The sequence below is a fragment of the Mesorhizobium sp. M1078 genome (assembly GCF_040318615.1).
Lineage (GTDB): Bacteria > Pseudomonadota > Alphaproteobacteria > Rhizobiales > Rhizobiaceae > Mesorhizobium.
Map to the genome: position 1 here is coordinate 1 of NZ_JAMYMP010000037.1, position 56,393 is coordinate 56,393.

49 protein-coding genes are annotated in these 56,393 nt (G+C 64.2%); 19 read left to right on the forward strand and 30 right to left on the reverse strand.

The genetic code is table 11. The annotated features are described in order from the left end of the window. Positions 1-111: 111 nt before the first annotated feature. Positions 112-2,307: a catalase/peroxidase HPI gene (gene katG / locus NKH38_RS28465; RefSeq protein ID WP_352764806.1), complete on the reverse strand. Its 2,196-nt coding sequence runs from the start codon at positions 2,305-2,307 to the stop codon at positions 112-114. 140 nt (positions 2,308-2,447) lie between these two features. Here katG and NKH38_RS28470 point away from each other — a divergent pair, with 140 nt between their 5' ends. Continuing rightward, positions 2,448-3,356, forward strand: coding sequence for a hydrogen peroxide-inducible genes activator (locus tag NKH38_RS28470; protein ID WP_352764807.1), 909 nt, complete (start codon positions 2,448-2,450; stop codon positions 3,354-3,356). A gap of 104 nt (positions 3,357-3,460) precedes the next feature. Here the strand turns inward: NKH38_RS28470 and NKH38_RS28475 are convergent, their stop codons facing one another. From NKH38_RS28475 to hisS, 5 genes are all read right to left on the reverse strand, one after another. Next, positions 3,461-4,564: a calcium:cation antiporter gene (locus tag NKH38_RS28475; RefSeq protein WP_352764809.1), complete on the reverse strand. Its 1,104-nt coding sequence runs from the start codon at positions 4,562-4,564 to the stop codon at positions 3,461-3,463. Between the two features lie 95 nt (positions 4,565-4,659). Beyond that, a complete protein-coding gene (locus NKH38_RS28480; RefSeq protein WP_023823632.1) occupies positions 4,660-6,420 on the reverse strand; it encodes an AMP-binding protein in 1,761 nt (586 codons plus the stop codon). A gap of 231 nt (positions 6,421-6,651) precedes the next feature. Beyond that, the gene (gene hisG / locus NKH38_RS28485) at positions 6,652-7,353 is read right to left on the reverse strand and encodes an ATP phosphoribosyltransferase (RefSeq protein WP_023710119.1); all 702 of its coding nucleotides are present in this window, start codon (positions 7,351-7,353) and stop codon (positions 6,652-6,654) included. After that, a complete protein-coding gene (locus tag NKH38_RS28490) occupies positions 7,350-8,468 on the reverse strand; it encodes an ATP phosphoribosyltransferase regulatory subunit (protein ID WP_352764812.1) in 1,119 nt (372 codons plus the stop codon). Before NKH38_RS28490 ends, hisG begins: the two co-directional genes overlap by 4 nt. Positions 8,469-8,619: 151 nt before the next feature. After that, positions 8,620-10,125 (reverse strand): histidine--tRNA ligase, encoded by a 1,506-nt coding sequence (gene hisS / locus NKH38_RS28495; RefSeq protein WP_352764814.1) that lies wholly within the window; start codon positions 10,123-10,125, stop codon positions 8,620-8,622. Between the two features lie 203 nt (positions 10,126-10,328). Between hisS and NKH38_RS28500 the strand changes: the two genes are divergently transcribed. Next, complete coding sequence (locus NKH38_RS28500) at positions 10,329-10,571, forward strand: hypothetical protein (RefSeq protein ID WP_352764816.1); 243 nt, start codon at positions 10,329-10,331, stop codon at positions 10,569-10,571. 127 nt (positions 10,572-10,698) lie between these two features. Here the strand turns inward: NKH38_RS28500 and NKH38_RS28505 are convergent, their stop codons facing one another. Next, positions 10,699-11,337 carry a DNA-3-methyladenine glycosylase I gene (locus NKH38_RS28505; RefSeq protein WP_352764818.1) on the reverse strand — a complete coding sequence of 213 codons (639 nt, stop codon included), beginning with the start codon at positions 11,335-11,337 and terminating at the stop codon, positions 10,699-10,701. Positions 11,338-11,546: 209 nt separating this feature from the next. On the opposite strand from NKH38_RS28505, the gene NKH38_RS28510 reads away from it, so the two are divergent. Together NKH38_RS28510 and NKH38_RS28515 are read left to right on the forward strand one after the other, a co-directional pair. Next, positions 11,547-12,290 carry a L,D-transpeptidase gene (locus NKH38_RS28510; RefSeq protein WP_352498900.1) on the forward strand — a complete coding sequence of 248 codons (744 nt, stop codon included), beginning with the start codon at positions 11,547-11,549 and terminating at the stop codon, positions 12,288-12,290. Between the two features lie 270 nt (positions 12,291-12,560). Then, positions 12,561-13,481 carry a bifunctional 5,10-methylenetetrahydrofolate dehydrogenase/5,10-methenyltetrahydrofolate cyclohydrolase gene (locus NKH38_RS28515; RefSeq protein ID WP_023670547.1) on the forward strand — a complete coding sequence of 307 codons (921 nt, stop codon included), beginning with the start codon at positions 12,561-12,563 and terminating at the stop codon, positions 13,479-13,481. A 4-nt stretch (positions 13,482-13,485) separates the two neighbouring features. Here the strand turns inward: NKH38_RS28515 and glcF are convergent, their stop codons facing one another. The 4 genes from glcF to NKH38_RS28535 all read right to left on the reverse strand — a co-directional run bounded on the left by glcF (position 13,486) and on the right by NKH38_RS28535 (position 19,304). Beyond that, entirely contained in the window at positions 13,486-14,811 is a 1,326-nt protein-coding gene (glcF, locus tag NKH38_RS28520) for a glycolate oxidase subunit GlcF (protein ID WP_352764820.1), read from the reverse strand. Between the two features lie 4 nt (positions 14,812-14,815). Next, entirely contained in the window at positions 14,816-16,027 is a 1,212-nt protein-coding gene (locus tag NKH38_RS28525; RefSeq protein WP_352764822.1) for an FAD-binding protein, read from the reverse strand. Positions 16,028-16,262: 235 nt separating this feature from the next. After that, positions 16,263-17,759, reverse strand: coding sequence for an FAD-linked oxidase C-terminal domain-containing protein (locus NKH38_RS28530; protein WP_352513113.1), 1,497 nt, complete (start codon positions 17,757-17,759; stop codon positions 16,263-16,265). 222 nt (positions 17,760-17,981) lie between these two features. After that, the gene (locus NKH38_RS28535; RefSeq protein ID WP_023729099.1) at positions 17,982-19,304 is read right to left on the reverse strand and encodes a DUF3422 family protein; all 1,323 of its coding nucleotides are present in this window, start codon (positions 19,302-19,304) and stop codon (positions 17,982-17,984) included. Between the two features lie 205 nt (positions 19,305-19,509). On the opposite strand from NKH38_RS28535, the gene NKH38_RS28540 reads away from it, so the two are divergent. Genes NKH38_RS28540 through NKH38_RS28550 form a run of 3 tightly spaced genes read left to right on the forward strand, consistent with a single transcriptional unit; the run spans position 19,510 to position 22,279 of the window. After that, positions 19,510-20,307: an FCD domain-containing protein gene (locus NKH38_RS28540; RefSeq protein WP_023729098.1), complete on the forward strand. Its 798-nt coding sequence runs from the start codon at positions 19,510-19,512 to the stop codon at positions 20,305-20,307. Positions 20,308-20,319: 12 nt separating this feature from the next. Further along, positions 20,320-21,456: an alpha-hydroxy acid oxidase gene (locus NKH38_RS28545; protein ID WP_023729097.1), complete on the forward strand. Its 1,137-nt coding sequence runs from the start codon at positions 20,320-20,322 to the stop codon at positions 21,454-21,456. A 55-nt stretch (positions 21,457-21,511) separates the two neighbouring features. Further along, positions 21,512-22,279 (forward strand): metallophosphoesterase family protein, encoded by a 768-nt coding sequence (locus NKH38_RS28550; protein ID WP_023729096.1) that lies wholly within the window; start codon positions 21,512-21,514, stop codon positions 22,277-22,279. Here NKH38_RS28550 and NKH38_RS28555 read toward each other — a convergent pair. Together NKH38_RS28555 and NKH38_RS28560 are read right to left on the reverse strand one after the other, a co-directional pair. Further along, positions 22,276-22,416: a hypothetical protein gene (locus NKH38_RS28555; RefSeq protein ID WP_006206855.1), complete on the reverse strand. Its 141-nt coding sequence runs from the start codon at positions 22,414-22,416 to the stop codon at positions 22,276-22,278. The genes NKH38_RS28550 and NKH38_RS28555 overlap by 4 nt on opposite strands. A gap of 277 nt (positions 22,417-22,693) precedes the next feature. Beyond that, positions 22,694-23,392, reverse strand: a complete 699-nt coding sequence (locus NKH38_RS28560; RefSeq protein ID WP_352764826.1) for a type 1 glutamine amidotransferase — start codon at positions 23,390-23,392, stop codon at positions 22,694-22,696. Between the two features lie 86 nt (positions 23,393-23,478). Between NKH38_RS28560 and NKH38_RS28565 the strand changes: the two genes are divergently transcribed. From NKH38_RS28565 to NKH38_RS28580, 4 genes are all read left to right on the forward strand, one after another. Beyond that, on the forward strand, positions 23,479-24,126 hold the full coding sequence (locus NKH38_RS28565; protein ID WP_023692351.1) for a hypothetical protein: 648 nt from the start codon (positions 23,479-23,481) through the stop codon (positions 24,124-24,126). A 31-nt stretch (positions 24,127-24,157) separates the two neighbouring features. Then, on the forward strand, positions 24,158-24,892 hold the full coding sequence (locus NKH38_RS28570; protein WP_352764829.1) for a 16S rRNA (uracil(1498)-N(3))-methyltransferase: 735 nt from the start codon (positions 24,158-24,160) through the stop codon (positions 24,890-24,892). A 114-nt stretch (positions 24,893-25,006) separates the two neighbouring features. Then, a complete protein-coding gene (locus NKH38_RS28575; RefSeq protein ID WP_023710134.1) occupies positions 25,007-26,380 on the forward strand; it encodes a glutamate--cysteine ligase in 1,374 nt (457 codons plus the stop codon). Between the two features lie 90 nt (positions 26,381-26,470). Continuing rightward, entirely contained in the window at positions 26,471-27,532 is a 1,062-nt protein-coding gene (locus tag NKH38_RS28580) for a DUF937 domain-containing protein (protein ID WP_352764832.1), read from the forward strand. Between the two features lie 224 nt (positions 27,533-27,756). Here NKH38_RS28580 and NKH38_RS28585 read toward each other — a convergent pair whose 3' ends face one another. Further along, positions 27,757-28,047: a DUF1127 domain-containing protein gene (locus tag NKH38_RS28585; protein ID WP_023670560.1), complete on the reverse strand. Its 291-nt coding sequence runs from the start codon at positions 28,045-28,047 to the stop codon at positions 27,757-27,759. 178 nt (positions 28,048-28,225) lie between these two features. Here NKH38_RS28585 and NKH38_RS28590 point away from each other — a divergent pair, with 178 nt between their 5' ends. Then, the gene (locus NKH38_RS28590) at positions 28,226-29,182 is read left to right on the forward strand and encodes a LysR substrate-binding domain-containing protein (protein WP_023695095.1); all 957 of its coding nucleotides are present in this window, start codon (positions 28,226-28,228) and stop codon (positions 29,180-29,182) included. A gap of 6 nt (positions 29,183-29,188) precedes the next feature. Here the strand turns inward: NKH38_RS28590 and NKH38_RS28595 are convergent, their stop codons facing one another. Beyond that, positions 29,189-31,387: a bifunctional diguanylate cyclase/phosphodiesterase gene (locus NKH38_RS28595; RefSeq protein ID WP_023723354.1), complete on the reverse strand. Its 2,199-nt coding sequence runs from the start codon at positions 31,385-31,387 to the stop codon at positions 29,189-29,191. A gap of 91 nt (positions 31,388-31,478) precedes the next feature. Here NKH38_RS28595 and xseA point away from each other — a divergent pair, with 91 nt between their 5' ends. Continuing rightward, complete coding sequence (gene xseA, locus NKH38_RS28600; RefSeq protein ID WP_352764835.1) at positions 31,479-33,152, forward strand: exodeoxyribonuclease VII large subunit; 1,674 nt, start codon at positions 31,479-31,481, stop codon at positions 33,150-33,152. Positions 33,153-33,160: 8 nt separating this feature from the next. Next, the gene (locus NKH38_RS28605; RefSeq protein ID WP_352764838.1) at positions 33,161-34,279 is read left to right on the forward strand and encodes a DmpA family aminopeptidase; all 1,119 of its coding nucleotides are present in this window, start codon (positions 33,161-33,163) and stop codon (positions 34,277-34,279) included. A 33-nt stretch (positions 34,280-34,312) separates the two neighbouring features. On the opposite strand, the gene NKH38_RS28610 is transcribed toward NKH38_RS28605, so the two are convergent. The 7 genes from NKH38_RS28610 to NKH38_RS28640 all read right to left on the reverse strand — a co-directional run bounded on the left by NKH38_RS28610 (position 34,313) and on the right by NKH38_RS28640 (position 41,838). After that, entirely contained in the window at positions 34,313-34,555 is a 243-nt protein-coding gene (locus NKH38_RS28610; protein ID WP_023670565.1) for a DUF768 domain-containing protein, read from the reverse strand. Positions 34,556-35,174: 619 nt separating this feature from the next. Beyond that, a complete protein-coding gene (locus tag NKH38_RS28615) occupies positions 35,175-36,068 on the reverse strand; it encodes a sugar phosphate isomerase/epimerase family protein (RefSeq protein ID WP_023729088.1) in 894 nt (297 codons plus the stop codon). Positions 36,069-36,134: 66 nt separating this feature from the next. Continuing rightward, entirely contained in the window at positions 36,135-37,073 is a 939-nt protein-coding gene (locus NKH38_RS28620) for an ABC transporter substrate-binding protein (RefSeq protein ID WP_023670567.1), read from the reverse strand. A 76-nt stretch (positions 37,074-37,149) separates the two neighbouring features. Further along, a complete protein-coding gene (locus NKH38_RS28625) occupies positions 37,150-38,142 on the reverse strand; it encodes an ABC transporter permease subunit (protein WP_023710139.1) in 993 nt (330 codons plus the stop codon). Further along, positions 38,139-39,635 carry a sugar ABC transporter ATP-binding protein gene (locus NKH38_RS28630; RefSeq protein ID WP_050589234.1) on the reverse strand — a complete coding sequence of 499 codons (1,497 nt, stop codon included), beginning with the start codon at positions 39,633-39,635 and terminating at the stop codon, positions 38,139-38,141. Before NKH38_RS28630 ends, NKH38_RS28625 begins: the two co-directional genes overlap by 4 nt. Before the next feature lie 44 nt (positions 39,636-39,679). Further along, positions 39,680-41,059 carry an FGGY-family carbohydrate kinase gene (locus NKH38_RS28635; protein ID WP_352638747.1) on the reverse strand — a complete coding sequence of 460 codons (1,380 nt, stop codon included), beginning with the start codon at positions 41,057-41,059 and terminating at the stop codon, positions 39,680-39,682. After that, positions 41,056-41,838 (reverse strand): DeoR/GlpR family DNA-binding transcription regulator, encoded by a 783-nt coding sequence (locus NKH38_RS28640; RefSeq protein ID WP_023670570.1) that lies wholly within the window; start codon positions 41,836-41,838, stop codon positions 41,056-41,058. Before NKH38_RS28640 ends, NKH38_RS28635 begins: the two co-directional genes overlap by 4 nt. A gap of 194 nt (positions 41,839-42,032) precedes the next feature. Between NKH38_RS28640 and NKH38_RS28645 the strand changes: the two genes are divergently transcribed. The 3 genes from NKH38_RS28645 to NKH38_RS28655 are packed head-to-tail and all read left to right on the forward strand — an operon-like array spanning position 42,033 to position 45,197. Then, a complete protein-coding gene (locus tag NKH38_RS28645) occupies positions 42,033-43,076 on the forward strand; it encodes a class II aldolase/adducin family protein (RefSeq protein WP_023729086.1) in 1,044 nt (347 codons plus the stop codon). After that, entirely contained in the window at positions 43,060-44,349 is a 1,290-nt protein-coding gene (locus NKH38_RS28650; RefSeq protein WP_352764842.1) for an FGGY-family carbohydrate kinase, read from the forward strand. The genes NKH38_RS28645 and NKH38_RS28650 overlap by 17 nt, the downstream gene beginning before the upstream one ends. Next, complete coding sequence (locus tag NKH38_RS28655; protein ID WP_352764844.1) at positions 44,346-45,197, forward strand: TIGR01459 family HAD-type hydrolase; 852 nt, start codon at positions 44,346-44,348, stop codon at positions 45,195-45,197. Before NKH38_RS28650 ends, NKH38_RS28655 begins: the two co-directional genes overlap by 4 nt. A 75-nt stretch (positions 45,198-45,272) precedes the next feature. Here the strand turns inward: NKH38_RS28655 and NKH38_RS28660 are convergent, their stop codons facing one another. The 4 genes from NKH38_RS28660 to NKH38_RS28675 are packed head-to-tail and all read right to left on the reverse strand — an operon-like array spanning position 45,273 to position 49,209. Beyond that, positions 45,273-46,454, reverse strand: a complete 1,182-nt coding sequence (locus NKH38_RS28660; RefSeq protein ID WP_031237916.1) for a hypothetical protein — start codon at positions 46,452-46,454, stop codon at positions 45,273-45,275. 30 nt (positions 46,455-46,484) lie between these two features. Beyond that, positions 46,485-47,498, reverse strand: coding sequence for a succinylglutamate desuccinylase/aspartoacylase family protein (locus NKH38_RS28665; RefSeq protein WP_352764846.1), 1,014 nt, complete (start codon positions 47,496-47,498; stop codon positions 46,485-46,487). Between the two features lie 2 nt (positions 47,499-47,500). Continuing rightward, positions 47,501-47,845 (reverse strand): RidA family protein, encoded by a 345-nt coding sequence (locus NKH38_RS28670; protein WP_023670576.1) that lies wholly within the window; start codon positions 47,843-47,845, stop codon positions 47,501-47,503. A 38-nt stretch (positions 47,846-47,883) separates the two neighbouring features. After that, positions 47,884-49,209 (reverse strand): alanine racemase, encoded by a 1,326-nt coding sequence (locus NKH38_RS28675; protein ID WP_352764847.1) that lies wholly within the window; start codon positions 49,207-49,209, stop codon positions 47,884-47,886. A 71-nt stretch (positions 49,210-49,280) separates the two neighbouring features. Between NKH38_RS28675 and NKH38_RS28680 the strand changes: the two genes are divergently transcribed. Further along, positions 49,281-50,222 (forward strand): amidohydrolase family protein, encoded by a 942-nt coding sequence (locus tag NKH38_RS28680; RefSeq protein ID WP_023701281.1) that lies wholly within the window; start codon positions 49,281-49,283, stop codon positions 50,220-50,222. Here the strand turns inward: NKH38_RS28680 and NKH38_RS28685 are convergent. From NKH38_RS28685 to NKH38_RS28700, 4 genes are read right to left on the reverse strand one after another with little or no spacing between them, the layout of a single operon-like run. Beyond that, the gene (locus tag NKH38_RS28685; protein ID WP_352764849.1) at positions 50,196-51,170 is read right to left on the reverse strand and encodes an ABC transporter permease; all 975 of its coding nucleotides are present in this window, start codon (positions 51,168-51,170) and stop codon (positions 50,196-50,198) included. The genes NKH38_RS28680 and NKH38_RS28685 overlap by 27 nt on opposite strands. Further along, complete coding sequence (locus NKH38_RS28690; protein WP_023834041.1) at positions 51,167-52,132, reverse strand: ABC transporter permease; 966 nt, start codon at positions 52,130-52,132, stop codon at positions 51,167-51,169. Before NKH38_RS28690 ends, NKH38_RS28685 begins: the two co-directional genes overlap by 4 nt. Continuing rightward, complete coding sequence (locus tag NKH38_RS28695) at positions 52,129-53,628, reverse strand: sugar ABC transporter ATP-binding protein (protein ID WP_352764850.1); 1,500 nt, start codon at positions 53,626-53,628, stop codon at positions 52,129-52,131. The genes NKH38_RS28690 and NKH38_RS28695 overlap by 4 nt, the downstream gene beginning before the upstream one ends. Positions 53,629-53,655: 27 nt before the next feature. Further along, positions 53,656-54,708 carry an ABC transporter substrate-binding protein gene (locus tag NKH38_RS28700; protein WP_352764851.1) on the reverse strand — a complete coding sequence of 351 codons (1,053 nt, stop codon included), beginning with the start codon at positions 54,706-54,708 and terminating at the stop codon, positions 53,656-53,658. 229 nt (positions 54,709-54,937) lie between these two features. Here NKH38_RS28700 and NKH38_RS28705 point away from each other — a divergent pair, with 229 nt between their 5' ends. Beyond that, complete coding sequence (locus NKH38_RS28705; protein WP_352764853.1) at positions 54,938-55,744, forward strand: IclR family transcriptional regulator; 807 nt, start codon at positions 54,938-54,940, stop codon at positions 55,742-55,744. The last annotated feature ends 649 nt before the right edge of the window (positions 55,745-56,393 follow it).

The following is a 56,393-nucleotide window of genomic DNA, read 5'->3' on the forward strand; positions in this document are numbered from 1 at the left end:
CCCTTTTCTTACTACCCCCCCGCCCCCCATATATCTAACCTGAGTTATGGCCCCCCGGCCAACCCCCCGGCGGGGGGCCGCGGCCCCGCCCCCTTCGTTTGGGAGGTTGTATCAGGCAGCGATGTCGAAACGGTCGGCGTTCATCACCTTGGTCCACGCCTTGACGAAATCGCCAACGAAATTCTGCCCGGCATCCGCCGACCCGTAGACCTCGGCCAGCGCGCGCAGCTGCGCATGCGAGCCGAAGATCAGGTCGGCGCGTGTGGCGGTCCACCTGACTGCCCTGGTCTTGCGGTCGCGTGCTTCATAGACCTCATGCGAGCCCGGCTCGGAGGCCGGATCCCAGATGGTGCTCATCGAGAGCAGGTTGACGAAGAAGTCGTTCGTCAGCGTGCCCGGCCTGTCGGTCAACACACCATGCTTCGAGCCGCCGGTGTTGGCGCCGAGCACGCGCAGGCCACCAACCAGCACCGTCATCTCCGGCGCCGTCAGGTTGAGCAGTTGCGCCCGGTCGACCAGCATGGCTTCGACCGACATGGGCGGTTTGCCCCTGACATAGTTGCGGAAGCCGTCAATTTTCGGCTCGAGCGCCGCAAAGGAATGGACGTCGGTCTGCGCCTGCGAGGCGTCGGTGCGGCCGGGCGTGAAGGGAACCTTCACCGGATTGCCGCCATCCGTTGCGGCTTTCTCGACCGCGGCGACGCCGCCGAGCACGATGAGGTCGGCCAGCGAGACCTTCTTGCCGCCTGCGTTGAACTCGTTCTGGATGGCTTCGAGCTTCGCCAGCACGGTAGCCAGTTCGACAGGCTGGTTGACCTCCCAGTCCTTCTGCGGCGCCAGGCGAATGCGCGCGCCATTGGCGCCGCCGCGCTTGTCGGAGTTGCGGAAGGTCGAGGCCGATGCCCAGGCGGTCGAGACCAATTGCGAAACGCTGAGGCCCGAAGCCAGGATCTTGGCCTTCAGCAATGCGATGTCCTGGTCGCTGACCAGCTCATGGTCGACGGCCGGAACCGGATCCTGCCAGATCAGCTCTTCCTTCGGCACCAACGGGCCGAGATACCGCACGACCGGCCCCATGTCGCGATGGGTGAGCTTGTACCAGGCACGGGCGAAGGCATCGGCGAACTGCTCCGGATGCTCATGGAAGCGGCGCGAGATCTTCTCATAGGCCGGGTCGGCCCGCAGCGCGAGGTCGGTGGTCAGCATTGCCGGCGCATGACGCTTCGAGGGATTGTGCGCGTCCGGCACCGTAACCGCGCCAGAGCCGCCCTTCGGCGTCCACTGATGGGCCCCGGCCGGGCTCTTGGTCAGCTCCCATTCGAAGTTGAAGAGATTGTCGAAGAAGTTGTTGCTCCACTTGGTCGGCGTCGTCGTCCAGGTAACTTCGAGGCCGGACGTGATCGCATCGCCGGCAATGCCGGTGGCATGCTTGCTCGACCAGCCGAGGCCCTGCGCCTCGATGCCCGCGCCTTCCGGCTCGGCGCCGACCAGTGTTGCATCACCGGCGCCATGGGTCTTGCCGAAGGTGTGGCCGCCGGCGATCAGCGCCACGGTTTCCTCATCGTTCATTGCCATGCGTCCGAAGGTCTCGCGGATGTCGCGGGCCGAGGCCAGCGGATCCGGCTTGCCGTTCGGCCCTTCCGGGTTGACGTAGATCAGGCCCATCTGCACCGCGCCGAGATGGCCGTGCAACTCACGGTCGCCGGAATAGCGCTTGTCGTCGAGCCACTTGGTTTCCGAACCCCAGTCGACATCCTGCTCGGGCTCCCAGACATCGGCGCGGCCACCGGCGAAGCCAAAGGTCTTGAAGCCCATCGATTCCAGCGCGACGTTGCCGGTGAGTATCAACAGGTCGGCCCAGGAGATCTTGCGGCCGTATTTCTGCTTGACCGGCCACAAAAGCCGGCGCGCCTTGTCGAGATTGGCGTTGTCCGGCCAGCTGTTCAGCGGCGCGAAACGCTGCTGGCCCGCACCGGCGCCACCCCGGCCGTCGCCGATGCGATAGGTGCCGGCGCTGTGCCAGGCCATGCGGATGAACAGCGGCCCGTAATGGCCGAAATCGGCCGGCCACCAATCCTGCGAATCCGTCATCACCTTGTGCAAATCCTCGATCACCGCGTCGAGGTCGAGCGTCTTGAACTCCGCGGCGTAGTCGAAAGCTTCGCCCATCGGGTCCGAAAGGCTCGACTGCTGGTGGAGAACGCCGATGTCGAGCTGGTTCGGCCACCAGTCGCGGTTGGTCCTGGCGGAGGTTCCATGCGCGACCGGGCATTTGCCGGCGCTGTTGTCGTCGGTCATCGCGTCCATCTTGGCCTCCGAATTGCTGATTTATGTGTTGTTTTTTCCGGGCCGGCCGGGAGCCGCGCCACTCTGGAATGGTTCCAGACTAAGCCGTCTCTTCGATAAAAACAAATTGCCTTTCCTGTTTGTTGCGATAGGCTTTCCTTATGATTGGCTTGACCGTGCGGCAGATGCAATACTTCGAGGCTTTGGCGCAAACGCTGCATTTCGGCCGCGCCGCAAAACTTGCCGGCGTCAGCCAGCCGGCGCTGTCCGCGCAGATCGCCGAGATGGAGCAAAGGCTGAACTGCCGGCTGTTCGAGCGCGGCGGCAAGACGGTGCGGATGACGGAAGAGGCGGAAGCGCTGCTGCCACGCATCGAGCGCATCCTGCGCGACATCAGTGATGTCGAGACGACGGCCCGGCGCGGCCGCCCGGCCATGGAAGGCCGCTTCCGGCTGGGCATCATCCCGACCGTGGCACCCTATCTGCTGCCGCATGTATTGCCGGAACTGAAACGGCATTTTCCGTCCCTGCAACTCGAACTGCGCGAAGCAGTCACCGCATCGCTAGTCGAGGACACGGCAACCGGACGGCTCGACGCCTTCATCGCCGCGCTGCCGCTCGACCAGCCCGGCCTGGTCACCGAAGAACTGTTCGCCGACCGCTTCTTCCTCGCCGTGCCAGCCGGAGATCCAGCCTTCGCCTCGCCACCGGTGCCGCCGGAAAGCCCGGCGCTGGAGCGGCTGATGCTTTTGGAGGAAGGCCACTGCCTGCGCGAACAGGCGCTCGCGCTCTGCGGCAGCGTGCGCCCGGTGGCAATGGCAAGCTATGGCGCCACCAGCCTGACGACGCTCTTGCAGATGGTAGCGCATGGTCTCGGCGTCACGCTCATCCCCGAAATGGCGGCAAGGCCGGCCAGCGCCATGCCGGACCTCAAGATCGTGCCGTTCCAGGAGCCAATGCCGCGACGCACGATCTGCCTGGCCTGGCGCCGCAATAAGGTGCGGCATGATGAGTGCGTCGAGTTGGCGAAGATCATTCGCGGGCTGGGTGGGGTGGTGATGGGGGTGTGAGTCGTTTGGGTCTTGGATGTCGCCTTGGGAACCCCGAAAAGCTCAAATCAGGCGCGTTCGAGAATACCCGCCTTGATGGCTGGTCGCCAGATCGCACCAAAGCCTCAAGGGATAAATACCAGAAATACATACGTAAAAAACACAACGGCATGGACGATTCCGGTCAGGAAGGTCGTCCTTTCGTTGCTAAAGCTTACGCCGCATATGAAAAGCGCTAAAACCAAAAGTACTGCGTCAGCTTCCGGGAGCCCCAGGGTTAAGCCTCGTCCCGTAAGCAGGCTGGCTGCTGCGACCGCAGGTATCGTCAAGCCAATCGTGGCGCAAGCCGAACCCATTGCGACATTCAGGCCGCGCTGCAGCTCATTGTTGAGTGAAGCACGAACCGCCGAAATGGCTTCCGGCATCAAAACCAGACCCGCGATCATTGCCCCCACAATGCTGTCAGCCTGGGTCACCTGGTAAGCAACGAGCGCATTTTCAACACTTGCGGCGACCTGCTCGGCGAGCATGACAATTCCGATCAGTCCGATTATCAGGAGCAGAGCGCTGGAAGAGATGCTTTTGTGAGGGGCGGTTCGCGCCGAAAGGTCGTGTGCCAGTCCTTCGATGAAGTCGTCCCGGTGCCGGACGGTTTGCGCGAACACAAACCTTGCATAGAGCAGCACGGAAAGTACGCTCACAAGGCCAAGCTGAGCTGCCGAAAATGTGCCGGGATCGGTGGTCCGTGTATAGGTCGGCAGGATAAGCGTTATGACGGTCAGTGCGGCCAGAACCGCCAGATATGCGCTTGTCCCTTGCCGGACAATTGCCTGCTTGCGATGACGCCAGCCGCCAAACGTGAGACACGTCCCCACAACGCCGGTGGAGGCAATCATCACCGTCGAGAAGACGGACTCACGTGCAAGCGTGGGGTTGTTCTCTCCATGCAGCATCATGGAAACGATGATCGACACCTCGATTGCCGTCACGGCAAAAGTCAGCACCAATGTGCCGTAGGGTTCCCCCACACGGTGGGCCACCGCCTCGGCGTGATCGAGCACCACGAAAATAGTGATGAACATGATCGCACTCGAGAGCGCTCCGACGAGAATCCTGACGCTCGGCGAACCTTCGTCCATCGATAGCCCGCTGACTCTGACCGCAACGGCCAGTGCCAGCGCGGCCAAAGGCATCGCATAGGAAGTCGCTGATCGTGCGAAACCAGTCATTCAAGCCCCAATGCGTTCGGCGAACCTTGCGGAAGCCTGTCGAGCACCCCAATGTCGTTTCGAAGCGGGCAATCCCGTCCCCCGGCGTTCAACCCTCAAGCCGTCTTCTGCACCACCAGCCCCAGTTCCTCCACCATCGCCTCGCGCATCAGAAACTTCTGCGGTTTTCCCGTCACCGTCATGGGCAGTTCGGTGCGGAAGCGGATGTAGCGGGGGATTTTGTAGTGGGCGATCTGGCCGGCGCAGAAATTCTTGATCTCCTGCTCGGTGGCGATCTGGTTGGGCTTCAGCACGATCCAGGCGCACAGCTCCTCGCCATATTTGGCGTCGGGAATGCCGAACACCTGCACCTCCTTGACCTTGGGATGGCGGTAGAGGAATTCCTCGACCTCTCTGGGATAGACGTTTTCGCCGCCGCGGATGACCATGTCCTTGACCCGGCCGACAATGTTGCAATAGCCCTCGGCGTCGATGGTGGCGAGATCACCGGTGTGCATCCAGCCGTCGGCGTCGATCGCCTCGCGGGTTTTTTCCGCGTCGTCCCAGTAGCCTTTCATGACGGAATAGCCGCGGGTGCACAGCTCGCCCGGCGCGCCGACGGCGACGGTGGCGCCCTCGGCGTCGATGGCCTTGACCTCGACATGCGGATGGATGCGGCCGACAGTGGAGACGCGTTTTTCCAGCGGATCGTCGACGCTGCTCTGGAACGAGACCGGGCTGGTCTCGGTCATGCCGTAGGCGATGGTCACCTCTTCCATATGCATCAGCGTCACCACCTTCTTCATCACCTCGATCGGGCATGGTGAGCCCGCCATGATGCCGGTGCGCAGGCTGGAGAGATCGAAGCTGGTGAAGTCGGCGTGGTCAAGCATGGCGACGAACATGGTCGGCACGCCGTAGAGGCCGGTGCAGCGTTCCTGCGCCACCGCCTTCAGCGTCGCGCCGGCGTCAAAACCCTCGCCAGGAAACACCATGGTCGCGCCCTTGGTGACGCAGCCCATCGTGCCCATCGACATGCCGAAGCAGTGGTAGAGCGGCACCGGGATGCAGAGCCGGTCGTCGACGGTGAGCTTGATCGCAGCGGTGACGAAATTGCCATTGTTGACGATGTTGGTGTGGGTCAGCGTCGCGCCCTTGGGCGCGCCCGTCGTGCCTGATGTGAACTGGATGTTGATGGCCTCGCCCGGCTTCAGCCCTTCGGAGATGCGGTCGAGGCTGTCATGCTCGTCGCGGCCGGCCATCGACAGCACATCGGCGAAATTGAACATGCCGGGCGAGTTGTCGTCGCCCATGCGAATGACGATCTTCAGCGTCGGCAATTTCTGCGCCTTGAGCTTGCCGGGGGTGGCGTTGGCGAGCTCCGGCGCCAGCTTCTCGATCATGCCGAGATAGTCGGAGGTCTTGAAACTGGCGGCGGTGACCAGCGCCTTGCAGCCGACCTTGTTGAGGGCATATTCCAGCTCCGTCAGCCGGTAGGCCGGGTTGATGTTGACCAGGATCAGGCCGATGCGAGCGGTGGCGAATTGGGTGACCAGCCATTCCCAGCGGTTGGGCGACCAGATGCCGACACGGTCGCCTTTTTCGAGGCCGAGCGCCAGGAAGCCGGCGGCGAGCGTATCGACCGTGTCCGACAATTCGCTCCAGGTGAAGCGCTTGTCCTGTCCGACGAAGACGGCAGCATCCTGCGTGGCGTATCTGCCGACCGTGTCGGAGAAAAGCTGAGGGATCGTCTTGTCGAGCAGCGGCACCGAACGGTCGCCCGACACATGTGCCCGGCCGTCGAGCGGAGCGATGAACGCCCTGCCGCGCCCGCGCAGATTGGTGGCGTTCTTGAGCTCGTCGAGATTAATCGCCATCGCCGTTTCCTCCCGATGAGTGAGCCTAGCAGCCTGATGGGGTGGTGGAAAGTACAGGCGGTTCCCCTCCCCCTCGAGGGGAGGGTGCCTCGCGAAGCGAGGCGGGTGGGGTCCTCGGCGAAGTGCTCGGCTTCCTTGGTCACGGTCGACCCGGCTTGGGTGGTCTCGCGTCGAGCACTGCCGGAGCGACCCCACCCGTCCATCCGCCTTTGGCGGCTGTCCACCCTCCCCTCAAGGGGGAGGGAGCGCGCTCATCTTCGCGGCTATTTCCCGCACTAGCGCCTCATCCGCCGGCGCACGATCTTTCCGGGCAGCCACCAGGCAAGCCTGCGACTCCAGCACAACCCCATCGGCCAGCACCTTGAGATGGTTGGCGCGCAGGGTCGAGCCGGTGGTGGTGATGTCGACGATGACATCGGCAAGGCCTGCCGCCGGCGCGCCTTCGGTGGCGCCGAGGCTTTCGACGATGCGGTAGACCTGGATGCCGTGCTTTTGCGAGAAGAACTGCTGCGTGAGCCGCCAGTATTTGGTGGCGATCCTGAGCCGCCTGCCGTGGCGCTGGCGGAAATCGGCGGCGACATCGTCGAGATCGGCCATGGTGTCGACGTCGAGCCAGATGCCGGGCACCGCGACCACGACATCGGCATGGCCGAAGCCGAGGCGAGCGACGATTTCGGCGCGCGCCTCCCAGTCGGCGAGGTTTTCGCGCAGCAGGTCCTCGCCGGTAATGCCGAGGTCGACCGAACCTTGCCCAATCTCGCCGGCGATTTCGGACGCCGACAGGAACGCCACCTCGATGCCCTCGGCGCCGTCGATGCGGGCGCGGTACTGGCGCTCATCGCCGGGCAGGCTGACGGCAAGCCCGGCCCTGGCCAGTACCTCCAAGGCCTGCTCCTTGAGCCGGCCTTTCGATGGGATCGCCAGCGTGATCATTGCGGCTCTCCCCGCAGCGCTTCGATGCGGTCGAGCCAGACGGAGAAGCCGACGCCGGGGATCGGCGTCTTGGCGCCGAGCAGGGTCAGCAGCCGGTCGTAGCGTCCGCCACCGGCCAGCGGCCGCTCGCCGCCAAGTGCCGCGATCTCGAAGACGATGCCGGTATAGTAATCCAGCGGACGGCCGAAGGCAGCGTCGTAGCGAACTGTTTGCGTCGGCAAGCCGTGCGCCTCGATGGCCTTGGCGCGGGCAGCGAATTTTTCGAGCGCCGCGCCCAGCGAAAGCCCGGCAGAGGCCGCAAAACTTTCGAGCGCAGCACTCGCGCCGTCGAGCGGCACGTCAATTGCGAGGAAATCCCTGAGTGCTGCAAAGGCCTCGTTCGACAGCCGCACGCTGCGCAATTCGGCCTTTTCGATCAGCCGCCGGGCAATGTCGACTGGCGCGCGTCCGCCGGATGCCAGCAGGCCGGCCTCTTCCATGCCGCCGGCAATGTGGGCGGAAAGCGCTTCGAGATCGCCATCGAGCACCAGGGCCGCGACTTCGCCGTCAAGCTCACCGTTGCGTGGCGGGTTGGCAAGATCGGACAACGCTGCCTGCAGCATCGGCGCCGAACCGAAGGCGCGCGCAAGTCGCATGCGCCAGCCGCGCGGCAGGCCGAGGGCCGCCAGCACCGCCTCGAAGATGGTCTGGTCGCCGAGCGTGATCGCAAGAGGTTGCGCCGGCAGCACCAGCTGCAGCAGCGCGTGCGCATCGGCCAGCGAACGCGCATCGGCCTCGGCCGTATCGCGGTCGCCGAGATCCTCGATGCCGGCCTGAAAGAACTCGTTGCCGCCCTCGCGGCGCTGGCGGAACACTTCGCCGAGATAGGAATAGCGGCGCGGCGTGCCGGCCTGCGAGGCGATGTGGTCGAGGCAGACGGGGATGGTGAATTCGGGCCGCAGACACAGCGTCTTGCCGGTCTCGCTTTCGGTGAGAAAGATGCGGCGGCGCAGATCCTCGCCGGCCATGTCGAGGAATGGGTCGGCCGGCTGCAGCACCGCGACCTCGACCGCATGGGTGTTGCGGGTGGCGAAGAGTTTGGTGATTTCCGTCGCGATTGCGGGGCGGGAGGTCATGGGCGGCGCGAGGCACCCCCCTCTGGCCTGCCGGCCATCTCCCCCTCAAGGGGGGAGATTGGCAGCTTGCGGCGCAGCGCCTCTTCTTCACCGGCGGAGATTGGCGAAAGCCTACGCAGGGGGAGATGGCCGGCAGGCCAGAGGGGGGCGTTCAAGCGCCACCCTTCGCACGGTCAGCGGCCTGCGCAGCCAAAATCTTCTTCACCTCGGCGACCAGCTCAGCCTCCGGCACCGTGACCTGTGCCGGTCTTGCGGCGCGCCATTCGGCGTTGTCGGTGATCTCAGCCGACATGCGCGCGCCCTCGATCAGATCCTTGATCTGCAGCTCGCCCTTGGCGCGCTCGTCGCCGCCCTGGATAACGGCGACCGGGCTGCCGCGGCGGTCGGCATATTTCAGCTGCGCCTTCATGCCGGCGCCGCCGAGATACATTTCGGAGCGGATGCCGGCCGCGCGCAGATCGGCCACCATCTTCTGGTAGCGACCGAGGCTTTCCGTATCCTTGTCCATCACCAGCACGACGACCGGCGCGATGACATCGGTGGTGTCCAGCTTGCCGAGGTTCTTCAGCGCCGTCATCAGGCGGGAGACGCCGATCGAAAAGCCGGTCGCCGGCACCGGCTCGCCACGGAAGCGCGAGACCAGCCCGTCATAGCGGCCGCCACCACCGACCGAACCGAAGCGCACGATCTGGCCGTCTTCGTTGGGGATTTCGGCCAGAAGCTCGGCCTCGAAAACCGGGCCGGTGTAGTATTCGAGGCCACGAACGACGGAGCGGTCCATGGCGATGCGATCTTCGCCATATCCGGCCGCCCTGACCAGGGCTTCAATCGTCGCGAGCTCGCCGACGCCTTCTTGGTAAGTCGGGTTCGAGCTCACTATGGAAACCTGGTCGACCTGTGCGTTCCTTGCCGTGGCGAGGAGAACTGCTTCAGCTTGCCCGTCGTCCAAACCAGCGCCCTTGGCGAAGTCGCCCTCTCCTTCCTTGCCGCCATCCCATCGGCCCGGCCCAAGCAGAAGCTTCACGCCTTCCGGCCCGAGCTTGTCCAGCTTGTCGATGGCGCGCAGCACGGTCAGCCGGCGGCCGGCATTGTTGTCACCGCCAAGGCCGATCGCCTCCAACACGCCGTCGAGCACCTTGCGGTTGTTGACGCGGATGACGTAGTCGCCGCGCCTGATGCCAAGCGCTTCCATCACGTCGGCCATCATCATGGCCATCTCGGCGTCGGCTGCGACGCCCGGCGTACCGATCGTGTCGGCGTCGAACTGCATGAACTGGCGGAAGCGGCCCGGGCCGGGCTTTTCGTTGCGGAACACCCAGCCGGAGCGGTAGCTGCGATAGGGTTTCGGCAGCTTCTCAAAATTCTCGGCGACGTAGCGCGCCGTCGGCGCGGTCAGGTCGTAGCGCAGCGACAGCCACTGCTCGTCATCGTCCTGGAAAGAAAATACGCCCTCATTAGGCCGGTCCTGGTCGGGCAGGAACTTGCCGAGCGCATCGGTGTATTCGATCAGCGGCTGCTCGGCCGGCTCGAAACCGTATAGCTCATAGACCGAACGGATCGTCGCCATCATCTTCTCGACGGCACGGATGTCGTCCGCACTGCGGTCGGCAAAGCCGCGCGGCAGCCGCGCTTTCGTCTTTTCCGATTTGTCGGCCATGGGATGGGTCTTTTCGCTAAGTAATCGATGACTTATTTGGAGTCGGCGTGTCCTAACCGAAGCGGCTTGGTGCGGCAAGGGTTTGCGCTCTTTCCTTCTCCTTCGAAACAAAACGCACCAAAAGGAAACAATTCCGCCATCGGCGCGGCATCGTGCCGACACAATCAGAGCCGATAAGCGCGCCGAAACAAAGGGTTGGGGCCATGACTGCGGCACGCAAATTCGATATCAGAGACGACGGCTTGCATGAAGTCCGGCTGCGGCCGGCCGAGAGCCGTGCGCAGGTGACGGCGAGCCCCGGTCCGTTTGAGGTCACTGCCGACGAGCGCAAGGGTTCGACCATGCGCGAGGCGCTGATGACTGGATTGCTGGTGATTTATCCGGCCTTTGCGGCACTGGCGGCGATTGTCGCCGGGCTTTTTCTGACGGGCGCCAGCGGGACGTGAGTTCCTTACCCTCCCCCTTGTGGGGAGGGTCGACGCGTAGCGTCGGGGTGGGGGTGCGGCGCCAAGATACCCCCACCCGCGCCTTCGGCGCGACCTCCCCACAAGGGGGAGGTCGGGGGACAGCGCCCTACTTCGGCCTCTTAAAGGCCTTGCGTTCCTTCTCCACCTGCTCCCGGCACACGCAGCCTTCGAGATGGTCGTTGACCAGACCCATCGCCTGCATGAAGGCGTAGACCGTCGTCGGGCCGACAAAGGTCCAGCCGCGCTTTTTCAACTCCTTCGAAATCCTGATCGAGACCGCTGTCGTCGGGTTGGCGCGTAGATGCGCCATGTCCACCACCGCCGGCCGCTCCTCCGGCCCCGGCTCGAACTTCCAGAACCAGGCGGCCAGCGAACCGAACTCGTCGACCATTTCGCACGCCCGTTTGGCGTTGTTGATGGTCGAGACGATCTTGCCGCGGTGACGGATGATGCCGGCATTGGCGACCAAGCGCTCGACATCCTCGTCGGTGAAGGCGGCGACCTTGTCGAAGTCGAAACCGGCGAAGGCCTCGCGGAAATTCTCGCGCTTGCGCAGAATGGTCAGCCAGGACAGGCCGGACTGAAAGCCTTCCAAGCAGATTTTTTCGAACAGCCTGCGGTCGTCGGCGACCGGCCGGCCCCATTCATGGTCGTGGTAGTGCAGATAGTCCGGCAGATTGCCGTGCCAGAAGCAGCGCGTGATCCCGTCGGAGCCGGTAAGCAGTCCGGTGTTGTCTTGCGCCATGGCCGATCCATCCGTTAACGCGCTTTCGCGCTGCATTTACCGCGGCTTTACCAGATTCCTGAACCCGGCGGTAACCACACCAAAAGGTTTACTGACAAAGCGGCATTTTACGCATTCCGATTCATGTTTCGGTTGCCGCTTCGCGCCAAGGATCGCGCAACCGGGGGCAAGTTCCGCCTCCGTCCGTTCGACGATCAAGGTGCGTTCCGATGAAGATCTTTTTGCGTTCCGTGCTCGGCGCCGTGGCCATTCTGGCCGCCGGCGTCACCTCGTCTGCCGCCAACGACCGCTATGCCGAAAGGCCGCCGGTGATGGTGAGCCCCGACCTTTCCGCACCCTGGGTGCTGCAGCTTGGCCGGGCGCCCGGCATCGTGCGGCAGAGCCGACAGGTGGTCCAACAGCCGCGCGTTCGCTATGCGCAGCCGGCGCGACCCGATCGGGTTCGCACTGCTTCCGTGCAGGCGCCGGTCAAGCGCGTGGTGATGCGGCCGCAGATCAATCCGCTCTATCTGCCGCAGGAAGTCGCCTATGACGGCCCACAGAAGCCGGGCACGATCGTCATCGATACGACGCAGAACTTCCTGTTCCTGGTCGAGAAGAACGGCAAGGCGCGGCGCTATGGCGTCGGCACCGGCAAGCCTGGCTTCGAATGGTCTGGCACGCACAAGATCACCAACAAGCGCGTCTGGCCGGACTGGCGCCCGCCAGCGGAGATGATCAAGCGCGAGGCCGCCAAGGGCCGCTACCTCCCGACCTATCTGGCCGGCGGCGAGGAAAACCCGCTTGGCGCCCGCGCGCTCTATCTCGGCACGACGGAATACCGCATCCACGGCACCAACCAGCCATGGACCATCGGCGGCTCGGTGTCTTCCGGCTGCATCCGCATGCGCAACGAGGACGTGGTTGACCTTTACGAGAGGGTCAATGTTGGAACGACCGTGGTCGTGATATAGTCGGCTACCGAATCATCTGGTCCAGAAGGTTAGACCTTCAGGATCGGGAAGAGTTTACGGGGGACGGGCCGTGTGGGGATGCGGCCAGTCAGGAAAGGGCAGCCCGGGAAACCGCGCTGCCCTTTCTCTTTGCGGCTATAGCTGAGCCAGGCTGCGCCAGAACGTCGCGCCAGGGGGATGACGGTTCGCTTTCACGCTGCCTTGCCGCATTTCCCCTGCTATAGGGACGGCTAAACTCCCCTGCGCCAAACTCGCTGCAAAGGTTCAGCCATGTCTCCGCCAGACGATAGCCGCTATCTCCGGGGCGGCCCGGTCGCCCAGCGCATCATGGCATCCGTGCGCGAGGATGCCGCCATCGCCACCGCCGAAGGTTTTCCGCCCAAGCTGGTGTCGATCACCGTCGGCGATACCGCTGCCGTCGATGTCTATGTGCGCAACCAGCGCGCCAAGGCCGCGCTTGCCGGCATCGGTTTCGAGGAGCGGCGGTTCCCCGCCGACATCAGCGCCGGCGAACTCGAGGCGGCGATCCACGGCCTGAACGCCGACCCGCGCGTCACCGGCATCATCATCCAGCGGCCGGTGCCGGCGCATATCCCGATCAAGACGCTGCAAGCGGCGGTGCATCCACTGAAGGACGTCGAGGGCATGCATCCGGCGTCGATCGGCAATATCGTCTACAACCAGCTCGATCTCGCGCCTTGCACGGCTGCGGCCTCGGTCGAGCTGCTCAAGGAAACCGGCCTCGACCTCAAGGGGCTCGAAGTCGTGGTCGTCGGCCATTCCGAGATCGTCGGCAAGCCGATTGCCTTCCTGCTGATGAGCGAAGGCGCAACGGTGACGGTGTGCCATCACATGACGCGCTCGGTGGCGGCACATGCGCGCCGCGCCGATGCGCTGTTCGTCGCCGTCGGCAAGCCGCGGCTGATCAAGGCCGACATGGTGAAGCCCGGTGCGGCCGTCATCGACATCGGCATCAATTCCGAGATCGGCCCGGACGGCACGAGCCGCATCGTCGGCGACGTCGACACCGAGAGCGTGAAGGAAGTCGCGTCCTGGATCACGCCGGTGCCGGGCGGCGTCGGCCCGATCACTGTGGCGATCCTCTTGCGCAACACAATGGTCGCGCTCAGCCGCCAGCGCGCGCGCTACCAGGCGACGTATGGCGTGGTGGACCGGCTGGCAGCGGAATAGCTGCTTACTCGGCGGCGACCAGGTTTCCTTCGGAGACGCCCTCCGGCTTCGGACCACCATAGGCCCAGTCGAGCAGCTTGATCGTGTGCACCACCGGCAGCTTTGCAGCCGAAGCGATCTGGGTGATGCAGCCGATATTGCCTGTGGCAACGATCTCCGCGCCGGTGGCCTCGATGTTTTTCACCTTTCGGTCGCGCAGCTTCTCCGAAATCTCCGGCTGCAGGATGTTGTAGGTGCCGGCCGAGCCGCAGCACAGATGGCCCTCGCGCGGCTCGCGCACGACGAAGCCGGCCTTGGCCAGCAACTCCTTCGGCTGGCGGGTGATCTTCTGGCCGTGCTGCATCGAACAGGCGGAGTGGTAGGCAACGACCGTGCCGGGCTTGCGCACCGGCTCCGGCAGGTCGAGGCTTGAGAGATATTCGGTGATGTCCCTGGCCAGCGCCGAGACCTTTGCAGCCTTGTCGGCATAGGCCGGATCGAGGCGCAGCATGAAGCCATAGTCCTTGATGGTGGTGCCGCAGCCGGACGCGGTGATGACGATGGCATCGAGCCCACCCTGGTCGATGGCGCGTGTCCAGGCATCGACATTCTGCTTCGCCGAGGCTAGTGCGGCTGCCTCGCGGCCCATATGATGGACCAGCGCGCCGCAGCAGGCCTCGCCCTCAGGCACCACGACCTCGATGCCGAGCCTGGTCAGCAATGCAATCGTCGTCTCGTTGATGGCGGGATCGAGCACCGATTGGGCGCAGCCGGTGAGGATGGCGACGCGGCCTTTCTTCGTCCCCTGCCCGGCATGGACGCCGGGAGAGGCCATCGGCGAGGCCGCCGGGATCGAGGCCGGCGCCAACTTCAGCATAGCACCGAGCGGCTTCAAGGCTGGGACCTTTTCGAACAGGCCGATGAACGGCTTGCCCAATCTCGCCAGCTTCAGCGCGGCGCGAAAGCGCGCGGGGTAAGGCAGCACTAGGGCCAGCAGGGCGCGGGTCAGCCGGTCGAGCAGCGGCCGCCTGTAAGTCTCCTCGATATGGGCGCGGGCATGGTCGACCAGATGCATGTAGTTGACGCCCGACGGGCAGGTCGTCATGCAGGCGAGGCAGGACAGGCAGCGGTCGATATGGGTGACGATCTCCTTGTCGGCGGGACGGCCGTTCTCCAGCATATCCTTGATCAGGTAGATGCGCCCGCGCGGTGAATCCAGCTCGTTGCCGAGTGTGACATAGGTCGGGCAGGTGGCGGTGCAGAAGCCGCAATGCACGCATTTGCGCAGGATCTTCTCCGATTCCGCGACATGCGGATCGGCGAGCTGGGCAAGGGAGAAATTGGTCTGCATCGCGTTAGCCCTGGGCCATGCGGCCGGGATTGAGGATGGCCTTGGGATCGAACTCGGTCTTGAGCCTAGCCGACAGGGCGGCCAGATGCGGCGCCTGTGGCTCGAACACCGGCACGGCGGCGCGATGCGAAGGGGTGGCGCGCACCAGCGTGGCGTGGCCGCCGCCAAGCTTTCTGATCAGCCCGCGCAGCAGGGCGGCCTCGGGATCGCCCTCCTCCATGCGCAGCCAGACCAGCCCGCCCTGCCAGTCGTAGAAGGCGCTGACACCGATCTGCATGCGCAGCGTCAGCACCATCTGATGGGCCTGAGACGGCGCCATGGAGACGCGCCAGACCGGCTTTTCGCTACGGTCGGCGAATGGCGTGCAGTCCCTTATGTCACGCCAGAGGGAATGCGAGGCCTCGCCTGCAATCTCCTGCAGCGGGCCCGCATTTTTGAGCAGGGTTTTCAGTGCCTCGATGCGGTAGGCGACCGAAGGGCCGAAGCCTTCGACGCGCAGCAGCGTTGCGGCGTCGGCCCCGAGACTGCCGCCGGCAACGCGCGCGGCGGTGCGCTCGGGCAGATGGGCGGCGCTCGACACTTCGGCGCTGGAGCCTAGCGCCAGCGCCATGGCGGCAGCCGCCGCATCGTCGAGCAAGCCGCGCACGGCAAGCGTCACCTCGATCTCGGCCGCCGGCAGCACCTTGAAGGTGACATCGGTGAATACAGCCAGCGTGCCCCAGCTGTTGGCCATCAGCTTCGACAGATCGTAGCCGGTAACATTCTTGACGACGCGGCCGCCTGATTTGAACGCTTCGCCACGACCGGCAACCGCGTTGATGCCAAGGATATGGTCGCGCGCGGCGCCCGCCTTCAGCCGGCGCGGGCCGGACAGGTTGGCGGCAAGCACGCCGCCGATCGTGCCTCTTCCCTTGATACCGCCGAACAATGGGCCGTAGTCCATCGGCTCGAAAGCAAGTTGCTGGCCGTTTTCGGCGAGCAGGCTTTCTATATCGGAAAGCGGTGTGCCGGCCTTCGCCGACAGCACCAGTTCGGCCGGCTCGTAGAGGGTGACGCCGGTGAGCTTCGAAAGATCGAGCGTGTGTTCGCTCTGCTGTGGCCGGCCGATGCCGCGCTTGGAGCCGTGGCCGATGGTCTCCAGCGGCGATTCCTCCGCAGCCGTCCATTGGACGGTGGAGAGGACTTCGGTGGACGAGGTGGGAGTGAAGGTGGTCATGGCGACGCGCCGCTTGCGAGTGCAGAGACGTCGAGTTCCTTCGTGCCCCCCTCTGTCCTGCCGGACATCTCCCCCACTTGGGGGGAGATTAGCAGCTTTGGCGACCGCGCCTCTCTAGCAACGTCGAAGATTGGCGAAGGCAGAGATGACTGGTGATCTCCCCCCAAGTGGGGGAGATGTCCGGCAGGACAGAGGGGGGCGCGAAGGATCGCCGACGTGAGACATTCCGCCCCCATCAAAACCTCGGAATGTCCGGAAACGCCACCTGGCCGCGATGCACATGCATGCGTCCAAGCTCCGCGCAGCGGCGCAGTTGCGGGAACACTTTTCCCGGGTTGAGCAGATGGTTGGGATCGAAGGCGCATTTGACGCGCATTTGTTGGTCGAGGTCGATCTGGTTGAACATTTCAGGCATCAAATCGCGCTTCTCGACGCCGACGCCGTGCTCGCCGGTCAAGACGCCGCCGACCTTGACGCAGAGCCGCAAGATGTCGGCGCCAAAACTTTCCGCCTTGTCGAGTTCGCCCGGCACGTTGGCGTCGTAGAGGATCAGCGGATGCAGATTGCCGTCGCCGGCGTGGAAGACATTGGCGACGCCAAGGCCGTATTTCTCCGACAGTTCGCGCATGCCGGCGAGCACACGCGGCAATTCCTTGCGCGGGATGGTGCCATCCATGCAGTAATAGTCGGGCGAGATGCGGCCGACCGCCGGGAAGGCCGCCTTGCGGCCGGCCCAGAAACTCAGCCGCTCCTGTTCGGATTGCGAGATGCGGCAGGTGGTGGAGCCGTTCCTATAGGCGATCGCTTCGACGAGACCGATCAGGTGATCGACCTCGACGCCCGGCCCGTCGAGTTCGACGATCAGCAGCGCCTCGACATCAAGGGGGTAGCCGGCATGGACGAAATCTTCCGCGGCATGGATCGCCGGCCGGTCCATCATCTCCATGCCGCCAGGGATAATGCCGGCGCCGATGATGTCGGCGACGCATTGGCCGCCCTGCTCGCTGGTCGGAAAGCCGATCAGCAGAGCGCGCGCCGTCTCCGGCTTCTTCAGGATGCGTACCGTGACCTCGGTGACGACGCCGAGCAGGCCTTCGGACCCCGTCATGACGCCGAGGAGATCATAGCCTTCCGAGTCCAGATGATTGCCGCCCAGGCGCACCACCTCGCCGTTCATCAGCACCATCTCGATGCCCAGAACATTGTTGGCGGTCAGGCCGTATTTCAGGCAGTGCACGCCGCCGGAATTTTCCGCGACATTGCCGCCGATCGAGCACGCGATCTGGGAGGATGGGTCAGGGGCGTAGTAAAAGCCCTCCTGCTCGACGGCAATGGTGATGCCAAGATTGGTAACGCCTGGCTGAGCGACGACGATGCGGTCGGGATAGTCGATGGCCAGAATGCGGTTGAAGCGGCTCATGACCAGCAGCACGGCATCCTCGAGCGGCAGCGCGCCGCCCGACAACGAGGTTCCGGAGCCGCGCGGCACGACACGGATGTTGCGGTCGTTGCAGTATTTCAAGATGCGCGACACCTGCGCCACCGTTTCCGGCAGCACCACGACCAGCGGCAATTGCCGGTAGGCGGTGAGGCCGTCGCTTTCGAAGGCGCGCATCTCATTGGTGGCGTCGACGACGCCCTCGCCCGGCACGATGATGCGCATGTCGGCGACGATCTCCGCCCGCCTTCGCATAGTGGCGTCGTCTGGCTTGGGCATGACAAGGCCGGACATCGGCGGCGTTCTCCGCTTGGCTGGTAAAAATCTTTTACCAGTTACATCTGGATGTTGCAAACACCGCATTGGGCAAAGAGCGTACTGCCGGCCTTCCGCAGCGGCAATCTGCCGCTGGCCCGGCAGGGCGGATAGTCCAGCGCCTTGCCCTTCGCTGGCTCAGGGCGTTCGAAGCTCGAAAAGCCAAGCAATTGGCTTTTCGTCCGCTGCGCGGACCGCTTCTCACTCCCCCGGATGTTTCGCCGGCTCGGAGTGCATCCGCCTGACTCGCCGCACGCCCCACCAGACCAGCAGGATGGCGACCGGCACCGCGACGGCCGTGACGACTTCCGGTGCAAAGGCATGGCCGAAGATCGAGGCGCCCTTGGCGAGATAGGAGATCAGGCCGACGACATAGTAGGACACTGCCGCCACCGACAGGCCTTCCACCGTCTGCTGCAGCCGCAGTTGCAGCCGGGCACGGTTGTTCATCGACGCCAGCAGATCGCGGTTCTGCTTCTCGACCTCGACATCGACCCAGGTGCGCAGCAGCGTGGTGGCGCGGGTTAGTTTGCGCGACAGGTTGGCCTGGCGCTCCTCGACCGAACGGCAGGTGCGCATGGCGGGTGCCACCCGCCGCTGCAGGAAGCCGCCCCAAGTGTCGTAGCCGGGCACGGCTTCTTCGTCCAGCGCTTCCAGCCGCTCGACAACGATGCCGTCATAGGCGCGGCTGGCGCCGAAGCGATAGAGGCTGGAGGCGGCATCAGCCTCGAGTTCAGCGGCAAGCTCGGTCAGGTCGGCGAGCAGCGTCTGGCTGTCGCGGGTTTCAGCGACCTTCATTTCCAGCGTGGTCTGCGCCAGCCGGTCCTCAATGCGGCGGGCGCGGCCCGACAGCGTCAGCGCCAGCGGCAGGCCGAGCATGGCAAGCGTGCGATACGTCTCGACGTCGATCAGCCGCTGCGACAGCGCGCCGGTCCGCGCCGGCGTCAGGCCGCGATCAAGCACCAGGATGCGGGTCAGGCCGTCGCCGTCCTGGCGGAAATCGGTGACGATGGCCGCATTGCCGCGCTCGACCAGCGAATAGCAGAGGCTCGTCGGGTCGAAGGCCGCAATCAGCTTCTCGCTTGCCGGCGTCCATTTGCGGATCTCCAGCCTTATGCCTGAGATCACCGTTCCCGGCGGCGAGAACCCGTTGCCGAAAGGAGAATCCTCCTGCGCCCTGCCGCTTTCGGCAAGCGGCCCTTCCCAAAGATAGGTCGAGAATTCCGTATGCCGCTCCCAGCGCAGCGTACCCTTGCCCCACTTCATGGCGTGGTGGCGGGCATGACGGTCGGGCGCCGCGATGCCGAGGCGCCGCGACAGTTCGGAGAGCACGGCCATGTCGACGCCGGAGCCGCCCTCGGTCATGAAGGCGAGTTGCACAAGCACGCGCGGCTTCTCGATCAGCGGATGCGGCCGGGCATGGACCTCGCCGATCGCGCCGGGCCGTCCCTCATGCGCGGGAAAGCCCATCACGCTGCCCTGGGCGCGCGGCTGGAATTCGAGGTTGGACGTCTCGTCCGACACGGTGGTCCCCCTGTTCTCGACCCTTCGTGTGATGGCGTCCTCTAAAGGCAATCCATGAGGCGCGTAAACACCAAAGTCTAGCATCGTAGGTCCTGCCGGCGCGACGCGCAGACCGACCCGATTGGGCAAATTGGATAAATAATTTGACCAGTTGGCGACGCTGGCTTTATCTTGCGCGACGCCGGTTCAATTTCCCAGGCCCCCGTTGAGCGATATTTTCTCCAGGATCGAGCATTCGCGCACCGCCGACGAGGTGGTGCAGCAGATCGAAAGCCTGATCCTTGAAGGCGTGCTGCGCACCGGCGACCGGCTGCCGGGCGAGCGCGAGCTGGCGCGCCAGTTCGACGTGTCGCGGCCGATCCTGCGCGATGCGCTGAAGGCGCTGGATGGGCGCGGGCTGCTGATCACCAAGGCCGGCGGCGGCACCCATGTCGCCGACGTCATCGGCCAGTTGTTCACCAAGCCGGTGACCGACCTCATCTCGATGCACCGCAAGGCGGTGACCGACTATCTGGAATACCGCCGCGAGATCGAAGGTGTTGCGGCCGAATATGCGGCGCGGCGCGCGACAGCGGACGACATTGCGCTGCTCGACCGCATCATGGCGCGCATGGACGAGGCGCACCGCACCGGCGATTTCGACGACGAGGCGGAAATCGACGTCGAGTTCCACCATGCTGTGTGCGAATGCGCGCACAACATCATCCTCTTGCACACACTGCGCTCCTGCTACCGGCTGCTGTCTGAAGGCGTGTTCCAGAACCGGCTTCTGGTGTTCAGCGTGCCCGGAGCGCGCGAGGCGCTGCTGGCCCAGCACGGCGCGATCTACAAAGCCGTGAAGGCCGGCGATCCCTCAGCTGCCCGCCAGGCGGCGATGGACCATATCTCCTATGTCGAGCGCTCGATGCTCGAGGCCGAACGCAGCGGCGACTGGCAGCGCGTGTCGCGGCTCAGGCTTAAGCAGCGCTCCGACGCCGACGACGGCTTCAAGACGACTGGCTAACGAGGAACCACCATGAGCGACATCCTCACCATTGCCGATCTCAAGGACCTGGCGCGCCGGCGGGTGCCGAAGATGTTCTACGACTATGCCGATTCCGGCTCCTGGACCGAAAGCACCTACCGCGCCAACGAGGAGGACTTCCAGAAGATAAAATTCCGTCAGCGCGTGCTGGTCGACATGAGCAACCGCTCGCTGGAATCGACCATGATCGGCGAGAAAGTGGCGATACCGGTGGCGCTTGCCCCAACTGGAATGACCGGCATGCAGCATGCCGATGGCGAGATGCTGGCCGCGCAGGCGGCAGAGGAATTCGGCGTGCCGTTTACGCTGTCGACGATGAGCATCTGCTCGATCGAGGATGTCGCGTCGGTGACGAAGAAGCCGTTCTGGTTCCAGCTCTACGTGCTTCGCGACAAGGATTTCGTGCTCGACCTGATCGACAGGGCGAAGGCTGCAAAATGCTCGGCGCTGGTGTTGACGCTCGACCTGCAGATCCTGGGGCAGCGCCACAAGGATGTCCGCAACGGGCTGTCGGCGCCGCCCAAGATGACGCTGGCCAACATTGCCAACATCGCCATGCGGCCGCGCTGGCTGATGGGCATTGCCGGCACCAAGCGCCGCACCTTCCGCAACATTGTCGGCCATGCCAAGGGCGTCGGCGACGTCGCTTCGCTGGCATCGTGGACGACGGAGCAGTTCGACCCGCACCTGTCGTGGAAGGACGTCGCCTGGATCAAGGAGCGCTGGGGCGGCAAGCTGATCCTGAAAGGTATTCTCGACAAAGAGGACGCGCTGATGGCGGTCGAGACCGGCGCCGACGCCATCATCGTTTCCAACCATGGCGGGCGCCAGCTCGACGGCGCATCGTCGTCAATCATGGCGCTGGAGGAGATCGCCGATGCCGTCGGCGACAGGATCGAGGTGCATATGGACGGCGGCATCCGCTCGGGCCAGGACGTGCTGAAGGCGCTTTGCCTCGGCGCCAAGGGCACCTATATCGGCCGCCCGTTCCTGTACGGGTTGGGCGCCATGGGCAAGCAAGGCGTGACCCTGGCGCTGGACATCATCCGCAAGGAGATGGACATCACGCTGGCACTGTGCGGCAAACGGCTGGTGACCGAGATGGGCAAGGACCAGTTGCGGCGATAGGGTCTTGTTCACCGATTAGACCCTAGCCTCGCTGGATCACGGAGACGAAGCCGCCTTGATCGAGACCGGCATCCACTACCTCGACGCGCGCGCGCCCGATGGCATGCGCCTCTATGCGATCGGCGACGTGCATGGCCGGCTCGATCTGCTCGCCGCCATGCATCGCCGCATCGAGAGCGAACTCGAATACAAGCCGACCAGCGATTGGCGCGTCATCCACCTCGGCGACTATGTCGACCGCGGACCAGAGTCCAAGGGCGTCATAGACTTCCTGATCGAGGCACAGAAACGCGATCCACGGCATGTGATGCTCGCCGGCAACCACGATATCGGCTTCCTCGATTTTCTCGACGAGCCTGACCCGGAAGGGCTGTTCATCCGCTATGGCGGCGTGCAGACGGCACAATCCTATGGCGTCGACCTAGCGGGACACGCAAGCTGGTTCGGCAAGGCCGAGGCGTTACGGCGGGGACACCAGGCACTGGTCAATGCTGTACCGCAAGCCCATGTCGACTTCCTGCGGTCGCTGCAATTGTCACTGATATCAGGTGATTTCTTCTTCTGCCATGCTGGCGTCAGGCCTGACGTGCCGCTGGAGAGCCAGAGCCCGCAGGATCTGGTCTGGATACGCGACGTCTTCCACAACCATCCAGGGCTTTACCCGAAGGTGATCGTGCACGGCCACACACCGGTGCCGGAGGCGGAGGTGATGCCGAACCGCGTCAATGTCGACACGCTCGCCTGGCAGTCAGGCATGCTCAGCGCGCTCGCCGTGGACGGCGCGGACAAGCGTATCCTGACTGTGCAGGGAAAAGCGTTTTAGCGAAGCGCGGCGGTGACGCCGTAGCCGTCGACGGCCTGATGGTTGTTGGCTGCATCGGCGGAATAAATGCCGAGACCGCACAAAACGATGGCAGACAGCATGACAAAGGACAGAAGCGCTGCTTTCACGGACGTCATCTCTAGTTGAGCTTCCTGCATCTGGGCACGAGGCGGTTACCAATGGGTTGAAACCGAGAATTCGTCTCAAAGTTTCGACGATTTCGCGCTTGTAGGTCGATTCTGTATCGGCGGTGTGTCGCGCGGATCACACAGAAGGTTCATCGCGGTTGCATTGCCGATGCATAGCGCGCGCCTTGTAGGATAGCGTTCGGCCACAAACCAAGGACGAAAGAAGTTGTCCCCGGCAGATTCCCCGCCGCGTGCCAATTATGCAACGGCCGCGCGTTGGCTGGGTTCAGATCGTCGCCACCCAGGCGCGGGCAATGGCCAAGCCCGCGGCATCAGCCTCGGGGCCGTTGAGAGCCATTTCGCTGTCGAGGCGATCGTGCCAGTCGGGATGGCGATCGGCAATCAGCGGCGCGAAGGACGTGCTCCAGTCCCTCACCATCGGCCGGTCGGCCTCGAAATGGAACTGGAAGCCGTAGACGGCGCGGCCGATACGGAACGCCTGGTTCTCAGCAATTTCGCTGCCGGCAAGCCGCACCGCATTTGACGGCAGCGCGAAAGTGTCCTCGTGCCATTCGAAGATGGGGAAATCCTGGGGAAGTGCGCCAAGCACCGGATCGGTTCTGGCGTCCGGCGTCAGCGATACCTTGTGCCAGCCGAATTCCGAGGCGGCGCCGATCTGGTTCTCACCGCCGAAAGTGCGGGCAACCAACTGGCTGCCCAGGCAGATACCGAGAACCGAGCGATCCTTGGCGGCGAAATCGCGGGTCAGTTCGAGCAGCGCCGGGAAATACGGGTAGTCATCGTCGGCCAGCGCATTCTGACCGCCGCCAAGCATCACCATGGCATCGTGTCCGGTCGCGTCGTCCGGCAGCGCATCGCCCTTGTAGGGCCGGCGCAGGTCGAGATCGGCGCCGGCTTCGGCGAGCGCGGCACCAACCTGGCCAAGGCCGGTGTTGTCGTAGTTCTGGACCACCAGCACCCGCATCGCAAAACCCTGCTGACATGAAATGACGCGACGAGCGATATCATGTCGCCCGTTTTGCAGCCAAGATGCGTATTCGGGAGAGAGCTATGCCACTGCAGAACCGGGTCGATCCGTTCGGCGCCATCCATGCCATATCCGAGCGCGGCCTGTTCACCGGCAATCGCGGCATCATCCACGATCCTGAGACCAAGACGCTGCTGAAAAAGCGTTGGGCCTTGCCGGCCTGGATCATCTGCGTCTGCCAATTCCGCAATGTGCGGCGCGAGCCGATGGGCAGGAACAGGCCGGGCGGCAGGGCCGGCTGGACCGAGTTGTTCTTCCTCGACGAGGTGACGGCGCTGGCCGCCGGGCACCGTCCCTGTTTCTATTGCCGGCGTGAGCGAGCCACGGATTTTGTCGGGCGTTTCGGCAAAGTCTTCGGTGTAAACGAACCGCGCGCGCCAATGGTGGACAAGCGGCTGCACAAGGAGCGGCTGGCTTCCGGCGGCAAGCCACCTGATGTCACCATGGGAGAGCTTGCCGAATTGCCGGACGGAGCGATGATCGCGGATGGCGGCTCGGCCTATGCGCTGCGCGGCGGCAACGCGCTGCCCTGGTCGTTCGCAGGCTATGGCGATGCGGCGGCCTTCGACAGCCTTGCCGGCCGGTCGCTGCGCCTGCTCACACCGGCCACGACCGTTTCGGTGCTGCGGCACGGTTTTGAACCGGTGTGGCATCGTTCCGCCGAGACTTGACGCCAGGCACCGCCTCCCCCATTCCTCGGCGATGCGCGCCAATTACAAGATGCAGCGGCTGTTCGTGCCGGACGACCTCGCGGCAGGCATCGAATTCGATGCCGGCCAGCAGCAGAGCCATTATCTCACGCATGTGCTGCGGCTCGGCGAAGGCGCCGAGATCCTGGTCTTCAACGGCCGCGACGGCGAGTGGTCGGCGGCGATTGCCACCAGGTCGAAAAGGGCGGTGCGGCTGAAGGTGCTGGCCTCGCAGAGACCGCAACCGCCCCTGCCTGACCTGATCTATTGCTTTGCGCCGCTGAAACAGGGCCGGCTCGACTATCTCGTGCAGAAGGCGGTGGAGATGGGCGCCGGCATCCTGCAGCCGGTGATCACCCAGCACACGCAAGTGGCAAAACCCTCCATCGACCGGCTGCGCGCCAATGTCGTCGAGGCGGCCGAGCAATGCGGCATACTGGCGGTGCCGGAAGTGCGAGAAGCCGAGAAATTCGAGCGTCTGCTCTCCCGCTGGGACAAGGAGCGGCGACTGATCTTCTGCGACGAGGACGCCTCGACCAACAATCCGCTGCCGGCATTGCAGGCGGTGCCGGAGAAGAAGCTGGCGCTGCTGGTCGGACCGGAAGGCGGCTTTTCCGACGACGAACGAAAGATGCTGCGGGCGCTCCCCTTCGTCACTGCCATCCCGCTCGGACCGCGCATCCTGCGCGCTGACACAGCAGCTGTAGCGGCGCTTGCGGTGATGCAGGCGACGGTCGGAGACTGGTAAGAAGCGTAAAGATCAATTCCTGTTGACCTGTGGCTCAGGATTTTTCGCTTGATCGGCTGCTGACATTTCGTCCATTTAGCGCCGGCGGGCTCCGAGAGCCGCAGAGGGGGCCCCATGGCGCGCGACACAACCGATTTCCGGGCAATCGAAGGCATCGACGAACTGGTCGAGCATCTGGCCGAAGGCAACAAGCCGCGCGACAAGTGGCGCATCGGGACCGAGCACGAGAAGTTCCCCTTCTATGTCGACGGGAACGCGCCGGTGCCCTATGGCGGCGAGCGCGGCATCCGCGCCATCCTCGAAGGCATGCAGCAAAAGCTCGGCTGGGACCCGATCATCGATGACGGCCGCATCATCGGCCTGGTCGAGCCGACCGGACAGGGCGCGATCTCGCTGGAGCCTGGTGGCCAGTTCGAGCTGTCGGGCGCGCCGCTGGAAACGATCCACCAGACCTGCCGGGAGGGCAATGCGCATCTGGCGCAGGTCCGCGAGATCGCCGAGCCGATGGGCATCCGCTTTCTCGGCCTCGGCGGCAGTCCGAAATGGTCGCTCGCCGAGACGCCGAAAATGCCGAAATCGCGCTACGAAATCATGACCCGCTACATGCCCAAGGTCGGGACCAAGGGTCTCGACATGATGTATCGCACCTGCACCATCCAGGTGAACCTCGACTTCGAAAGCGAAGCCGACATGCGCCGCAAGATGCAGGTGTCGCTGAAGCTGCAGCCACTGTCGACGGCGCTGTTTGCCAACTCGCCCTTCACCGACAGCCGGCCGAACGGGCTGCAGAGCTGGCGCGGCGACATCTGGCGCGACACCGACAACCAGCGCTCGGGCCTGCTCGAATTCTGCTTCTCGCCCGAGTTCGGCTTTGCCGACTATGTCGAATGGGCGCTCGACGTGCCGATGTACTTCGTCATCCGCGACGGCCACTATCACGACATGACGCACATCACCTTCCGCCAGTTCATGGCCGGCGCTGCCCGCAATGAAGTACCGGACGGACTGCCGACCATGGGCGACTGGGCGAACCATCTGTCGACCCTGTTCCCTGACGTCAGGCTGAAGCGCTTCCTCGAAATGCGCGGCGCCGATGGCGGGCCGTGGCGCCGCATCTGCGCGCTGCCGGCCTTCTGGGTCGGGCTGCTTTATGACGAGGCCGCGCTCGACGCCGCCGAGGCGCTGACTTCGAGCTGGACCTATGAAGAAACGCTGGCGATGCGCAATGCGGTGCCGGAACAAGGCATTTCCGCGCCGTTCCGCAACACGACGTTGCGTGAGATCGGCCGCGATGTAATGACCATTTCGCGCCTTGGGCTGAAAAATCGCGGCAGGAAGAACCGCGACGGCTATGACGAGACCTCGTTCCTCAACACGCTGGACGAAGTCGTGGCGCGCGGTACCACCAGTGCCGAGGAAATGCTGTCGGCCTACCACACGCGCTGGGGCGGCTCGATCGAGCCGGTGTTCATGGAATATGCGTATTAGCGTCGCGCCTTGAGCAGCGGCAAAAGCCGCTTCAATCGAACATCGAAACGAACTAGGTTCTCCCTCGAGGATTTCCCGGAGGAGAAACCGATGCCTACCTTGTTCGACATATTGGCGCAGGCGCAGAACGGCAACGGCATGCAGGCGCTTGCCCAGCAGTACGGGCTTTCCATGCAGCAGACGCAGGCGGCTGTCACCGCTCTGCTGCCGGCCTTCTCGCAAGGGTTGCAACGCAACACCGCCGATCCCTATGGGCTCGGCGCCTTCATGACGGCGATGGCGAGCGGCCAGCACGCCAAATATTTCGAGGACGCGACCAGGGCTTTCTCACCGCAAGGCGTCAATGAGGGCAATGGCATTCTGGGTCATCTGTTCGGCTCGAAGGAGCTGTCGCGCGCGGTGGCCAGCCAAGCCGCGCAGGCGACCGGCGTCAGCCAGCAGATCTTGCAGCAGATGCTGCCGGCCATCGCTTCGATGGTGATGGGCGGATTATTCAAACAGACGACAAACCAGTTGACCGGAAGTCAGATGCAGGCCGCCGGTGGCTTCGGCGGTGGCAGCAATCCGCTCGGCGAGATCATCGAACAGATGATGCGGCAGGCGGGCGGCGGGGCACAGCCTGCGCCGCAGCCAGCACCCAATCCTTACGGTGAGAACCCGCTGGGCAAAGTGCTGCAGGACATGTTCGGCGGCGGCGTCCAACAGCCGCAAAGCCAGCCGCACCAGGCGCCCAACCCCTATGGCGACAATCCGCTGGGCAAGGTGCTGCAGGACATGTTCGGCGGTGGCGCGGCACAGCAACCGCAGGGCCGGCCGCAGCAGCCAACACAGCCGCAACAGACGCAGAGCCCTTACGGCGATAACCCGCTGGGCAAGATTTTTGAAGAGATGATGCGGCAAGGCGGTGGTGGCGGCTTCGGCCGGCCCGGTGGGCAGCCGGCGCCGCAGCAGCCGCAAGCACCCCAGCCGCGACAGGCACCGCAGGAGCGCCAGGCGCCGCAACCGCAGGCCAATCCGAGCGGCAGGCCACGCAATCCGTTCGACGATATTTTCGGCAAGATGTTCGAGACCGGCGCCCAGCAGCGCGACGACTATCAGAAGGGCGTGGAAACGATCTTCGACGAGTTCAAGCGGGACATGGACCGGCGGTAGTTGGGCGCTGACCTTCGCGGCTTCGGAGCAAGGAACGAAGCGACGCGGCGCAGACCGCACGATGACGACGGAGCTTTAAAAGAAAAAGCCCGGTCCTGGAGGAGGACCGGGCCAGTGTGCAGGCTGGCCGGCGGGGAACCGGCAGGGAGTGGGGAGCCTGCTATACTCGTTGGTCGCGGCGAGCCTGAGAAAGGTTCACGGCAACCGAAACAATGCGCCCGATATCACGCTATCTGGCGGGCGAGATCTTCGATCGTATCGGCACGATCGCTCGCAATCGCACGCAGCTTCACGGTCGGATCGGCGCCGAACGGCACATCGATGGCGACATGGAGGTCCGCGCGCGTCAGGCCGATATCGGCGAGTTCGGCGTCCGACATCTCGCCGAGGCGATAGAAGGCCCGGCGATTTTTCCAGGCCTGGTAGGCATTGAGAAGGGTGTTGGCCACGCGCGTCGCAACGGCCGGACGCGAGGTGATGCGCGAGGTCTCGGTGGCGAAATCAAACGTGGTCATGTCGGTCTCCTTCAGACTCGAACTGGACAAGACCAGGCGATCGGCGCTGGGGACAGCGGCCGTTCCGGTCTCGATTCACATGCTTTCATGTGGACAATGTGAATTTGCCACGCACCGATTGATTAATCCAACGAATGTTTCTAATCTTTAGCATCAACGCTAGTGATGGATTGGACCGATGAAAGCGCCACTCGATCTCGACCAGTTGCAGACCTTCATCTCGATTGCCGATACCGGCAGCTTTACCCGCGCGGCCGAGGAAGTGCTGCGCACGCAATCGGCGGTGTCGATGCAGATGCGCCGGCTGGAAGAGCGGATCGGCAAGCCGCTGTTCGAAAAGGACGGCCGCACCAACAGGCTGACTGAGGAAGGCGACAAGCTGCTCTCCTACGCGCGCCGCCTGCTCTATCTCAACCGCGAAACGCTGGCCGCCTTTGATGACCAGCGGCTCGAAGGCACCATCCGCATCGGCACCCCCGACGACTATGCCGACCGGTTCCTGCCCGAAATCATGGCACGCTTCACACGGTCAAACCCGCGCGTCGAACTGACCGTCATCTGCGAGCCTACGCCAGGCTTGGTCGAGCATATCAAGCGCGGCAATCTCGATCTTGCGCTGGTGACGCACAACGATACGCGCGGCCAGTCGGAAGTGGTGCGGCGCGAGCCGCTGCTATGGGTGACCTCGGCCAACCATGCCACGCACGAACAGGAAGTGCTGCCGATGGCCTTCGGCCGGCCGAACTGCATCTGGCGGCGCGCCGCCGTCGATGTGCTCGACCGGCAAAACCGCGACTATCGAATCCTGTTCACCAGCTTCTCGGCCACCGTCATCACCGCCGCGGTGCTGTCGGGGCTGGCGATCTCGGTGCTGCCGGAATGCGCGCTGCGGCCCGGCATGCGAGTGCTGGGCGAAGCCGACGGTTTTGGCGCCCTGCCCGACTGCCGCATCGGCATCATGCGCGGCCAGACCTCGCGTCCCGAAATCGTCGACGCTCTGGCCCGACACATCTCGGAAAGCCTCGACAATATTTCCGTGCCGCTCGGCGAAGAAACGGGAAGCTTCGATTTCGCCTCGCTCGCCTTCGCCAAGATGAAGCGGAGCAAGCCGAACCAGATCCTGCCTGGCTGGTAGGAACGATCAGGCCGACGCTGCCGCCTCCGTCGTTGCGTTGGCCGACGACAGGCCGGGCAGCGCCACCAATTGCGCCGGCTCCAGCGGCGGCGACAAGAGGTAGCCCTGCAGCTGCTGGCAGCCCATGGCGACCAGCAGCGCCTTTTGCACCTCGGTCTCTACGCCCTCGGCGGTGACCTCGACCTTGAGCGCGCCGGCGAGATCGATCAGCGCCTTGACGATGGCGCCCGAATTGCCGTCGCCGTCGAGAAGCCGCACGAAGGAGCGGTCGATCTTGAGCTTGTCGATGGCATGGCGGCGCAGATAGCTCAGCGACGAATAGCCGGTGCCGAAATCGTCGAGCACAATGCCGACGCCCGACTGGCGCAAGGCTGCCAGAGCCGCTCTGGTGGTGTCGTTGTTTTCCAAGAGAACGTTTTCGGTGATTTCGAGCTGCAGGCGCTTCGGCGCCAGTCCGGTTTCGGCGAGGATCGAGGCAACCTCTTCGGCAAAGCCGGCGTCGCGCAATTGCAGCGGCGAGACATTGACGGCGAGCCACGGCAGTTTGGTCTTCACGGCGAAGCGGCAGGCTTCCAGCAGGGCCCATGCGCCGAGCTGCCCGATCATGCCGCGTTCCTCGGCGATGGCGATGAACTGCGCCGCCGGCAGTGCGCCATGGACCTCATGCGCCCAGCGGATCAGCGCCTCGGCGCCGACAATGGTCTTGCCGTCGCTGGCAAAGACCGGCTGGTAGGCGAGCTTGATACCGGTGCCGCCATTCAGCGCGCTGCGCAGCTCGCTCTCGACCTTGCGCTTGCGCAGCAAAAGGTCGTCCATGTCGCCGGCGAAGACCTGGTAGCGGCCACGGCCGTTCTTCTTGGCTTCGTAGAGCGCGATGTCGGCCTTGCGCAGCAGATCGTCTGCGTCGGCATCAGGGCCTGTCGACAAGGCTATGCCGATGCTGGCGCTGATAAAGACCTGATCGTCCATCAGCTTGAACGGCTCCTGCAGTTTCTGCAGCACCCTCTCGGAAATATCCTCGGCGTTCCTTACGTCGCGGACATCGATCAGGATCACCGCGAATTCGTCGCCACCCAGTCTTGCCACCGTGTCGACGTCGCGAACCGTATGCTGAAGCCTGGCCGCCGTCTGGCGCACGAGTTCGTCGCCTGCCGGGTGACCAAGCGTGTCGTTGACATGCTTGAAGCGATCTAGATCGAGATAAAGCAGCGCGACCTTGCTTTCATTGCCGGAGGTAAGCAAGGCACGCCGCAGCCTGTCCTCGAACAGTGCCCGGTTGGGCAGGCCGGTGAGCGTGTCGTGAAAGGCGAGATATTGCGCCTGGGCCTGGCTGGTCTGCAGCGCCGATGACGCACGGCGCAGACGCCGGAGCAGAAAGGCGAGCACGCTCGCCGCAACCAGCGCGGCCAGAGCCAGGGCCGGGCTGGCCTTGCCCACCAGCGTCAGGCCGGGCCGTTCCTGGTCCCAGGCAATATAGCCGAGGATGACACCCTGTTTGTCGATAAGCGGAATGGCAGCCGAGCCAAGCGGCTGAGCCATCGGCAGGAGATGCGCCCCCGCCAGCAGATATTTCTGCGCGATCTTGCCGATCACCGCGTCGTTGATGAACTCTATGGAGACATGCAGATATTCGCTGCCGGATGCCTGGGTGACGCGATCCGAACTCGGCACCAGAGGCATGACGCTGAGTATGGCAGGCTGACCGCCAAGCGAGACCAGATCGTCGGCAACGAATTTTGCGCCGGCCTGGCTTGCGTCCTTGCTCATCATCTGGCGCAACCTGGCGATGGTCGGCCGCAAAGCGGGTTCGTCCTCGCCAAAGACGGCAGGCGACACGACCTTGCCTTCGCGCATGGCGTGGACCGGCCGGTTGGCGTTGTCCAGCACATAGACCCGGTTGTGGCCGTAATACGAGTACATCCAGACGCTGAAATTCTCGGCCATCCAGGTCTGGTTGCCGGCCTTGGCGTTTATAACGGAATCATCCCAGACGGCGACGCTTTCCTGCTCGCGCTTTACCGCGGCGATCTGGTCCTGCAGGCCGTTGGCAAGGAAAACCTTCTCCCGCTCGAGCGAGACCCGGTCGGCCTGCATGGTGGCGTAAAGGCCGAAGCCGACAACGATGGCCAGTGCAAAAACGGCAAGCGTCAGCACCGTCAGGGTGACCTGGAACGTCAACGGGCTGCGTTGTTTGCGGGCGCTCATGCGTCCTCCTTGGCCCAGAGTCAATCAGGCCAGGCTTAAGATCAAGTTATGGAATCTTGACGCGGAGCGACAACAGCCGCTCAATCGGCCGATGAGCGACGCAGAATCCGATTCACGAACCAATGCCACCGAATACACGGTGAGCGAGATTTCCGGCGCGCTGAAGCGCACGGTCGAGGATGTCTTCGGCCATGTGCGGGTGCGCGGCGAAATTTCCGGCTATCGCGGGCCGCACTCTTCCGGCCATGCCTATTTCACCCTGAAGGACGACCGCGCGCGGCTCGATGCCGTGGTCTGGAAAGGCACGATGAGCCGGCTGAAATTCCGTCCCGAAGAGGGGATGGAGGTGATCGCCACCGGCAAACTCACCACCTATCCCGGCAAATCCAACTACCAGATCGTCATCGACAATCTAGAACCCGCCGGCGCCGGGGCGCTGATGGCGCTTTTGGAAGAGCGCAAGCGGCGACTGCAGGCCGAAGGACTTTTCGATGCCGGCCGCAAGCGGCGGCTGCCGTTCATGCCGCGCACCATCGGCGTCGTCACCTCGCCGACCGGATCGGTGATCCGTGACATCATCCATCGCATCAAGGACCGCTTTCCGCTGCATGTGCTGGTCTGGCCGGTAAGAGTCCAGGGCGAGACGGCGGGGGCGGAAGTGACGGCGGCCGTCAACGGCTTCAACGCGCTGGCCTGGGATGGAGCGATCGTGCCGCCCGACCTTCTGATCGTGGCGCGCGGCGGCGGCAGCCTCGAGGACCTCTGGGGGTTCAACGATGAAGGGCTGGCGCGCGCCGTCGCTGCCTCGCGCATCCCGGTGATTTCGGCCGTCGGCCACGAGACCGACTGGACCTTGATCGATCTCGTCGCCGACATGCGGGCACCGACGCCGACAGGTGCGGCGGAGATCGCGGTGCCGGTGAAAGCGGACCTCGAAGCGACACTAGCCAGTCTTGGCGCACGGCTCAAAGCAGCTACCTTGCGCAATTTCGAACGCAAGCGGCAGGCCTCGCGTGCGGCCGCCCGCGCGCTGCCCTCGCCCGACCAGTTGCTGGCGCTGCCGCGACGGCGGCTGGACGAGGCGGCCAGCCGGCTTAGCCGGGGGCTGATGGTCTCCACCGAAAGAAAGCAAGCTCGGTTCTTCGCCGTGAAGCTCACTCCGGCAACGCTGTCCCGGCGGATTGCCGAGGCGCGACGCACCAACGACCGCAACCTTTTGCGCGCCCAAGGGGCGCTGCGCGCATTGGCGAGAGCCCGGCGCGCGGAGTTGAATCGTGCGGCGGATCAGTTGCCAAAATGTGCGAAAGCATCCCTGCAACGGCACAGGCAGCAACTGGCTTTGCTGCAAGGCCGCATTACGATCGAGCCAACGGCACGGCGGCAAACCGTGCAGAGGCATCTTCTGACGGCTTTGACGAGACGCGGCACGCAAGCGGTACTGCTCAGGCTGGAGCGACTGCGCGGCCGCATCGTCCAATCCGAGAGGCTGATGGCAACGCTGTCGCACAAGGCTGTGCTGGCGCGCGGCTTCGCGCTGGTCAAGGATGCCGACGGCGCGGTGATCAAACTGGCAGTTGATGTGGCGCCGGGCGCTGGCCTGCAGCTGGAGTTCGCCGACGGCACCGTAAATGCAGTCGCGACCGGCGACGCCGAGCGGGTGCAGGCCGTTGCCAAACCAGCGGCCACGCCGCCCGCCAGCAAACCCGCCGCAAAGCCGGCGGCCAGCAAACCGAAAGAACCGGGCAATCAGGGCTCGCTTTTTTAGAGGACCGCATGACCGGACATGACCCGCATCTTCAAACGCCGGCGGGCAAGCCGCGCGCCCGTGCTTTCGGCATTGCCTTCGAGGGCACGCCGGGCGGCTTCAACACCATCACTGATGTGCCCGGCGTATCAGTCGGCTATGCGACGCTGATTTCCGGCGAGGGTCTGCTCGAGGTTGGCACGGGGCCGGTGCGCACCGGCGTCACCGCCATCCTGCCGCGGCCGTTGGCTGAGCTCGCCACGCCGGTGTTTGCCGGTGTCTTCAGCCAGAACGGCAATGGCGAGTTGACGGGGTCGCACATTATCGAGGAAGTCGGCGCCTTCAACCTGCCCGTCACGATCACCAACACGCATTCCTGCGGCGTCACCCGCGACGGCACGCTGCGCTGGATGCAACGCGTGCTGCCGGCGGCGCTCGACAGCGGCTGGGGCCTGCCGGTTGCGGCGGAGACCTATGACGGTTTCCTCAACGACATCAACGGTTATCACGTCGGCTTCGAAGATGTCGAAGCCGCGCTCGACGGTGCCGCCGGTGGAGCGATCGAGGAAGGCAGTGTCGGCGGCGGCACCGGCATGATTGCCTTTGGCTTCAAGGCCGGCTCGGGCACGGCATCGCGCATCGTCGAGTGGCAGGGCATCAGGCATACGGTCGGCGTATTCGTGCAGGCGAATTTCGGCAAGCGGCGCAATTTCACACTGCGCGGCGCCCGCGTCGGGCCTGATCTGGTAGAGCCGGCGATGCGCGAAGGCACGCCGCGTGCCGAAAAGGGCTCGATCATCGCCATCGTCGCCACCGATGCGCCATTTCTGCCGCACCAGATGAAGCGGCTGGCAAAGCGCGTGCCGCTCGGCATCGCCATGACAGGCGGCTTCGGCTACCACAGTTCGGGCGACATTTTTCTGGCCTTCACCACCGCCAATCCGCAAGCAGCACTTGCACCATCGGGACGAACCGCAAACGTCGCTTACATCCCGGACGTCGATATCGATCCGTTCTTCGATGCGGTGGCGCAAGGCGTAGAGGAGGCGATCCTCAATGCAATGGTCGCCAATGAGGATATGAGCGGACGCGACGGCAATTTCGTGCCGGCGCTGCCGAAGGCCTGGCTGAAAGATCGATTTGGATAGAGGACAAGGCCTGGCGGCACCAGGCCTGTTGCGTCACGGTTTGGCCGCGTTGCTCTGGTCGGCCTCGGCCGCCTCTTCGAGCCGCGATGCGATCAGTTCCTGGATGTCGCCGACTTCTTCCTGGATATCTTCCAGCGGAATGCCGACCTCAGCGGCCTTGGCCGCGCACTCCTTGGCGAGGGTCTCGGCCTGCTTCTCGATCTTTACCGGCGAGTGCTGGCAGTGGACCTTTTCACCGATCCATCCGCGCAAGAACTCGATCGCATGTTCACTCATACTGCTTTTCCCTGGCGGCTATGCCGGTTGGTAACCGTAAACGTCCGCACCCGGTAAAGGATGCATGCTGCCATTCGAACCGAGTCGGCTTCGCCCGGCAAGTTGATCTTGTCGGAGGTCCGAAGAGCCGAATGAAGGGAAGGGTTCAATGAGCACGTTCTGATTGTTTGATAGAGTGGTACGTTGGCCGGGATCGGCTTCGGCTCTATGCTGTTGTTCTTACGATCTTTTCCTGCTGTCGACGGCCGATTTGTATCACAATAGGGATCACAACGCGTAACACATTTTCTGCTGCTTCGTGGTACACCGCCACAGCTACACGGTCGAAGCCGCCGCTATATAGTGACATCATTATGCGATGTCGACTCTATCAGCTATCCTGCTTCTTTCCGCCGCGCTGTGTCAAACGTCATCCCCGTCCAGTATGGAGATTGGATGGCCCCGGAGGGCGTATGAAAATGTTGATTTATTGCGTTTCGTGGCCAAAATCAGAAAGCTCTCGTCAGCGTCACCCCGCTCGACTGCCTCCGCCACACTCAGCGCCTCCGACGTCGATTCCTTGCACGTAAGGCGCGGGCCGGATGAACGACAACATTGGCGCTTTGGCAGCGCGCTCCTGCTAAGGACGATGTCTCGATGCGACAAGCTCTGCCTTCCGCTGCGCCGTCTCCAACCCGATTGCGATGAAGGCGCGCGCATGCCGGGCCAGTTCCATATTGTCGGCCCACAGATTGCGCCAGATCGCGGTCTTCCGTGACAGGTTCTCGTCAACGATCTTCGACGAGAAGGATTCAAAGCTGAGGTCGTCCCTATAGCCGATTGCGGTCAGCGCATCGAAGATGGCGGCAAAGTCGATATTGCCGGTGCCGAGGAAACCGCGATGGCTCTCGCCGATATGGACATAACCGATCTTGTCAGCGGCATGGCGGATAGCCAGTCCGACATCGGCCTCCTCGATGTTCATGTGGAAGGTATCGAGATGCAGGAAGATGTTGTCGGAGCCGGTGTCCGCGATGAAGGCCAGGCCTTGTGAAGCGGTGTTGAGCAGATTGCTTTCGAAGCGATTGACGATCTCCAGATTGAGCGTGACGCCGGCGGACTTGGCCGTCTCCGCAACCTTCGCAAGTGTCCCCGCGCTGCGGTTCCACTGATCGCGCGTCGGCGCCTGCGTCTGCAAGCCGTGGCTGGTACTGAGGATGCCGCCAATTTTCTGGCCGCCGAGATCGCGGGTGAGCGCGATCGTCTCGTTGAGGATCTCGACGCCGCGCGCGGCAACCGCCTTGTCGGCACTCGAAATGTCGCCGTCGGCCGGCAGGCCGATGCTGATCGCGACGCCGAGCTTGAGGTCGGCGATGCGCCTGGCCAACCCGCCAACGTCGACATTGGCCGGGTCAAGATAGGAGAACTCGATCAGGTCGAAGCCGGCCTCTCTGGTGTTGGCCAGCGTGCGTTCGAGGTCGCCTTGCGCCGAACTCGCCGACCAGACGAACGAATGAATACCGATGCGCGACATGATCGTCTCCCGTTTCTGGAATTGAGATGCGGCCGGGTTGCCCCGGCCGCATCGGCCTTGGGAGGCTTAGCGGGCTGCGGTCCAGCCCTTGTAGTCTTTCAGGTTCTCGGCCGTGATCAGCTTCGGGTCGAGCAGCACGGTCGGCTCCGCCGGCTTCTTGCCGGCAAGCAGCTCAGCCGCCATCGTCAGCGACTGGCCAGCCATCACGTAGGGATCCTGCGAAGCCGAGGCCTTGATCATCGAGGTGCCGGAAGCGAGTTCCTTCTCGATATCGGGAGCGCCATCCACTGCGGTGAAGATGAACTCCGAGCGATTGAGCTGCTTGGCCGCAAGCTGGGCGCCGATCGCCGTCGGATCGTTGATGGCAAACACCGCATCGATCTTGTCGAAGCGGGTGAGCAGCGACTGGAAGACCTTCAGGCCGCCGTCGCGCGAGCCTTCGGCATTCTGGTCGTCGGAGAGGATCTTGATGTCGGGGTGTTTTGCAAGGACGTCCTTGCAGCCCTTCACCCGCTCCAGGATCGACGACGACGCCGGGCCGTTGAGGATAACGTAGTCGCCCTTGCCGCCGGTGTGGTCGACCAGATACTGGCAGGCCTCTTCGCCGGCCTTGACGTTGTTGGTCATGACGGTGACGTCGGCGCCTGGCGCCGAGACGTCGAAGGCGGCAACGACGATGCCCGCTGCTTGCGCCTTCTTCACCGCCGGGCCGATCGCCTTGGCATCGACCGCATTGAGCATGATCACGTCGACCCCGGCGGCGATGAAGGAATCGACCTGAGAGACCTGCTTGTTGAGGTCGTAGTCGGCCGACACTGAGGTTACCTCGACCTTTGGGTTGATCTTCTTGGCCGCGTCCTCGATGCCCTTGATGGTGGCGACGAAGAAGGGGTTGCCGAGCAGGCCGACCGAGATGCCGACCTTGTTGAGGTCCTTGGCCGATGCGGGCGCGATGGCGGCAGCCGCGAGTGCGACGCCGCAGAGCAGTTTAGCGATGGTCTTCATTGCTTTCCTCCAATTGCCCCGCGCCTCTCACGGTGCGTTACACAAACCGGTCGTTTACGCCGGCGACCAAGGTCAATCACGTTCTCGCTCCTGCCTGGAGCCTGTAGCGGTCGAGGGCGACTGCCACGATGATGACCAATCCCTTGATGATGTACTGCCAGATGTCCGAGACACCGGCCAAGATAAGCCCGTTGGAGAGCACCGCTATGATCAGGCCACCGATCAGCGTACCCCAGATCGAGCCGACGCCGCCGACGAAGCTGGTGCCGCCGAGAATGACCGCGGCAATGGCGTCGAGTTCGTAAGACTGCCCAAGCTGCAGCCCGTTGGCCGCATAGAGCCGGGCCGCTGACATGGCGCCGCCAAGGCCGGCCAGCAGGCCGGAAACGCCATAGACAAAGAGCAGCACCAGCGGCACCTTGATGCCGGTCAGCCGCGCCGCTTCGGCATTGCCGCCGACGGCATAGATCCAGGTGCCGAGCACGGTGCGCTTGAGCACCAGCCAGGACAGCACCACGACCGACAAGGCGATGATGACCAGCCAGGGAATGCCGAACAGCGTACCGTTGCCGATGAAGTCGAACGGCAGGTCCGAGTTGAACACCGTGGTGTCCTGGCCGAGCAGGCGGGCGACGCCGCGCACAGCGGTCAGCGACCCCAGCGTGACGATGAAGGGCGGCAGTCTGATATAGGCGATCAGCAGCCCGTTGATGACGCCGAAGCCGAGGCCGACGAGAATGGCCGCCGGCACGCCCAGCAGTCCCCAATCAGGCACCAGCGACACCATCACCGCCACCATCGCCGAGGCGGCAAGTATCGAGCCAACGGACAGGTCGATCCCGCCGGTCAGGATGACGAAGGTCATGCCCGCTGCCAGCACAATGTTGATCGACGATTGCTGCATGACGATCAGCAAATTGGTCTGGGTGAAGAAGCGCGCGTTCATCAACTGAAAGCCGACCGCCAGCAGGATCAGGATCGGCAGCATGCCAAGGGCGGCGAAGGCGGTGCGCAACCGCCGGCTCCTGCCGACAGCCTGGCCACTGATCTCGGTCGCCTTGTCGGTCATCCCTTGGCCGCTCCCGTTGCAAGTTCCATGATTGCTTCCTGGCGCAGCGGCTGGTCTTTGGACGCCGTCACCTCGCCGGCGATCGTGCCGTCGCGCATTACCAGCACCCGGTCGGCGACGCCGATCACCTCCGGCAGTTCGCTGGAGATCATCAGGATGGCGATGCCCTTTTTGGCGAGATTGTCGATCAGCCGGTAGATTTCCGACTTCGCTCCGACATCGACGCCGCGCGTCGGTTCATCCAGGATGACCACTTGCGGCTCGGTCTCGAGCAGGCGGGCAAGCAACACTTTCTGCTGGTTGCCGCCCGACAGCGAACCGGCATTGGCCTGTACCGACCTGGTGCGGATGGAGAGATCCGAAACGGCCGTGGCAGCACGTCTCTCGGCGGCTTTGAAATCGCGCAAGCCGCCGGGCCGCGCATCCCTAGCCAGCACGCCCATGCTGATGTTGTCGGATATCGACATGTCGAGAAACAGGCCGAGTTCCTTGCGGTCTTCGGTGAGATAGGCGATGCCGGCATTCAGTGCCTCGCTTGGCGAGCCGATGGTTACTGGCTTGCCGTCGAGTTCCAGCGTGCCGGCGATGCGTCTGTCGGCACCGAAGATCAGTCGCGCGAGTTCGGTGCGGCCCGAGCCGACAAGGCCAGCCAGAGCCAGCACCTCGCCCTTGTACAGTTCGAAGGAGCAGTTCTTCAGGAGATTGCCGTCTGCCATGCCGCGCACCGACAACGCGACCGCGCGCTTGCTGTCCGGCGGGCGATGATCCTTCCTGTAAAAAGCCGACAGGTCGCGGCCAACCATCATCGAGACGAGGCGCGAGGCGTTCAGCTCGGCGCGCTCGAGTGTGCCGACATAGCCGCTGTCGCGCAGCACGCTGACGCGGTCGGCCAACTGGTAGACCTCTTCCATGCGGTGGCTGATGTAGATGATGGCGATGCCTTGCGACTTCAGCGTCGCGATGACCTCGAACAGACGGTCGGTCTCGCGCGAGGTCAGCGAGGTGGTTGGCTCGTCCATGACAATGATGCGCGCGCTGGTCGAAAGCGCGCGGGCGATTTCGACCAGCTGACGCTCGCCGAGCGACAGGCTGGAAACGTGGGCCCGTGCGGAGAAGGACACGCCGAGACGCTTGATGATCTCATTGCTGCGCTGGTAGCATTGGTCGCGGTCGACGATGCCGAAACGCCTCGGCTCATTGCCGAGGAAGATGTTCTGCGCGACCGTCAGGTTGGGCGCCAGCGACAGTTCCTGGTAGATAACCGCAATGCCGTGAGCCCGCGCCTTGATCGGGTCGCCGGTGGCGACCGGCACGCCGTCAATCAGTATCTCGCCGCCGGCATCAGGCCGATAGGCGCCGGACAGCACCTTCATCAAAGTCGACTTGCCGGCACCGTTTTCACCCATCAGCGCATGGACTTCGCCGGCATGGACGGTCAGCGACACGTCCTGCAAGGCGCGGACTGGCCCGAACGTCTTCGAGATGTGCCGCATTTCCAGCACTGGCTGGCGCGTGACTTCGGCCTGAGCAGCGACGATCACCGTGCGCCTCCCGCTGCCGCGCGGGGGATGCCCTGCTCGCCGATGAGGCCACGCCATGTGTCGCGATATCGGGCAAGTCCGGTGAAGCTTGCGGCACGCACGGGCTCCGGCACTTCCGCGGCAAATTCGCGGCCGACGGTCTCGAAGGCCAGCGCCGCCGCCCCGGTGGCGCTGCCCTCCAGTGTGGCCCCTTGCAGGAAGGCCTGGCTGGGACGCAGTTGCGCCACTAGCCCGGCGAGCAGGCCGCCAGCGTTCAGTCCGCCATCGACGATCACGGTGTTGTCCGAATGGATCTGGTCGAGGCAGAGGTCGACCATCAGCGCGACGTAGAGCAGCGCCACGGCTGCGCGTTCCTCGGCGCTTGGCATGCGGCCGACCAATTTGCCGGCGCGGCCGGGCATTGGGCCGCCCGGCGCGAAGCTCGGCAGCGCCATGCTGCCGGCGTTGATCACCCGCTGCACTGTCGCCGGCGCGATCGCGCCTTGCCAGCCGTCGCTGATCGTGGCGAATTCGCGCCCGCCCATAAAGCGGATGGTCGGCACAGGGCCGCCGTCGACATCGACATTGACCAGCATGTCGCGCTGGCCATCGAGCGCGTCGAGCAGGCAATCCGGATTAAGCACGACGACCCAGGTGCCGGTCGAGACGACGGTGACCGGGCCAAGCTCCTGCCGGCGATAGGCATGGAGCGCGGCATTGCTGTCATGGACACCATTGTGGATGGCGATCCGCCGCTTCGTGTCGCTGAGGCGTTGCTCGCCGATAACCGAGCCCGCCCGCTCGAAAGCGGGCATCCGGTCGCGCCAGCCCTCGATGTCGACCAGCGAACTGAAGTCGCGCTTGCGCGGCGCCCATAAATGCGAGTGGCAGCCGAGATAGGACACTTCCGAGACCGCCCGGCCGCCAAACCGCCAGCTCCAGTATTGTGGATAGCCGAGGATCGATTTCGCGGCCGTGAATGCACCGGGTTGCACCGCCTGTAGCCACAGCATGTGGCGACCGTAGTTGAAGCCGAGCGGCAATCGCGGCGAGAAGGTCTCGGTGAAATCCGGAACGAGGCGATCTATTTGCGCGGCAATATCAGCCGGCGGCTCTTGCTCGTAGTCGAGTATCGGATGCGTTAGCGCCGCCTCGTCGACCAGGGCAAAGGTGCAGCCATGGCCCGACACCATCACGCCCTCTACGCCATGGATGTCGGCGGCCTCGCTAACGGCGCGAACCGCCCAATCGTGAAGTGCTGCCTCATCAAGCACGCTGAAGCCATCTTTGCGCATCCAGTTCGGCCGGGTCCGGCGCTCGTCGACGATGCGCCCGTCCTGAGCGAAGACGAACAGCTTCGAATTGGTCTTGCCGAAATCGAGGACGGCCATCTTCACTGGATGGCTCCCGAAACCGAAACGATGCGCACCATGACGCCCGCGTCTTCCAGCATGCGCGCGTCGACGTCGGACAGGCCGTCATCGGTCACCAGCGTGCCGATGCGCGACAAGGGCAGCGCGATGTTACGGGCGTGGATCGACAGTTTGCGGCTGTCGGCCAGCACCACGATCTGGTCGGCACACAGGCTGAGATCGGCGATGGAGCGGACCAGCAGGGGGTGCGATTCCAGCACGCCCTCCTGGCCAAGGCCTTGGGCGCCGAGAAAGAACTTCGATGCGTAGAACGGCTCCGCCTGGGTCGGTGAATGGATGATGCCCGGCTCACGATGCAGATCGCCGCCGGCAACGGTCAGGCTGCAATGGCCGTGGTCGCTCAGATAGGCCGCGAGCGGCATCGAATTGGTATAGAGACGGATGCTGCGCTCAGCCAGCTTGACCCCAAGGTGGAAGCAGGTCGAACCGCCATGCACGATGACCGCATCGCCGTCGCGCACCATCGTGGCCGCGAGAGCGGCGATCTGCCGCTTGGCCTCGACCGCGAGGTCGCGGTTCTCGTCATAGGGCCTGGCATAGGCAACACCCGCCTGTGAAGCGCCGTCGAGCGCCGAGATGCCGCCATAGACCTTCCGTGCTTCACCGGCCTCGTCGATCTTGTCGATGTCGCGCCGCACCGTCGCCGCCGACACGCCGAGCTGCTCCTGCAGTTCGCGCACCGACGCGAAGGGGCGATCCCGCAGCAACTCGACGATCTGACGCTGGCGGCCGGAGTCGCTCAATCGTTTTTCCTCCCAGGAGCCGTTTTTGCCGCGGCATTTGACGTAACTTACTCAGCATCTTTCCGATTGCAAGAACCTTTTGATGAAATTAGATCACCATTGACGTAAGTCGCTCGCATCTGCGATACACATCAACATCCCACGACGGGTATCCGAAGCTGCGAGGCTGGCGGAGCTGATAGAGGAAATGCGCCATGGCGACCTATGCGGATGCGCAGGAAATGACTGCCTTGCGGGCGCTTTCGGCCAGCATCGGGCGCAATCCAAACCTGACCCAGGCCGCCGGCGGCAACACCTCGCTAAAAGCCGGCGACACGCTGTGGATCAAGGCTTCCGGCACATGGCTGAAGGATGCGCTCTCCGAAGATATCATGGTGCCGGTGGCCATGGCGCCGCTGCTCAGGGCTGTCGAACAGCGCGACAGCGCCGCCGACCAGCCGCAGATCTTCGCCATCGAGACGCTCAACGCCCGGCGCCTGCGCCCTTCGATTGAAACCACCGTTCACGCGCTGATGCCGCAGCGCGTCGTCCTGCATGTCCATTGCGTCGAAACCATTTCGCTGGCGGTACAGGCCAATTGCGAGGTGGAAGCCGCCAGACGCCTTGATGGTCTCAAATGGGTGTATGTTCCTTATTTCCGGCCAGGCCTGCCGCTTGCCCAGGGTATTGCCGAGCGGCTTCAGGCTGGGGTCGACGTGCTGATCCTTGCCAATCACGGGCTGGTCGTCGCGGCCGATACCGTCGCCGAGGCCGAAGTGCTGCTGCGCCGCGTCACGCTGCTTCTGGCGCGGCCGGCGCGCCAAGTGGCGGAACCGGATGTTGCGGGATTGGCGGCGCTGGCCGGGAAAACCGGTTACAGGCTGCCGGCGGAAGTCGAGGCGCACGCGGTAGCCATCGATCCCGAAAGCCGCCGCATGGCGTCGGGGGGCAGCCTCTACCCCGATCACGTCATCTTTCTGGGTCGGGGGTCGGTGGTGGCAAAGCCCGGTGAGGATGTGCCGCGCGTCATCGAGCGGTGCGGTGCAAAGCCCGTGGCGATCCTGTTTCCCGGGCTGGGCGTGCTGATGCGCGGCGACGCCAGTGCCGGCGCCGACGCCATGCAACGCTGCCTTGCCGACGTGACGGCACGCATCGACATTGCAGCGCGGCTGAACTACCTCACCGCCGCCGAGAACGATGAACTGGTCAACTGGGACGCCGAGAAGTATCGACAGAAACTCAATGCCGCCAGCCGCTGACACGCCGCTTGCCATAGGCATCGACATCGGCACGTCCGGCGCGCGCGCGGTCGCCATGCGTCCAGATTTTTCCATTGCCGCGCGTTCCGCCGTTTCGCTCGAGTTGTTTGGCCGGAATGCCCGCGACCCTGCAGTGTGGTGGTCAGCGGTCGGCCCAGCGCTGGCGGAACTGCTTTCGGGCATCGACCGAACAGCGGTCCGGTCGATCGCTGTTGACGGCACTTCAGGTACGTTGCTGCCGGTCGACGCCGCCGGGCGGCCGCTGGCCGAGCCGCTGATGTACAACGATACGGTCGCCGACAACGCCATTCTGGTCGCGATCGCTCGCGAAGCCCCAGCGACCAGTGCCGCACTTGGGGCGACGTCCGGTCTCGCCAAGGCGCTCTGGTTCCAGCGCACGCCCGGTGTTGCCGCGGTGCTGCATCAGGCGGACTGGATCGCGGGACAATTCTCCGGTCGCTTCGATGTCAGCGACGAGAACAATGCCTTGAAAACCGGTTACGACATCACGGCCCGCTGCTGGCCGGACTGGATTGCGGCCACCGAAATGCGCATGGAGTTGCTGCCCGGCGTCGTCAGGCCGGGCGATGTCGTCGGCAAGCTAACCGCGGATGCCGCGGATATGTTCGGCTTACCGCGCGAAATCGCCGTCGTCGCCGGAACGACCGATGGCTGCGCCTCGTTCCTGGCGACAGGTGCCGCGGCAATGGGCGACGGCGTCACCGTGCTGGGGTCGTCGTTGACCGTCAAGATCCTGTCCGACCGGCCTATCTCGGCGCCCCGCTTCGGCATCTACAGCCATCGGCTTGGAGATGTCTGGCTGGCGGGCGGAGCATCGAACTCCGGCGGCAAGGTGCTGACACAACATTTCCCTCTGGCGCGCATCGTCGAGCTGAGCATGGCGATCGACCCGATGACCGAGACCGGCCTCGACTACTATCCTCTTGCCACTGCAGGCGAACGCTTTCCGATCGCCGATCCGGCACTGCCGCCGCGTCTTGTGCCCCGACCGGTGGAGGACGCCGACTATCTGAAAGCCATGTTGGAGGGTATCGCCGCGATCGAGGCGCTCGGTTATGACAGGCTCGCCGAGCTCGGCGCGCCGCGGCTGACGTCGGTCAGAAGCGTCGGCGGCGGTGCGGCGAATGCCGCCTGGACGGCGATCCGGCGGCGCAGACTTGGTGTTGATTTCCTGCCGGCACTTTCGGACGAAGCCGCCGCCGGCACGGCGCGACTGGCGCTGACGGGCGCAAGCGCGGCGGGGCTTCTATGAGCGCGAAAACAGTCGAACACCTCAACGGCGTCAACCAGCTGGCCGAGCGCTATGATGTTTTCCTGCTCGATCAGTTCGGCGTGCTGCATGACGGCGCCAGCCCCTATCCAGGGGCGGTGGAAGCACTGTCGACGCTGAAGCGCGCCGGCAAGACCATTGTGTTGATCTCGAACTCCGGCAAGCGGGCGGGGCCCAACGAGAGCCGGCTGCTAAAGCTCGGCTTCGAACCGGGAAGCTGGGACCATTTTGTTTCTTCCGGCGAGGTCGCGTGGGAGTTCTTCCACGACATGGCGGTATCCGGAAAGCTACTGCCAAACACGAAATGCCTGTTGATAAGCCGCGACGATGACCGCTCGGCGATCGAAGGTCTGCCCTTCGCATTGACCAAGGACGGTGACGATGCCGGGCTGGTGCTGATTTCGGCCAGCGAGGGCGACCGCTACGATGTCGAGCACTATCGCCGGCTTCTTGCGCCGGCTGCGGTGCGGCAGGTGCCATGCTTCTGCACCAACCCTGACAAGATCATGCTGACGGCAGTGGGGCCGCGCTTCGGCGCCGGCCGGCTGGCGGATCTCTACGAGGACCTCGGTGGTAGCGTCACGCGTATCGGCAAGCCTTACCCCGCCATATTCGGCGCCGCGCTAGCGCTGGCAGGCAATCCAGACCGCAGCACTGTGGTCTGCGTCGGCGACAGTGTCGAACACGACATCGCTGGCGGACTTGCTGCCGGCGTGGCCACGGTGCTGGTTCTGTCAGGAATATTGGCGGAGACCCCTGACCTGTTCGATCTGTTCGACACGATGGACGCCTACCCGGATTACATCATGGATCGCTTCAGGTTTCGCTGATTTGATTCACCTGGCAGCGCTCGCGCGCGAATCCGGCCTCAACGCCTCGTGGCCGACGAGCATTGGCCGGCTGGCTCAAGACCGCCGAACAGCGCCGATCCAGTCGAGCCGCGCGGCTGGAATGAGGCCGTAATTGTAGAAATTGATGCCGTCAACACCGGGCGCCAGCGCCGGCTTCACCTTGGCCGCCAGGATGTCGGGGCGGGCCATTTCCGGATAGAACAGCCGGTAGCCGGCGCCGAGGAATTTGTCCGCGCCCAGTGCCGCACGGCCGGCCGCCATCAGGCTGGCGACATCGCCGGCCTGCATGTCGTAGGCGCACAGGATCGCCCCGTCGCAGACCTTGCCCAGCGCTGCCAGATCGCAACCGCCAAGCCAGCCGTCTTTCAGATCGATAATAACGACCCGCGTCGTGGGATCGGCTACCTCGCGCAGTTCGGCGACCAGGCTGGTCACTGGCTCGAATCGCCACAAGAGATAGGCATGGAGTTCCGGCCATGGGGCAAAGGCGTCGAGCCCGCAGGCGGGAAAATTGGGAAAGCGCCGCTCAGGCACCGCACGCTCGCAGGTCTCGACGATCCATTGCCTGGTGAGCTTGCTCGCCGCCTCGGCATCGATGCCGGCTTTTGCCGCACGGGAGACGCAGGACGGACAGAAGCACAGAGACAAAAGAAAATCGTCTTCCGGCGTCAGCCCGACACCGTCCTTCTCGTGATGGTATTCATGGGCAAAGCCCATGAAGGACGGGCTTTCAAGTTCTATCCCGTCCGGCCGGTAGCTGTGCGAGATGTCGGCGATCAGCGCGCGGACATAGGCGCGCGCATCGGGATGGGACGGGCAGAGATTGTAGTAATTGGCATCGCCGAAGGCGTTGCGGGTGACGGCCTGCGGATGCAGCATGCCCAGGCGGGTGTTGTGCAGGCAGACCGTCCAGCACGAAACGCCTAGTCCGCCCGCGTCGCGACGGCGGATGAGCTGACCGAGCACGTCGCCGCCCTCGGTGATCACGTCAGCCACCTTGGGCTGGATGGCTAGACTTCCCCAGCGCGCTGCGGTCGGCTTGAAATAGATGGTGCCGTCCTCAGGGAAATAGGCCTTGCGGCGCGGACTGCGCGGCTGCAGGAAGCGCCCGGCATGATAGGATGTCGCCAGGCTGATCATGTTGAGCCCGGCGCGCCCGACAAGATCACGTTCGACCGTCTCCAGGCCGAGATCCTGGATGTCCCAGGGATAGGTCCACATGGACAGTTGCTGCATGGAATATCCTCTGCCTGATCCGGGTTTGGCTCAGCCGTCGACCGGCTCTGCGACCTGCATTAGGCAGTCGCCCGCCTCACACATCGTGTGCAGCCGGCGCGACAGCACCAAGCCGCTTTCGGCGAAATGTAGGGCCTCCTCGGCAACATCGAGCCGCTCGAGATCGTGGTACCAGCCGGCCAATTGTCCTGAAGTGACACTGTCGCCGAGCCTGGCGGCGGGCTCGAACCAGCCGCGGCGGGTGGCATAGAGGCCCTGGCTGTGCCTGGACAGGGACAGCAGCCTTGTCGGCGCCGAATGCTTTTCGCCAGCGCCAAGAAGAACCGGCGCGCCGACCACACCCATTGCTATCATCAGACGGTCGAGTGCGCGGGCCGTGATCGCCATCGAATCGACCGTTGCGGTGCCACCGCCGCCGAACTCACCGCTGACGCCGACGGCGCCGGCGCGGCGCGCTGCGCCCATCGAGGTTGGCGAGGCCTGGCCGTTGTCAGCGATAAAGCCGTAGGGCATGCCGAGCTTGCGCATCAGCTCGACGCCACGCCGGTGGCGCTCGGGATCGGCGTTGCGTTCGACCAGCGCGGTCGGCAGATGCTCCATCGACGTGCCGCCCGAATGGATATCGAAGACGACCTCGTGACGGGGGAACAGCTCCGTCTCAAGGAAATTGGCGAGCCGGCTTGTCGGCGTTCCCGAGGGATCGCCGGGAAAGGCCCGGTTGAGATTGCCGCCGTCGAGCGGCGAGCAGCGCTTGGCGGCCATCACCGCAGGGGCGTTGGCCATCGGCATGATGGTGATGCGGCCCTTGATCCGCTTCGGATCGAGCCGGCGCGCCAGTTTTGCCAGCGACAGCTCGCCCTCATATTCGTCGCCGTGATTGCCGGCCATCAAAAGCAGTGACGGGCCGTCGCCATTGCGGATGAGGCAGATCGGCACCTTGACCTGAAAGTAGGGCGAGCGATCGATCGAGAACGGAATGCTTAGATGGCTGAGCGTCTTGCCGTCGCGGTCGAAATCGAGCGTGTGGGCGAGGCCGGTGTGCATGGTCAGACCGCCGCGACCGCGGTGATTTCGATGCGCAGATCAGGGTCGGCAAGCCGCGCCTCGACGCAGGCCCGCGCCGGCAGGCGGGCAGGATCGATCCAGGCATCGTAGATGCTGTTCATTGCCTCGAAATCACCGATCTGCGGCAGGAAGATGTTGACCGCCACCAACTTCGACTTGCTGCTGCCGGCCTCGACCAGCAGCGCCTCGACTTTGGCAAGCACGTCGCTGGTCTGGCCTTCGATGCCGGCCTTGCGATCGTTGGCCACCTGGCCGGCTATGTGAACGAGGCCGCCATAGACGACTGCCTGCGACATGCGCGAGCCGGACTGAAAATACTTGATCATATCGAATCCTTTCGAGGTTCTCTTTTTCGGGGATCTGGTCAGCCGAACCAGGTGGGGAAAGCGTGGCGGACGTGGCCGGTCGCGTCGACCCCGAAGATCACACGATAACGGTCGAGGCAGGTGCAGGGGTGCGAGATGCCGAATTCGATGACGTCGCCGACGGCGATGTCGTCGCTCGGCGCAATCGACAGGAAGGCATGCTGGTCGTTGAGCTTGACCACCTCGGCGCGCGCGATGGGCATCGGCGACGGCTTCCCGGCGCGGAAGACCGTGAGCAGCGTTGGAAATCCCTGGTCGAACGACACGTCGCGCATCCCCATGCCGCAGATGACGAGGCCGGGCTCAGGCCGCGACAGCACTTCGGCCCACAGGCGTAGCGCAGGGCGAAAGGAATGCCGCGCCGAAGCGCTGATGCCGCCTATGGCAAAACCCTTGCGGGCATCGAGGGCGCCGAGCGAACGGTCATAGGTGCCGTGGTCGTGGAAGAAGATGGCGCCACTGCGCAGCACCAGCGTTGCGTTGCCGTCGCTGAAAACCACCGGCGAAAGTGCTTCAACCACTCTGTCGAAGAAGGCGGAGCCGCCGGCTGTGACGATCAGCGGTGCGTCGCCGCCGACGCGGGCACGCAGCCGCAGGAACATGTCGGCGGTCATTGCCAGCAGGCGGGATATCACCTCATCGGTGCGACCGGGCTCGGGTTGCGCCGCCGCCCCTTCATAGGTCGTAACGCCGGCGATCAGCAGCCGCCCGCCGGCAGCCGTGATCGCATCGGCGATAGCCTCGGCTTGCGCGGTGGTGCGGGCGCCCGCCCTGCCCGCACCAAGTTCGACCAGCACGCGCAGCGGCGGCAGCGCCGCATTGGCGCGCCAGGCCTCGGCAAGCGCATTCACGGCGTCGACCGAGTCGGCAAAGACATAGAGCTCGGCATCCGGCCAGGCACCAGCAAGCACCGCCAGCCGGTTGGCGCCGCCGGCTCCGCCAACCTCATTGGCGATGATCAGCCGTGTCAAGCCGGCCTTCAGCATCACTGTCGCTTGCCTGATGTCGGCGACCGTCGTGCCCCATGCGCCGGCCTCGACCAGCGACCGGGCAAGGTCGGGCGCCATCGGCGTCTTGGCATGCGGAGCGATCTCAACATTGTGTTCGCGCGCATAGCGCAGGAACAGGTCGCGATTGACGGAGAAGGCCGCCTCGTCGAGGGTCAGCACCGGAAGCGCCATGCGTCCATCGGCGGGATGCCAGTGCTCGGCCGCGACAAGGCTGCTGTCAAGCCCGGTTGTGCCGGGAGGCACGCCGCGGATGCGGTCGTCGAGCTGAAAATTTTCGTGCACCGAAAGGGCTGGAACCGGTGAGTTTTCAGTCATCCGATGCTAACCCTTTCACCGTCGCAGAACGAAGCCAGAATCGATCGCCGGTCACAGCCTGAGAGAGATACGTGCCAGAACCTTACGCCGGACCGATCATCGACGCCCATCATCATCTTTGGGATCTCAGCCTGGGACGGCATCCCTGGCTCGGCGCCACGGCCGGCGAGCGCGGCGGCCTGGGCGAGCTTGGCCCCTTGCGGCGGAACTATCTGCCCGGGGATTATGCGCGCGATGCCATAGGGCATAATGTCGTCGCCACCCTCCATGTCGAAGCCGGCTGGGCGAGTGGCGACTGCATCGGAGAAACGCGCTGGCTTGAAGCACTCGACAAATCGCGCGGCGTCGCCGCCCGCTATGTCGTTCACGTGCCGCTCGCCGATCGCCAGGCGCCTGCGCTGATCGAAGCGCAAGCCGCGTTCGAGCGTGTCGCCGGCGTGCGCGACATATTGAGCTGGGATCCCGACCCTGCCCGCCGTTTTGCGGCCCGTGACGGCATCATGGACGATCCGGCCTGGCGCGCCGGGCTTGCCTTGCTTGGCCAGCATCGGCTGGCCTTCGACCTGATGGTGTTTCCGCGCCAGCTCGCCGGCGCGGCTCGCCTTGCGGCTGCCTTCCCCGATCAGCAATTCGTGCTCAACCATTGCGGCAGTCCGATCGACCGCGACGCCGACGGCATGCAGAGATGGCGCGACGGGCTGCGGCTTCTGTCGCAATGCGACAACGTCGCCATCAAAATATCGGATCTGGTCGCCTACGATCATGACTGGACGCTCGACAGCCTGAAGCCCGTCGTCCTGCATTGCATCGATTGTTTCGGCACCGGTCGCGCCATGTTCGGCAGCGACTTTCCGGTCGCCGGCCTGCATGCCTCGTTCGATGACATATATGACGGCTTCAAAACCATCACAGCGGACTTTTCCGCCGACGAGCAGACGGCGCTGTTCTTCGGCAACGCAAGGCGCATCTATCGGCTCGACGATGTGTCATCGGCGCGCCTGCTCCCGGCCTGAGAGCAGCAGCAGGCCGAGGATCAGCGAGCCGAACAGGATGCTGCGCCAGCCGGGCGATGCGTTGACGACGGTGATCAGCGCGGTGATGGTGACCAGCAGGATGGCGCCGGGGATGGTGCCGGCATAGGTGCCAAGCCCGCCGAGGATCGAGGTGCCTCCGAGGACCACAGCGGCAATCGAGGCGAGCAGATAGGGATCGCCGATGCCGACATAGCCCTGTCCGTTCATGCCCAACACGAGCACGCCGGCAAGTCCCGAGCAGAAGCCGCTGATGCCGTAGACCGCAAGCGTCGTGGACGTGACCGGAACACCGGACAATGCCGCGGCAAGTGGGTTGGCGCCCATGGCGAAGATGCGGGCGCCGAGCGATGTCGCATGCATCGTGGTCAGCACGATCGCCGACACGACCACCCACAACAATACGCCAGCGGGAATGCCGGCCGGCCGGCCATTGCCGAGCCAGTGGACCAGCGGGTTCTCGGCGGTCACGGCGCTGCCGCCGGCGATGATGATCAACAGACCCTGCAAGAATGTCGCCATGGCCAATGTCATGATCATCGGGTGGACGCGCAGCAAAGCGACGCCGAGCCCGTTGACCAGGCCGATTGCCGTGGTCAGCACCAGAACGGCAAGAATGGCGGTGATGCCGGTCGGATCCACCAGCCACGACAGCAGCGGCAGGCTGACGGCGCTGACCGTGACGATGGCCGCGACGGAAAGGTCGATGCCGCCGGCGATCACCACAAAAGTCTGGCCCGCGGCAACCAGGCCGATGACGGCGCCGAGCTCCACCAGATAGCGCAGATGGCCATAAGCGCCGAAGCCGCGCGAAACGAAGCTCGCCACGATCCAGACCGCGGCAACGATGGCAACGGTGAGAAACGGCCGGCTGCGCAGGACCGTCGTCAGGGCGCGTTTGCCGCCCGCGCTGTCATTCCATGCTGTCATTGCTGTGCCTTGCGGAATTGCGGGATGGCGACCGCGCCGATGATGATCAGGCCCTGGGCCACATATTGTGCGACCGGCGTGAAGCCGAGGAAGAACATGACGCTGATCATCAGGCTGAGCAGCAGGCTGCCGGCAAGCGCGCCGCGCATCGTGCCCTGGCCGCCGAGGAAGCCGATGCCGCCGAGCACCGCAGCGGCAATCGAGTTCAGGGTAAAGGCGGCGCCGATGACCGGGTCGCCCGAACCGGTCTGTGCGGCGACGAACAAGCCGGCGCCAGTGGAGAGCAGACCGCTGATCGCATAGGCCGCAATGCGCGCGCCGTCGACCGGCACGCCGGAGCGATAGGCGCCGACCGGATTCTCGCCGGCGGCATAGAGGCTCAAGCCAAGCGGCGTGGCGAGATAGAGCTTCCACAGGAGAATGATGACCACCAGCAGCACGAATGCCGCCGGTGTGTTGCCGGCAAGCAGGTCGGACAGCCACGCCGGGATTGCGCCGCCGGGCCGCGGCAGGATCAGCAGTGCGGCGCCGCCGATGATGAACGACCCGGCAAGCGTCACCACGATGGCCGGCAGCCGAAGCCGTACCACGATGAAGCCGGTCGCCGCCCCGATGCCGAGGCCCGTCAGCGCCACTGCGGCAGTGCCCCCGGCGACGCCCAGCGGCCCGGCCATCGTCGTCGCGGCGATGACCGCGCCCAAGCTGACCGTCGCGCCGATGGCTAGGCTGATGCCGCCGGTGAGCATCAGGATCGCCTGCGCCATGGCGACCAGCGCCAATGGAAACCAGCTCTGGGTGAATTTGGCGAAGCCGGACGCCGTGAACAGGCCCGGAAAGAGGACGCCATAGGCGATGAGAAACACCAGGACGACGGCAAACAGGCTGCGCACGCCGACATTGCGACGCATCTGCACCGGCCAGTAGAGCGCATCGGTCTGCCGGGCGGAGGAAGATGTGTTCATGCCGCAACCTTCCGCTGTTCGGCGCCCATCGCCGCGGAGACGATGGCTTCCTCGCTCAGCGCTCCACGCGCCAGCATGGCGACGATGCGGCCTTCGCGAACGATGGCTACACGGTCGCAAAGGTGCACGAGTTCGGGCGTGTCGGAACTGAGCAGCACGACCGCCTTGCCGGCGGCGGCGAAATTGCGAAGCATCATGTAGATCTCACGTTTTGTTTCGACGTCGACGCCGCGCGTCGGATCGTTGAGCAGAAGCACCAGCGGGTCGTGCGGCATCCATTTCGCCAGCGCCACCTTCTGCTGGTTGCCGCCCGATAGAGCCTGCGCCGCCCGGCCGAGGTGACCCTTGATGCCGAGTTGGGCGGCAAGGCTTTTGGCCGTCTCGCCCTCTGCGCGGCGGCTGCGCAGCTTCAGCGCCGGCAGCCTGGCAAAGGCGGGCAGCATCATGTTGGTGATGATGGGATGGATCAGGTGCAGGCCCTCGCGCTTGCGATCCGCGGGCACATAGGCCAGCCCCAGCGCGTTGGCTTTCGGCACGCCGCCGGGCAGGCCGGAGGCGCCGTTGACGGTCGCCGACGCCGTCCGTGCCGGAATGGCGCCGTAGAGACCGAGCAGCAGATCTTCCTGCCCTTGCCCGACCAGGCCGCCAATGCCAAGCACTTCGCCCGTTTTGATATCCAGATCGATGTCGCGCATCAGGCCGGCCGAAAGATTTCGGACGGAGATAGCGTTGGCAGGCAAACTGGAAGGCTGCCATTGCGGAAAAAGATCACCGGGATCGCGGCCGACCATCAGCCGAACCAACCCGGCGGCGTCGGTGCCTTCCAGGGTGCGGTCGGCCGTGCAGGTGCCGTCCTTCAGAACGGTGACGTGCTGGCATAGAGCCATGACTTCGTTCAGTCGGTGCGAGATGTAGAGAATGGCGATGCCTTCGCCGCGCAACCGCTGCAGCAGATCGGTGAGGATTTTGGTTTCGGTTGCCGATAGCGACGATGTCGGTTCGTCGAGAATGAGCACGCGCGGCCGGCGGTAGAGCGCCTTGGCGATCTCCACCATTTGGCGGCGGCCGAGCGACAGATGCCCGACCGGCGTCGACAGCGGCTCGTGCAGCCCGACAAGTTCGCATGCGGCCCTCGCCCGCGCAGCGAGTTCGCGGTAGTCGATCAGGCCGAACCGTTTGGGATAGGCGCCGAGACCAACATTTTCGGCGATGGAAAGACTGGCCGTCAGGCTGAGTTCCTGCTGGACGACGGCGATGCCGGCCTGCCGCGCAACAGCCGGCGTCATGCGTGAGACCGCGCGTCCATCGACCTCGATCGTCCCGCCATCCGGTCTCAAGGCGCCGGACAAAAGGTTGATCAAGGTCGACTTTCCGGCGCCGTTCTCGCCGAGCAGCGCATGCACGCGGCCCGGCTGGAGAGCGATTGAAACGTCGCGCAGGACGGGGTTGCCGAAGAAAGACTTCGACACCCCGCGCGCCGCGAGCAGCGGAGCCATGGTTGTCAACGCTACAACCCTTCAGGCTTATTTCTGAGCCAGCAGCTTCTTGAACAGCTCCTCATCGTAAGGAGAAAAGATGTAGCCGTCAGCCGGGAAGTCCTTGGCCCGGGCGAGGTATTCGTCGATGTTGGAATTGTCGATCACCGGCAGCGGAATCTTGACGAAAGCCGGCACATCCTTGCCTTCCAGCGCCTGAACGGCGGTGTAGGTGGCGAAGGCGCCGAGCCAGTTCGGCTGCATCGTCGCCCAGCTCTTCAAGCCCTTTTCTTTCCAGAGTTCCAAAAACTGCCGGGCGTTCTCACCGGTGATCGGCACCTGTTCGCGGCCCTGCTTGTCGAGGGCCAGCACGGCGCCTGCCGACAGAGCACCGCCGAGCGACAGGATGCCGTCGATCTCGGGGTTGGCGAAGAGCAGGCTGGCGACGGCTTCCTGTGCCGGCGCGACGTTGTAGGGCGTGTTGGTCTCGGCAAGCACCGTCACGTCGGGATGGGCCTTGAGCTCAGCGTCGGCGCCTTTGCGCCTGTCATCGCTGACCGAAACCCCGGCGGGGCCATTGAGGATCAGGATCTTGCCCTTGCCGCCGATGGCGTCGATCAGGAACTTGGCGGCCTGGTCGCCCCATTGCGAAGAATCGGTGTTGACCTTGGCGGTGAGCTTGTCGGTATCGACGAGGCTGTCGAAGTTGATGATGGCGATGCCCTTGGCGCAGGCATCGGCCAGAACGCGTGCAGGTGCGGTCGACGAACCGGCGATCAGGATGATGGCGTCGACATCGGAATCGATCATCGACTGGATCTGCTGGATCTGGACGTTGGCATCGCCCTGAGCGTCGGTGACGACGAGCTTGTCGACCAGTCCCTGCTTCTTCAGGGTCTCGACTTCGACTTCGATCGTGCCTTGGGTCTGCTTCATCCAGGTCGGCACGGAATAGATGTTGGCCCAGCCGATCGTGTACGGCGCCTTGCGGTCGCCCTTGATGCAGTTGGCGGCGGCATTGGCTGCCGAGCCGGCGCCAAAGCTCAGCACGAGACCGAGGCAAAGCGCGCTGGCGGATGCGAAAAACGGTGATTTCATCATGACTGTTCCCTTCAGAGGTTGTGGCCTCGACGTGCAGAACAAGGGCGAGGAAACCCGTCGGTCGCCGGATCTTGGAAACCGTGTGTCGCCTCGGGATTTGTCTGCGTCAGGCTCGTTAGTTTGTCTGGTATTTCAGACAATGTGTCTGTATATCGGACAAACTGGATGCTAGACCGAGCCTTGACATCTTTCAAGCGCCTTGAGACGAGAACCGAAATGATTTTGGCGGATGGTCATGAGCGACGGCACTAACGATGCGATCGGGAAGGAAGCCGGCGCGGAGCCGCGCAACGGCGAACGACGACGCGGCATTGACCGCGTCATCATGCTGCTCGAGGCGTTGCTGCGGCACCGCGCGCCAATGCGCGTCGGCGACATCGCCAAAATGATCGGCGCGCCGCGTTCGACCACCTACGAGATCGTCAACAGCCTGCTCGACGCCGAAATGCTCGAAAACGTCGGCGGTGAAGGTTACGTCTATTTCGGACGCGCCATGCATCTGTTCGGCTGGGCCTACTCACATCACAACGCCCATTACCGTCGCATCATCGAGACCTTGGATAAGTTGGCCGCCGAGACAGGCGAGACGGTCCAGCTATGCGGCCTGCGTGGCAACAAATACGTCGTTCTTGACTGCCGAGTTTCGCCGGGCCCGTTCCGGATCTCAAGCGATGTCGGGGTTGAGGTGCCGATCCCATGGACGGCATCCGGACGGCTGCTCCTCGGCCATATGAACGAGCAAGAGTTGAGGGATTTCATCCCATCTGGCGACTACAAGCTTCCCGACGGCCGCATCATTGCACCAGCCGAATTCTTTGCCGATGTTGCCTTGGCCCACCGGCAGGGTTTCAGCGAGACCACAGCCTTGGCCGACCGTTTCACCTGGTGCATGGCGGCCCCCATCCGTGACGGCCACGGCGCCATCAAAAGGACCTTGTGTTTGGTGTTACCCGTCGACACGCCGGAGCCACGGCGCGACGAACTGCTTGCGTTGCTGCGCGAGCGCGCCCGTGGACTGTCTCTGGCGGGAGGCTGACGATCAGCCGTCGTGCACTCAGGTTGAAGCCTCTTAAAGGCACATGGATTCCGCTCTTCCCCATTGGTTCCATTTAGGTTCCGGACCTTAGTCCCATAGTCGGTGGATAAGGTCCGAACCAGGGAACACGCAACCGGAAGCCACATTAGGAGAAGACCGTCGATCAAAGTCCCTTCATCGCCGGTTGAGGATCCCGCCGCTCTTACTGTCGAGAGCGCGGCGGGATCCTTACGCGCGGAGCGAGCACATGAGATTTGTCGAGATTTTCACAGATGTGCTTACGGCCCTGCTTCTCGCTTTATTCGTGTGCGGGATATTCGCTGTTTTCGGAGGCCATCTGGTTCCTCCACGCTACGCAAAGATGGTGTTGCTGCCGGACCTCGATAAGATGACGACTGCATCATCTACACCCAGCTTGCCCGATTCCATCGACTTGCAAGTTCAAAAGCGCCCAGAGGTGCAAAGGTCTACCGGCGTGACACAGCGCGCAGTCGGTCTGGAGCCGCCAGTGCCATCCAGCAAGCGGTAAGAATCAGCGGAGGTTTTGGGTAGTGTGCTGAGAGTTCTGCAAATTCGCTGAGAGGGGGCGGTCATGGCAGGCTGGTGATTGTTCACGTCACCTGATTCCCGCGAAGGAACGCCACCATGA

Bases quoted from the DNA above. Each gene is read 5' to 3' on its own strand.
- katG (WP_352764806.1), bottom strand. From the start codon at position 2,307: ATGGACGCGATGACCGACGACAACAGCGCCGGCAAATGCCCGGTCGCG.
- NKH38_RS28470 (WP_352764807.1), top strand. From the start codon at position 2,448: ATGATTGGCTTGACCGTGCGGCAGATGCAATACTTCGAGGCTTTGGCG.
- NKH38_RS28475 (WP_352764809.1), bottom strand. From the start codon at position 4,564: ATGACTGGTTTCGCACGATCAGCGACTTCCTATGCGATGCCTTTGGCC.
- NKH38_RS28480 (WP_023823632.1), bottom strand. From the start codon at position 6,420: ATGGCGATTAATCTCGACGAGCTCAAGAACGCCACCAATCTGCGCGGG.
- hisG (WP_023710119.1), bottom strand. From the start codon at position 7,353: ATGATCACGCTGGCGATCCCATCGAAAGGCCGGCTCAAGGAGCAGGCC.
- NKH38_RS28490 (WP_352764812.1), bottom strand. From the start codon at position 8,468: ATGACCTCCCGCCCCGCAATCGCGACGGAAATCACCAAACTCTTCGCC.
- hisS (WP_352764814.1), bottom strand. From the start codon at position 10,125: ATGGCCGACAAATCGGAAAAGACGAAAGCGCGGCTGCCGCGCGGCTTT.
- NKH38_RS28500 (WP_352764816.1), top strand. From the start codon at position 10,329: ATGACTGCGGCACGCAAATTCGATATCAGAGACGACGGCTTGCATGAA.
- NKH38_RS28505 (WP_352764818.1), bottom strand. From the start codon at position 11,337: ATGGCGCAAGACAACACCGGACTGCTTACCGGCTCCGACGGGATCACG.
- NKH38_RS28510 (WP_352498900.1), top strand. From the start codon at position 11,547: ATGAAGATCTTTTTGCGTTCCGTGCTCGGCGCCGTGGCCATTCTGGCC.
- NKH38_RS28515 (WP_023670547.1), top strand. From the start codon at position 12,561: ATGTCTCCGCCAGACGATAGCCGCTATCTCCGGGGCGGCCCGGTCGCC.
- glcF (WP_352764820.1), bottom strand. From the start codon at position 14,811: ATGCAGACCAATTTCTCCCTTGCCCAGCTCGCCGATCCGCATGTCGCG.
- NKH38_RS28525 (WP_352764822.1), bottom strand. From the start codon at position 16,027: ATGACCACCTTCACTCCCACCTCGTCCACCGAAGTCCTCTCCACCGTC.
- NKH38_RS28530 (WP_352513113.1), bottom strand. From the start codon at position 17,759: ATGTCCGGCCTTGTCATGCCCAAGCCAGACGACGCCACTATGCGAAGG.
- NKH38_RS28545 (WP_023729097.1), top strand. From the start codon at position 20,320: ATGAGCGACATCCTCACCATTGCCGATCTCAAGGACCTGGCGCGCCGG.
- NKH38_RS28555 (WP_006206855.1), bottom strand. From the start codon at position 22,416: ATGACGTCCGTGAAAGCAGCGCTTCTGTCCTTTGTCATGCTGTCTGCC.
- NKH38_RS28560 (WP_352764826.1), bottom strand. From the start codon at position 23,392: ATGCGGGTGCTGGTGGTCCAGAACTACGACAACACCGGCCTTGGCCAG.
- NKH38_RS28565 (WP_023692351.1), top strand. From the start codon at position 23,479: ATGCCACTGCAGAACCGGGTCGATCCGTTCGGCGCCATCCATGCCATA.
- NKH38_RS28570 (WP_352764829.1), top strand. From the start codon at position 24,158: ATGCGCGCCAATTACAAGATGCAGCGGCTGTTCGTGCCGGACGACCTC.
- NKH38_RS28575 (WP_023710134.1), top strand. From the start codon at position 25,007: ATGGCGCGCGACACAACCGATTTCCGGGCAATCGAAGGCATCGACGAA.
- NKH38_RS28580 (WP_352764832.1), top strand. From the start codon at position 26,471: ATGCCTACCTTGTTCGACATATTGGCGCAGGCGCAGAACGGCAACGGC.
- NKH38_RS28585 (WP_023670560.1), bottom strand. From the start codon at position 28,047: ATGACCACGTTTGATTTCGCCACCGAGACCTCGCGCATCACCTCGCGT.
- NKH38_RS28590 (WP_023695095.1), top strand. From the start codon at position 28,226: ATGAAAGCGCCACTCGATCTCGACCAGTTGCAGACCTTCATCTCGATT.
- NKH38_RS28595 (WP_023723354.1), bottom strand. From the start codon at position 31,387: ATGAGCGCCCGCAAACAACGCAGCCCGTTGACGTTCCAGGTCACCCTG.
- xseA (WP_352764835.1), top strand. From the start codon at position 31,479: ATGAGCGACGCAGAATCCGATTCACGAACCAATGCCACCGAATACACG.
- NKH38_RS28605 (WP_352764838.1), top strand. From the start codon at position 33,161: ATGACCGGACATGACCCGCATCTTCAAACGCCGGCGGGCAAGCCGCGC.
- NKH38_RS28610 (WP_023670565.1), bottom strand. From the start codon at position 34,555: ATGAGTGAACATGCGATCGAGTTCTTGCGCGGATGGATCGGTGAAAAG.
- NKH38_RS28615 (WP_023729088.1), bottom strand. From the start codon at position 36,068: ATGTCGCGCATCGGTATTCATTCGTTCGTCTGGTCGGCGAGTTCGGCG.
- NKH38_RS28620 (WP_023670567.1), bottom strand. From the start codon at position 37,073: ATGAAGACCATCGCTAAACTGCTCTGCGGCGTCGCACTCGCGGCTGCC.
- NKH38_RS28625 (WP_023710139.1), bottom strand. From the start codon at position 38,142: ATGACCGACAAGGCGACCGAGATCAGTGGCCAGGCTGTCGGCAGGAGC.
- NKH38_RS28630 (WP_050589234.1), bottom strand. From the start codon at position 39,635: ATGCGGCACATCTCGAAGACGTTCGGGCCAGTCCGCGCCTTGCAGGAC.
- NKH38_RS28645 (WP_023729086.1), top strand. From the start codon at position 42,033: ATGGCGACCTATGCGGATGCGCAGGAAATGACTGCCTTGCGGGCGCTT.
- NKH38_RS28650 (WP_352764842.1), top strand. From the start codon at position 43,060: ATGCCGCCAGCCGCTGACACGCCGCTTGCCATAGGCATCGACATCGGC.
- NKH38_RS28655 (WP_352764844.1), top strand. From the start codon at position 44,346: ATGAGCGCGAAAACAGTCGAACACCTCAACGGCGTCAACCAGCTGGCC.
- NKH38_RS28660 (WP_031237916.1), bottom strand. From the start codon at position 46,454: ATGCAGCAACTGTCCATGTGGACCTATCCCTGGGACATCCAGGATCTC.
- NKH38_RS28665 (WP_352764846.1), bottom strand. From the start codon at position 47,498: ATGCACACCGGCCTCGCCCACACGCTCGATTTCGACCGCGACGGCAAG.
- NKH38_RS28670 (WP_023670576.1), bottom strand. From the start codon at position 47,845: ATGATCAAGTATTTTCAGTCCGGCTCGCGCATGTCGCAGGCAGTCGTC.
- NKH38_RS28675 (WP_352764847.1), bottom strand. From the start codon at position 49,209: ATGACTGAAAACTCACCGGTTCCAGCCCTTTCGGTGCACGAAAATTTT.
- NKH38_RS28685 (WP_352764849.1), bottom strand. From the start codon at position 51,170: ATGACAGCATGGAATGACAGCGCGGGCGGCAAACGCGCCCTGACGACG.
- NKH38_RS28690 (WP_023834041.1), bottom strand. From the start codon at position 52,132: ATGAACACATCTTCCTCCGCCCGGCAGACCGATGCGCTCTACTGGCCG.
- NKH38_RS28695 (WP_352764850.1), bottom strand. From the start codon at position 53,628: ATGGCTCCGCTGCTCGCGGCGCGCGGGGTGTCGAAGTCTTTCTTCGGC.
- NKH38_RS28700 (WP_352764851.1), bottom strand. From the start codon at position 54,708: ATGATGAAATCACCGTTTTTCGCATCCGCCAGCGCGCTTTGCCTCGGT.
- NKH38_RS28705 (WP_352764853.1), top strand. From the start codon at position 54,938: ATGGTCATGAGCGACGGCACTAACGATGCGATCGGGAAGGAAGCCGGC.